The organism is Wenjunlia tyrosinilytica, from assembly GCF_014646055.1.
GTDB classification, from domain to species: domain Bacteria; phylum Actinomycetota; class Actinomycetes; order Streptomycetales; family Streptomycetaceae; genus Wenjunlia; species Wenjunlia tyrosinilytica.
Genome location: NZ_BMMS01000017.1, coordinates 1 through 57,671, shown reverse-complemented (window position 1 = coordinate 57,671; position 57,671 = coordinate 1). Strand labels below are relative to the sequence as shown.

General features: G+C 70.3%; 40 protein-coding genes (1 of these 40 running past the window's edge). 21 read left to right on the top strand and 19 right to left on the bottom strand.

The window, feature by feature from the left end:
* Positions 1 to 255: the 3' end of a Rieske 2Fe-2S domain-containing protein gene (locus IEY86_RS19965; protein WP_189133131.1), read on the top strand. It extends 882 nt beyond the left edge of the window; only the last 255 of its 1,137 coding nucleotides appear in the window; the start codon falls outside the window, past its left edge; the stop codon is at positions 253 to 255.
* A gap of 207 nt (positions 256 to 462) precedes the next feature.
* Positions 463 to 1,890, top strand: coding sequence for a rifampin monooxygenase (gene rox / locus IEY86_RS19960; protein WP_189133130.1), 1,428 nt, complete (start codon positions 463 to 465; stop codon positions 1,888 to 1,890).
* Positions 1,891 to 1,946: 56 nt separating this feature from the next.
* Here the strand turns inward: rox and IEY86_RS19955 are convergent, their stop codons facing one another.
* Positions 1,947 to 3,146 carry an RNA polymerase sigma factor gene (locus IEY86_RS19955; RefSeq protein WP_189133249.1) on the bottom strand — a complete coding sequence of 400 codons (1,200 nt, stop codon included), beginning with the start codon at positions 3,144 to 3,146 and terminating at the stop codon, positions 1,947 to 1,949.
* 8 nt (positions 3,147 to 3,154) lie between these two features.
* Positions 3,155 to 3,562, bottom strand: coding sequence for a YciI family protein (locus tag IEY86_RS19950; RefSeq protein WP_189133129.1), 408 nt, complete (start codon positions 3,560 to 3,562; stop codon positions 3,155 to 3,157).
* A 1,214-nt stretch (positions 3,563 to 4,776) separates the two neighbouring features.
* Here IEY86_RS19950 and IEY86_RS19945 point away from each other — a divergent pair.
* Entirely contained in the window at positions 4,777 to 5,283 is a 507-nt protein-coding gene (locus IEY86_RS19945) for an RICIN domain-containing protein (protein WP_189133128.1), read from the top strand.
* 300 nt (positions 5,284 to 5,583) lie between these two features.
* On the top strand, positions 5,584 to 5,718 hold the full coding sequence (locus tag IEY86_RS37570; protein WP_265805055.1) for a hypothetical protein: 135 nt from the start codon (positions 5,584 to 5,586) through the stop codon (positions 5,716 to 5,718).
* Between the two features lie 15 nt (positions 5,719 to 5,733).
* On the opposite strand, the gene IEY86_RS19940 is transcribed toward IEY86_RS37570, so the two are convergent.
* On the bottom strand, positions 5,734 to 6,312 hold the full coding sequence (locus IEY86_RS19940) for a TetR/AcrR family transcriptional regulator (protein WP_189133127.1): 579 nt from the start codon (positions 6,310 to 6,312) through the stop codon (positions 5,734 to 5,736).
* A gap of 278 nt (positions 6,313 to 6,590) precedes the next feature.
* Here IEY86_RS19940 and IEY86_RS19935 point away from each other — a divergent pair, with 278 nt between their 5' ends.
* A complete protein-coding gene (locus IEY86_RS19935; RefSeq protein ID WP_189133126.1) occupies positions 6,591 to 7,073 on the top strand; it encodes a peroxiredoxin family protein in 483 nt (160 codons plus the stop codon).
* Positions 7,074 to 7,309: 236 nt separating this feature from the next.
* Here the strand turns inward: IEY86_RS19935 and IEY86_RS19930 are convergent, their stop codons facing one another.
* A complete protein-coding gene (locus IEY86_RS19930) occupies positions 7,310 to 8,860 on the bottom strand; it encodes a glycosyl hydrolase family 18 protein (RefSeq protein WP_189133125.1) in 1,551 nt (516 codons plus the stop codon).
* A 207-nt stretch (positions 8,861 to 9,067) separates the two neighbouring features.
* Positions 9,068 to 9,904, bottom strand: coding sequence for a GntR family transcriptional regulator (locus IEY86_RS19925; RefSeq protein ID WP_189133124.1), 837 nt, complete (start codon positions 9,902 to 9,904; stop codon positions 9,068 to 9,070).
* Positions 9,905 to 10,144: 240 nt separating this feature from the next.
* Between IEY86_RS19925 and IEY86_RS19920 the strand changes: the two genes are divergently transcribed.
* From IEY86_RS19920 to IEY86_RS19890, 7 genes are all read left to right on the top strand, one after another.
* A complete protein-coding gene (locus IEY86_RS19920; RefSeq protein ID WP_229698600.1) occupies positions 10,145 to 11,521 on the top strand; it encodes an ABC transporter substrate-binding protein in 1,377 nt (458 codons plus the stop codon).
* A 13-nt stretch (positions 11,522 to 11,534) separates the two neighbouring features.
* Entirely contained in the window at positions 11,535 to 12,515 is a 981-nt protein-coding gene (locus IEY86_RS19915; RefSeq protein WP_189133123.1) for a carbohydrate ABC transporter permease, read from the top strand.
* Entirely contained in the window at positions 12,512 to 13,435 is a 924-nt protein-coding gene (locus tag IEY86_RS19910; protein WP_229698599.1) for a carbohydrate ABC transporter permease, read from the top strand. The genes IEY86_RS19915 and IEY86_RS19910 overlap by 4 nt, the downstream gene beginning before the upstream one ends.
* Positions 13,432 to 14,703, top strand: coding sequence for a family 4 glycosyl hydrolase (locus IEY86_RS19905; protein WP_189133122.1), 1,272 nt, complete (start codon positions 13,432 to 13,434; stop codon positions 14,701 to 14,703). Before IEY86_RS19910 ends, IEY86_RS19905 begins: the two co-directional genes overlap by 4 nt.
* Positions 14,700 to 15,740, top strand: coding sequence for an N-acetylglucosamine kinase (locus IEY86_RS19900; protein WP_189133121.1), 1,041 nt, complete (start codon positions 14,700 to 14,702; stop codon positions 15,738 to 15,740). Before IEY86_RS19905 ends, IEY86_RS19900 begins: the two co-directional genes overlap by 4 nt.
* The gene (gene nagZ, locus IEY86_RS19895; protein WP_189133120.1) at positions 15,737 to 17,248 is read left to right on the top strand and encodes a beta-N-acetylhexosaminidase; all 1,512 of its coding nucleotides are present in this window, start codon (positions 15,737 to 15,739) and stop codon (positions 17,246 to 17,248) included. Before IEY86_RS19900 ends, nagZ begins: the two co-directional genes overlap by 4 nt.
* 274 nt (positions 17,249 to 17,522) lie before the next feature.
* The gene (locus tag IEY86_RS19890; RefSeq protein ID WP_189133119.1) at positions 17,523 to 20,399 is read left to right on the top strand and encodes an AfsR/SARP family transcriptional regulator; all 2,877 of its coding nucleotides are present in this window, start codon (positions 17,523 to 17,525) and stop codon (positions 20,397 to 20,399) included.
* A 93-nt stretch (positions 20,400 to 20,492) separates the two neighbouring features.
* Here IEY86_RS19890 and IEY86_RS19885 read toward each other — a convergent pair whose 3' ends face one another.
* The gene (locus tag IEY86_RS19885; protein ID WP_189133118.1) at positions 20,493 to 22,916 is read right to left on the bottom strand and encodes a SpoIIE family protein phosphatase; all 2,424 of its coding nucleotides are present in this window, start codon (positions 22,914 to 22,916) and stop codon (positions 20,493 to 20,495) included.
* Positions 22,917 to 23,293: 377 nt separating this feature from the next.
* Here IEY86_RS19885 and IEY86_RS19880 point away from each other — a divergent pair, with 377 nt between their 5' ends.
* Complete coding sequence (locus tag IEY86_RS19880; RefSeq protein WP_308425155.1) at positions 23,294 to 24,394, top strand: PP2C family protein-serine/threonine phosphatase; 1,101 nt, start codon at positions 23,294 to 23,296, stop codon at positions 24,392 to 24,394.
* 51 nt (positions 24,395 to 24,445) lie between these two features.
* On the opposite strand, the gene IEY86_RS19875 is transcribed toward IEY86_RS19880, so the two are convergent.
* Positions 24,446 to 25,708, bottom strand: a complete 1,263-nt coding sequence (locus IEY86_RS19875; protein ID WP_189133116.1) for a hypothetical protein — start codon at positions 25,706 to 25,708, stop codon at positions 24,446 to 24,448.
* Between the two features lie 539 nt (positions 25,709 to 26,247).
* Here IEY86_RS19875 and IEY86_RS19870 point away from each other — a divergent pair.
* On the top strand, positions 26,248 to 26,805 hold the full coding sequence (locus IEY86_RS19870; RefSeq protein ID WP_189133115.1) for an ATP-binding protein: 558 nt from the start codon (positions 26,248 to 26,250) through the stop codon (positions 26,803 to 26,805).
* A gap of 48 nt (positions 26,806 to 26,853) precedes the next feature.
* Here IEY86_RS19870 and IEY86_RS19865 read toward each other — a convergent pair whose 3' ends face one another.
* From IEY86_RS19865 to IEY86_RS19830, 8 genes are all read right to left on the bottom strand, one after another.
* Complete coding sequence (locus tag IEY86_RS19865; protein WP_189133114.1) at positions 26,854 to 28,659, bottom strand: sodium/solute symporter; 1,806 nt, start codon at positions 28,657 to 28,659, stop codon at positions 26,854 to 26,856.
* Between the two features lie 40 nt (positions 28,660 to 28,699).
* Positions 28,700 to 29,062 (bottom strand): hypothetical protein, encoded by a 363-nt coding sequence (locus tag IEY86_RS19860; RefSeq protein ID WP_189133113.1) that lies wholly within the window; start codon positions 29,060 to 29,062, stop codon positions 28,700 to 28,702.
* 62 nt (positions 29,063 to 29,124) lie between these two features.
* A complete protein-coding gene (locus IEY86_RS19855; RefSeq protein WP_189133112.1) occupies positions 29,125 to 30,015 on the bottom strand; it encodes a LytR/AlgR family response regulator transcription factor in 891 nt (296 codons plus the stop codon).
* Between the two features lie 82 nt (positions 30,016 to 30,097).
* On the bottom strand, positions 30,098 to 31,366 hold the full coding sequence (locus IEY86_RS19850) for a sensor histidine kinase (protein ID WP_189133111.1): 1,269 nt from the start codon (positions 31,364 to 31,366) through the stop codon (positions 30,098 to 30,100).
* 117 nt (positions 31,367 to 31,483) lie between these two features.
* Entirely contained in the window at positions 31,484 to 32,431 is a 948-nt protein-coding gene (locus IEY86_RS19845) for a MurR/RpiR family transcriptional regulator (protein WP_229698598.1), read from the bottom strand.
* A gap of 148 nt (positions 32,432 to 32,579) precedes the next feature.
* Positions 32,580 to 33,581 (bottom strand): N-acetylglucosamine kinase, encoded by a 1,002-nt coding sequence (locus IEY86_RS19840; RefSeq protein ID WP_189133109.1) that lies wholly within the window; start codon positions 33,579 to 33,581, stop codon positions 32,580 to 32,582.
* 112 nt (positions 33,582 to 33,693) lie between these two features.
* Positions 33,694 to 35,292 (bottom strand): beta-N-acetylhexosaminidase, encoded by a 1,599-nt coding sequence (locus tag IEY86_RS19835; RefSeq protein ID WP_189133108.1) that lies wholly within the window; start codon positions 35,290 to 35,292, stop codon positions 33,694 to 33,696.
* 488 nt (positions 35,293 to 35,780) lie between these two features.
* Complete coding sequence (locus tag IEY86_RS19830; RefSeq protein ID WP_229698597.1) at positions 35,781 to 37,616, bottom strand: S1 family peptidase; 1,836 nt, start codon at positions 37,614 to 37,616, stop codon at positions 35,781 to 35,783.
* A 1,080-nt stretch (positions 37,617 to 38,696) separates the two neighbouring features.
* On the opposite strand from IEY86_RS19830, the gene IEY86_RS19825 reads away from it, so the two are divergent.
* Both IEY86_RS19825 and IEY86_RS19820 read left to right on the top strand, forming a co-directional pair.
* Positions 38,697 to 40,187: a carbohydrate-binding protein gene (locus IEY86_RS19825; protein ID WP_189133107.1), complete on the top strand. Its 1,491-nt coding sequence runs from the start codon at positions 38,697 to 38,699 to the stop codon at positions 40,185 to 40,187.
* A 161-nt stretch (positions 40,188 to 40,348) separates the two neighbouring features.
* Positions 40,349 to 41,551, top strand: coding sequence for a lactonase family protein (locus tag IEY86_RS19820; RefSeq protein ID WP_229698596.1), 1,203 nt, complete (start codon positions 40,349 to 40,351; stop codon positions 41,549 to 41,551).
* A 121-nt stretch (positions 41,552 to 41,672) separates the two neighbouring features.
* Here IEY86_RS19820 and IEY86_RS19815 read toward each other — a convergent pair whose 3' ends face one another.
* From IEY86_RS19815 to IEY86_RS19805, 3 genes are read right to left on the bottom strand one after another with little or no spacing between them, the layout of a single operon-like run.
* On the bottom strand, positions 41,673 to 43,094 hold the full coding sequence (locus tag IEY86_RS19815; RefSeq protein ID WP_229698595.1) for an APC family permease: 1,422 nt from the start codon (positions 43,092 to 43,094) through the stop codon (positions 41,673 to 41,675).
* 29 nt (positions 43,095 to 43,123) lie between these two features.
* Positions 43,124 to 44,338 carry an alanine racemase gene (locus IEY86_RS19810; RefSeq protein ID WP_189133106.1) on the bottom strand — a complete coding sequence of 405 codons (1,215 nt, stop codon included), beginning with the start codon at positions 44,336 to 44,338 and terminating at the stop codon, positions 43,124 to 43,126.
* Positions 44,316 to 45,488, bottom strand: a complete 1,173-nt coding sequence (locus IEY86_RS19805) for an ROK family transcriptional regulator (protein ID WP_189133105.1) — start codon at positions 45,486 to 45,488, stop codon at positions 44,316 to 44,318. The genes IEY86_RS19810 and IEY86_RS19805 overlap by 23 nt, the downstream gene beginning before the upstream one ends.
* Positions 45,489 to 46,274: 786 nt before the next feature.
* On the opposite strand from IEY86_RS19805, the gene IEY86_RS19800 reads away from it, so the two are divergent.
* Positions 46,275 to 46,976, top strand: a complete 702-nt coding sequence (locus IEY86_RS19800) for a TetR/AcrR family transcriptional regulator C-terminal domain-containing protein (RefSeq protein WP_189133243.1) — start codon at positions 46,275 to 46,277, stop codon at positions 46,974 to 46,976.
* A gap of 286 nt (positions 46,977 to 47,262) precedes the next feature.
* Positions 47,263 to 48,252, top strand: coding sequence for an NAD(P)-dependent alcohol dehydrogenase (locus tag IEY86_RS19795; RefSeq protein WP_189133104.1), 990 nt, complete (start codon positions 47,263 to 47,265; stop codon positions 48,250 to 48,252).
* A 50-nt stretch (positions 48,253 to 48,302) separates the two neighbouring features.
* On the opposite strand, the gene IEY86_RS19790 is transcribed toward IEY86_RS19795, so the two are convergent.
* On the bottom strand, positions 48,303 to 49,133 hold the full coding sequence (locus IEY86_RS19790; protein WP_189133103.1) for an IclR family transcriptional regulator: 831 nt from the start codon (positions 49,131 to 49,133) through the stop codon (positions 48,303 to 48,305).
* 752 nt (positions 49,134 to 49,885) lie between these two features.
* On the opposite strand from IEY86_RS19790, the gene IEY86_RS19785 reads away from it, so the two are divergent.
* The 3 genes from IEY86_RS19785 to IEY86_RS19775 all read left to right on the top strand — a co-directional run.
* Positions 49,886 to 56,824 carry a non-ribosomal peptide synthetase gene (locus IEY86_RS19785; protein WP_444545850.1) on the top strand — a complete coding sequence of 2,313 codons (6,939 nt, stop codon included), beginning with the start codon at positions 49,886 to 49,888 and terminating at the stop codon, positions 56,822 to 56,824.
* Positions 56,752 to 57,213 (top strand): condensation domain-containing protein, encoded by a 462-nt coding sequence (locus IEY86_RS19780; protein WP_189133101.1) that lies wholly within the window; start codon positions 56,752 to 56,754, stop codon positions 57,211 to 57,213. The genes IEY86_RS19785 and IEY86_RS19780 overlap by 73 nt, the downstream gene beginning before the upstream one ends.
* Positions 57,176 to 57,671: AMP-binding protein (locus tag IEY86_RS19775; RefSeq protein WP_189133100.1), on the top strand; the 496-nt coding region annotated here is incomplete at its 3' end. The genes IEY86_RS19780 and IEY86_RS19775, both read left to right, overlap by 38 nt.

Sequence of the window (57,671 nt, the reverse complement as noted above, 5' to 3'; positions counted from 1 at the left end):
AATCACGCCTATGGCCTGCTCATGATCGCTAAGCCGCCGATCCCGGGGGCCCTCCGCCTCGCCTGGCCGTTCATCCGCCGCTTCACCGAACGGGTGTTCGCCGAGGACCGGATGGCAGTCGAGGCCGAGCAGCGGGCCTGGGACGAGCAGGGCGAAGACCGCAACCAGGAGGTGTTCCCGTTGATCCTCGACGTCCGCGAGGTGTTGCGCGCCAACGGCGTCCCTCTCCACCCCGCACCCGCCCTGTCGCGATAGTCGCCCCGGGTCGACGGGAACCGCTGTTCGTGGCGCGTCGCCGACGCGCGGAGGGCTGGTCCGCCCAGAGCGGACGACAAAGGCAAAGGCAAGGAGTTCCCACTCCTCGCCACTCTCAACGTATAGCGCACCGGGGGGCTTGCGGCAAGGCCCCGGTCGTGCCGCAGAATCGTCGGCCGAAGCCAGAACCTGGGGGAATGGGGTTTCATGATTGACGTGATCGTGGTCGGCGGCGGACCAACCGGCTTGATGCTGGCCGGCGAGTTGCGGCTGCACGGCGTGCACGCGCTCGTGCTGGAGAAGGAGACGGAGCCGACCGGGTATGTCCGCGCGCTCGGCCTGCACGTGCGCAGCGTCGAGATGATGGACCAGCGCGGTCTGCTGGAGCGGTTCCTCGCGCACGGCGAGCAGTTCGCAGTCGGCGGTTTCTTCGCCGGCATCGGCAGGACATGGCCCGACCGACTGGACACCGCGCACTCGTACGTCCTCGCCATCCCGCAAACCATCACCGATCGTCTGCTGGCCGAGCACGCCACCGAACTCGGCGCCGAGATCCGGCGCGGCTGCGAACTGGCCGGGCTGAGCCAGGACCAACACGGGGTGACCGCCGAGCTGGCCGACGGCACGCGGCTGCGCTCGCGCTACCTCGTCGGCTGCGACGGCGGCCGCAGCACGGTGCGCAAGCTGCTCGGCGTCGGCTTCCCCGGCGAGCCCACCAGGGTCGAGACGCTGCTGGGCGAGATGGAGGTGGCCGTGCCGCCGGAGACGCTGGCCGCCGTGGTGGCCGAAGTCCGCAAGACCCACCTTCGGTTCGGCGCCGCACCCTTCGGGGGAGGCGCGTACCGCGTTGTCGTGCCCGCCGAAGGGGTGGCCGAGGACCGCTCCGTCCCACCGACCCTCGAGGAGTTCAAGCAACAGCTGCGGGTGTTCGCCGGCACCGACTTCGGCGTGCACTCACCGCGCTGGCTGTCCCGCTTCGGCGACGCAACCCGGCTGGCCGAGCGCTACCGGACCGGCCGGGTGCTGCTGGCCGGCGACGCGGCGCACATCCACCCGCCGACCGGCGGGCAGGGCCTCAACCTCGGCGTCCAGGACGCGTTCAACCTCGGCTGGAAACTGGCCGCCGAGGTCGGCGGCTGGGCACCGGAGGGGCTGCTGGACAGCTACCACACCGAACGGCACCCGGTGGCCGCCGACGTGCTGGACAACACCCGCGCGCAGATGCTGCTGATGTCCCCCGAGCCGGGTCCCCGGTCGGTGCGCCGACTGGTGTCGGAACTGGTGGACTTCGAGGACGTGAACCGATACCTGATCGAGAAGATCACTGCGATCGGGGTCCGCTACGACTTCGGCGAGGGGCATGAACTGCTCGGCCGGCGGATGCGGGACATGGGGCTGAAGCGGGGGCGCCTCTACGAACTGATGCACCGCGGCCGCGGGCTACTGCTCGACCAGACCGGCCGGCTCTCGGTCGCGGGCTGGGCAGACCGGGTGGACCACGTCGTCGACGTCAGCGAGGAACTGGACGTGCCCGCGGCGCTGCTGCGGCCGGACGGCCACGTGGCGTGGGTCGGCGAAGACCAGCAGGATCTGCTCAGCCGGCTGCCCGAGTGGTTCGGCGCTGCCGTCGGCTGAGCGACCTCTTCGCCGCCGAGCCCCTCGTCCGCAATGAACGGCGGCGCCATGAGTGCCTATCGGCGGGCGTTGAGCCGGGCGGCCTGGCGCGTCAGGTGGTCGCGCTCGGCGAGGTTGGGTGCCTTCTGGGCCGCCTCGGCGTACAGCCGTGCCGCCGTCGCCAGGTCGCCGTCGCGCTCGTGGAGATACGCCGCCACCGCGGCGTGGCGGGGCAAGGGGTATCCCATGCTCGAAGAGCTTGGGGAAGAATCGTCCAGCGCCGCGAGCGCCGCCAGGCCGGCGCGCGGTCCGTCGGCCTCGCCGACGGCCACCGCGCGGTTGAGCCGGACGATCGGGTTGTCGGTCAGGCGCGTGAGCTCGTCGTACCACTCGACGATCTGCACCCAGTCGGTCTCCTGGGCGGTGGGCGCGTCGGCGTGGAGTGCCGCGATGGCGGCCTGGGCCTGGAACTCGCCCAGCCGGTCGCGGGCGAGGGCCGCCTGCAGGATCTCGACGCCCTCGGCGATCACTTTCGTGTCCCACCGGCCGCGGTCCTGCTCGGCGAGCGGCACCAGGCTGCCGTCGGGCGCGGTCCGGGCGGCACGCCGGGCGTGGTGGAGCAGCATGAGGGCGAGCAGTCCCGCCACCTCGGGGTGGTCGATCGCGGCCGCGAGCTGCCGGGTGAGCCGGATGGCCTCGGCGGCGAGGTCGACGTCGCCGCTGTAGCCCTCGTTGAAGACCAGGTAGAGGACGCGCAGCACGGTGGCGACGTCGCCGGGCTGGTCGAACCGCACGCCGGAGACGGTGCGCTTGGCCCGGCTGATGCGCTGCGCCATGGTCGCCTCGGGCACCAGGTAGGCCTGGGCGATCTGGCGGGTGTTCAGTCCGCCGACGGCGCGCAGCGTGAGCGCGACCGCGGACGACGGCGTCAGCGAAGGGTGGGCGCAGAGGAAGTAGAGCTGCAGTGTGTCGTCCACCGCAGGCGCGGGCCCGGGCGCCGGCTGCTCGTCGAAGAGGTCCTCACGCCGGCGGCGGGCGGCGTCCGCCCGGGTCGCGTCGAGGAACCGGCGCCAGGCCACGGTGACCAGCCAGCCCTTCGGGTCCCGCATGGGGTTTCCCCTGTTCGAAGGGCCTGCGGAGGGATCGGTCGGCCAGACGCGGACCGCCTCGACCAGCGCGTCCTGCACGGCGTCCTCGGCCGCCGCGAAGTCGGCTCCGCGGCGGACGAGGATGGCGACCACGCTCGGCGTGAGGCTCCGGAGCAGGACCTCGTCCATCGATGAGGTCACTCCGTGATGGTGGGAGGCGCGGCCAGGAACGGGCGCACCTCCAGCCACTCGTGGATCGGCTGCCCGCCCGCCCCGGGGGCGGCCGACAGCTCCCCGGCCAGTTCGACGGCGCGCTCGTAGCTGTCGACGTCGATCACCATCCAGCCGGCGATGAGGTCCTTGGTCTCGGCGAATGGGCCGTCGGTGACCGGCGGGCGACCCTCGCCGTCGTACCGGACGAACGTCCCCTCGGGGGCGAGCGCCTGACCGTCGACGAACTCGCCGGTCCCCTCGAGCCGGGCCGCGAAGTCGTTCATGTACTGCACGTGGGCCGAGATCTCCTGCGGCGTCCACTGGTCCATGGGCACGTCGTTGACCGGAGCCGGGGCGCCGCGGTAGTGCTTGAGCAGCAAGTACTTGGCCATCGTGTTTCTCCTCGGTCCTGGTGCGACCCATGCCGGTCGCGTTCATTGCGGGGACGGAGCCGGTCACGGGTTCTCGACATCGCCGTCCGAATCCTGGGCATGCACGCCCTCGACGTTACCCGCGACCTTGATGTTGGGGGTGGAGACCCGAGTGGGCGGATCACCGGTGAGCGTCGCTCTGATTCGGCCACACGCTTCCCTGATCCTCCGGGCTTCGAGAGGGAAGGCCGGCGGCCGCCAGATGTTTTGCGAGCTGGGCATGCGTCGAATCTTTTCCCATGCGGACGCCTGAGACAACCGCCACTCCCGCTCAAATATCCCGCTGAGCGGGCTTTGCGATCCGAGGAACTCGCTGTTGCGGCACGGTCCGGCCGCCCACCGAAAGCATAGGGGTGTTCGGCCGAAAGGTTCCGCCCCTTCGACATGGTGCGGTTGACGGCCTGTCAATCGCTCTGGTGGCATGACGCTGTGCCACGGGGGGACTGAAAGTCGTTCTGCGATTCGGATGCCAGGCACCGTTCACCACACGAGGCCCGGGACTTTCCCAGGAGTTCCGCCATGAAGGCCCGGTGCCGCTGAACCCCGGGGCAAAGAAGGCGACAGCGGCCAGGGCCGACAAGTCTCGACCGCGCGGGTCTGCGCAGTGGGCAGGCCCTCGAGGCGGGCCCGTGCCACCCCGCCGGCTCCGGCACCGACGGCGCTTGTCAGGAAGATTGAGCTTGCGGCCGTCGACGCGCGCGGGGCGATCACGGGCGCCTGCGGTAATGCTGGTGCCGTTGCCCGGTATGCCCCGGGCCTGTGGGTAGAGCTCCGTCTCGCCACCAAACCGATACAGCCTCAGAGGTTACTTAAGGGAGTTTGAAGCCTGGCTTTTCGTCGCGTTGCACGCACAGTGATTCACCTACCATCGGCCGTGCGGCAGAAGGAGAGTTCGACGCCGTCCGCGCGGGTCGGGAACTCCGTGTGCGTCGTTGCTCGCGAGCACACCCAACAGGACTGAAGGCACGTTACATATGAGTTTGCAAAGCCAGGAAAACACCACCCGCACAGGCCCGTGCCCGGCGTCCTGGCGCCGGATCGCGGTTCACCTCCGCCTGCGTGGAGAGCGCCGTTGCTCACCTGGCGTCCCGTGCGGACTGGACTTTCCTTTCCTGGCAAACTAAGTTGGCGTGCGCACCTCAAACGCCCATCAGCGAAGACGAGAGGAGAGCTTGATGAAGAAAGTCTACGTCGCCGCCTCGCTCAGTTGCCTCGCGGTGCTGTTCGGTGCAACCCTGATGCCATCCGCCAACGCGGGTGATTCCGCGCACAAGGTGACGATCCACAGTGCCGCAGCGGACGCGGTCCTCGACTCGGAAGCGGTCGCCGAGAGCTTTTTCCGGCTGAAGCAGGAAGCGCCGGCAGGCACCGCAAGCCAGCAATGGGTACTCACTGACGTCGGCGACGGCTGGTCCCAGATCCGCAATGCCAAGAACGGGTACTGCCTCGACGGCACCGGGAATTACGTCCTGCTGGCGAAATGCGCGTCGGCCGCCGATGCGTCGCAGCGTTGGAAGACGCTGCCGGCCGAGGGCGGGACAGTGATGCTCACCAGCGCGGACGCGGCCCACAATGCCGTCCTGCGCGGCGACAAGGCCGTCCCGGGCTTCGTCGGCTATCTCTCCGAGCCGCAGGGGGGCGACGCGGTCTTCCGCTGGAAGATCGAGGACGCGAAGTCCTGAGACAGCCTCGGAAGATATCCGCTCAGCAGGCTTGATCATGCGAACAGGGTTCCTGTTCGGGTGATCCGGAGGTGAGCGGGGAATACCGGCAGGGCCTCCTGGCAGCTCGGGGTTGCAAACCAACCGAGCAGCACCAGGAGGCCCTGTGCCGGAGTTCTTCGTGCTCGAGTCCGTGGAGTCCAACTCGCCGTCTCCGGCGTGTGCGACGGTGCCGGCGGCTCACTGCCGCAACCTACCCGTCGACCTCGGTCCTTTCGATACCGCCGCGCATGTACGCCGCCTGATCGCCCGGATCCGTCCGTGTCGCGACAGGCCATCGAAGACCTGATCGCCGAGCCGCTGCCCGCAGGGCGGCCGCCCTGGGATCTGATACTGCTGGAGACCGCCGGGGACGGCGACGGCTTCATGTCTGAGGCGGCATCGAGCTACTCCTGACCAGGTGGCCGACCGTCAGGCGAGGACGGCGACGACGGCTCGTTCCAGGTGCTCGCGGACGGCTTGGGGTTCGTCGAGATCGCCTCCCACCATGGCGCCGTCGCGCAGGAGAACCAGCGTCGCGGTGGCGTGGTCGGCGTCGGCGACCCCGGCCGCCGCGACGAGATTCCTGATGATCTGCCTGAACCAGTCCCGGTGGGCCTGGACGGCCTGGTGGACGGGTTGGCCTGGGTCGGGGTACTCGGCCGCGGCGTTGATGAACGGGCATCCTCGAAAGTCCGGGCCGCACAGCTCCGCTCCGACGCCGGACATCAGCGTGATCAGCAGTGTCCGCGGGTCCGTGCTGAGTGTGAACAGCTCGGCGACCTGGCCCCTGATCTGCTGGTCGCGTTCCTGGATGTGGGCGAGAACCAGGTCTTCCTTGCCCGGGAAGTGGCGGTAGAACGTGGCCCTGGTGACGCGGGCCTCCGCGATGATCCGGTCGACACCGACGTGATGGATCCCCTCGGCGTAGAAGATGCGCGACGCCGTCTCGAGGAGGCGCTCACGGGCCGGGGAGGTCCGCTGCTGGGGGGCGGGGCAGGGAGTGGACATTCCGCCACTCTATCGGAACGACCGTTCTTCCCCCAATGGACACCGTGGCGAGGCGAGGGGCATCCAGACCGGCCACACCTTTGAGTTTGCTCGCGGAGGAGCAGGTTGACCACCGAAGCGCCGCGCCTTAGCCTGTCAAAGACAGAACGTTCTATCTATCGAGGTTGCGCGTACCGCTGCCCAGCGGTTCATGGCCGCCGACCACCTCGGACGGCGGGTCACGACCGGCACACGGCATGCGCCGGTCGCGACCCGCCCAACACACAGCGGAGACAGCAATGGCACACGCATTGGAGCCAGGAGATGTGGCACCGGATTTCGTCCTACCCGGCGGCCGATGGGACGGCGAGACGTTCACAACCGGCAACTACCGGCTGAGCGAGGCGCACGGGCGCCCTGTCGTCCTCGCCTTCTACCCCCACGACAACTCGGCGGTCTGCACCCGCCAGATGTGCTCGTACTCAAATGGTCTGCAACAGTTCACGGACCTGGGAGCCGACGTGTGGGCCATCAGTCCTCAAGGACTGCGCACCCATGCGGAGTTCGCCCGCAGCAACAACCTCAGGATGCCCCTTCTGGCAGACACGGGACGAACCGTCGCCCACGCGTTCGGCGTCACCGCACCCGGCGTCGGTATCAGGCGGTCGGTGTTCCTGATCGGGCCCGACGGGCGGGTGCGATGGCAGCACGTCGCTCTCGTCGGTCTCAGGTGGCAGCCACTGGAAAAGCTCACCGCCGAACTGAGCCGTACCCGGGCCTGACCTCAACAGCCCACGGTGAGGGGCGTTGCCGCGCCAACCTGCCCCGGCAACGCCCCTCAAACCACACCCTCAAACCACAGCAGGGTCCCGACCGATCGGCAGCGCCGTTCTCCAGCGCGGTCCGCAGGGGCAGGTGACTCGGTTGCNCGAGCCATGCTCGCCCACGACCGCGGGTGTCTGCGTACCCGTCGATGAAGATGTCGGGCGCCCCTCCCGGTGGAGGGCGCTGGGCTCAGCTACCCCGCACTACCCGGTACGGTGATCGCGTCGAAGTCCGGGGCGGGACCCGAGGGGTTGTCGAAGCGGATGGTGTTCGTCCCCGCAGCCAGAGCCAGCGGCACGGTCACCGAGCCGGGGGAGTCGTACCCTCCGCTGGGAGCGAAGGAGACCGTCTGCGAAGCCCCGCCGTTCACGCTGATCCGGGCTTGCAGGGCGTCCGGCTCTCCATTGGTGAAGGCAACGGCCACCTGGTAGGTGCCGGCCGTCGAGGCCTGGACGTTCTTGACGGTCAGCGAGGAACCCGGGTTGATGTAGCCGACCCGCTTGCCACCTGAGCAGGGTGTGCACGCCAGCACCTTCGCGGCGCCGGCGAGGGTGTTGCCCGTGGCCTCGGCCTCGATGGTGGTACCGCCACCGGTTGCCTTCTTGGAGAACCAGACGTTTCCACCGCCGAGCGTCCACACGGACACATTGGTGATGCCGAGGCCCTTCGCCACGTCGAGCTTGCGGTCCAAGGCGGTCTGGTCCACGTAGTCGTAGAACTTCCCGCCGGAGCTCCAGCGGATCTCACCGGACTCGGGGTCGCGGCGGGACTCTATGACGGCGGGGTCGCTCGAGTAGCCGGGGGCGTTCTTCATGTCCTTGAGCGTCAGGTTGCCCCTGATGTCCTGGCACTGGTTGGCAGCGGAGTACGCCTCGGAGGGCAGGCCTGCCACGAAGCGGTAGCGCTGGGCGGCCGGGATCTGAGCCAGGGCCCCGGTCAGGAGGTCCTTCATCCAGTCGTACGGGGCGAACGCCAGACAGGTGTTGCCCACCGGGGACTGGTACTCCAGGTCGTAGGCCATCATGACGACCTGGTCGGCGCCGCTGGCCAGGATGTCGCCGTAGTTGAAGCCCGTTCCGTTGTCAGGTGGGCCTTCGACCTGGAGCTTCAGTCCGGCGTTGTGCAGGCCGGTCGCCAGCTTGGTGATGAAGTTGTAGAAGTTGGCCTTGTCGGTGTTGTTCCAGTCCCAGTAGTTCTCGAAGTCCACGTCGACGCCGGTGAAGCCGATCTGCTTGGCGAAGTTCGTCAGGGTGGAGACGGCGGCGTTGGTCTTCGTGGCGCTGCCGGTCAGGTTCCGCTCGGCGGCGAGGTCCGCGAGCGAGACGGTGACGTACTGCTTCGCCGAGTGCGCCTTCACATCCGCCACGTTCGCCGCACTGTAGCCGTTGCAGGCGTAGTCGGGGTTGCTGGCGTCGAGCCGTACTGCGCTACCGCTGGCGTTGATGGTGTAGTACTCCGCCTTCAGGGCGCCGTTCTGGACGCGTCCGTCGGCGTACTCCTGCGGGGCGCTGCAGGTCGACGATCCGGCGGGGCCGGGGTAGAGCCACTCCTGGAAGTTGAGGGAAGGGGCTGCCTCGGCGGTTGCGGCGGGCTGTGCGGAAGCCTTGGCCGAGCCGGGGCCGGCCGACGCCGACCCGTTGACCAGGCTCGCGAGCACCGCGGCCGCGGCCAGCCCGGCCGCTGCGGCGAGGCCGACGCGTCTGGTGCCGATGGATCTGAGAGTGGTGCGTGTGGTGCGTGACATGTGCTCTCCGGTGGGGACTTGGAACCGCGGGCGGGGCCTGCGGCATGTGCGGGTCGCGCTGTTCCTTGGAGGGCCGGCGGCGCAGAACGGGGAGCCGGCCCCGAGAGCCTGCGGTGAGTTGGGGGACAGGGGTGTGCTGCTCCTCGCGGGGACATGACGGCGCATGCGTCGGGGAAGCCGACGCTTGGATTTCAGGCCGTCGGACGTTCAGTCCTGGAGGAAGTACGGGTCGGTCGTGATGGTGTCGGCACCCGGCACATGTGCCGAGTCGTCCCAGGCGCCGGACACCGTGAGTGAGGTGCCGGGTGCCTGGTGGCCGGAGAGCTTGAGCCGGGTGAGGATGCGGTAGCGGTCTCCCCGGTAGACGGAGTGGGTGAACTCCACGATCCTGCCGGTGGAATCCGCGGTGGTGCGCTCGAAGAGCAGCGCGGGGAAGTGCACCGGGACGCCGAGCAACGCTGATTCGTCCTCGTCGGTCACGGTCGGCTCAATACTCTGGACCGCCTCGTCGACCTCGATGGTGTAGCGGGTCGACAGGAGCTGGTAGAAGGAGCTGCCCTGCAGGTCCTGGGCGCGCAGCCCCGGCACCAGGGACTCCGGGACGAACACCGTGTCGATGGCGATGGGAACGTCGTCCACGATCCGCAGGCGGGTGATCCGCAGCACCGGATCAGCCGGAGACAGTCGCAGGCGCCGACCGACCCTCGCGCCGGCGCTGATCCGGGTGAAGTCCACGGTACGGCTGTTCCATCTGCCGCCCACCCGCTTGGGGGCGAAACCGGCTGACGCGGATGGTGTGAGCTCCTGGGCGATCTTCGGTGCCGCGACGAACATCCCTCGGCCGTGCTGGCGTACCAGCAGGCCGTCACGGACCAGGTCGTCGACCGCGGACCGCACCGTGGGGCGGGAGACACCGAGTTCCTCGCAGAGCTGTCGCTCCGACGGGATGGCGCTGCCGACCTCCAGCGACTCGACCAGGTCGCGCAGATGCTCCCTGATGCGCTCGCGTTTGGAGGAAGACTCTTCCCTACGCCCACTGGTCATGTGACCACTCCCTACCAGTCGCTTGCAGGTCTTCCAGGGATTTCCTTGACGTGCAGGGAAAGAATGCAGCACACTCGCCGGACTGGTCAAGAGGCAATGTAACTGGTTAGTTTTTGGCGTTACCAGTTGCCGGTTACCAGTTGCCGGTTACCAGGCTACCGGGTGCGCAGGGCGATCACGCTCGTCCAGCACCCCACTCATCCCGAACCTTCCGCAGTCTCTCGACGAGAGGTGGCCATCGTGAGACGCCCCAGACAGATCCAGCACTGCGCCCGACACGCCGCGACTACCCGGGCGATCCGCGTCGCGCTGGCCGCGACCCTGTTCTCGGCCGCTGCCGTCGGGTGCACCTCGGCAGCATCCGGCCCCGCGGCGGGACCGAACGCCTCGGACACCACCCCGGTGACCATCACCTTCTGGCACGCCTTCAAGGACGACCGGGAGGTCGGCGCGGTCAACGACGTCCTGGCCTCCTTCCGCACCAAGTACCCGTACATCACGGTCAAGGTGGTGAAGGCGCAGGACGACACCAAGATCAACCAGGCGGTGCGCGGCGGGACCGCCCCGGATGTCGCGGCCTCCTTCTTCGCGGGCAACGTCGGCGGCTGGTGCTCCTCGGGCGCGTTCCAGGACCTGACGCCCTTCATCAAGGCCGATCACGTGGACATGAACCAGATCCCCCTGGCCGTCCAGTCCTACACCGCCTTCAAGGGCAAGCGCTGCACCATGCCGTGGCTCGCCGACACCTTCGGGCTGTACTACAACAAGAAGCTGTTCGCCGCCGCCGGCATCACCTCCCCGCCGAAGACCATGAGCCAGTTCGCCGAGTACACCAGGAAACTGACCCGGCTCAACGCCGACGGGTCGATCAAGGTCGCCGGCTCCATGCCGTACTTCGGCGGCTACGAGATGGTCCCCGAGCACCTGGTCACCAGTTGGGGAGCCAAGTGGCTCAAGCCCGACGGCTCCTCGAACACCGGGGGGGACCCGGCCTTCGCCAAAGCCATGATCTGGCAGAAGAAGCTGGTGGACTCGATCGGCGCCCACAAGCTGAAGAAGTTCAAGGACGGGCTGCCTGACGAGTTCTCGGCCGCCAACGCCTTCGAGACCGGCAAGATCGCCATGATGGTCGACGGCGAGTGGCGCACCAGCTTCATCAAGAACGACAAGTCAAAGGTCGACTACGCCACCGCTCCCATGCCGGTCGCCGACGACATGCCGGAGCTGTACGGCTCGGGCTACATCGGTGGCAACGTCATCGGCATCCCCAAGGGCAGCAAGCACCCGGGTGCGGCCTGGAAGCTCCTCAAGTTCCTGACCACCGACGCGGACGCGGTCGCGTCCCTGGCCCAGGCGATAGGCAACGTCCCGACCACTCTCCAGGCACTGACCTCGCCGAAGCTCACCGTGGCTCGCGACCCTCGATTCGCCACCTTCCTCAACGTCTTCAAGCACCCGCACAGCTCCACCACGCCGGCCAGCGCCGACGGCGGCGCCTACGTCGCCAACCTCCTGCCGTTCGCCGAGAAGTGGCAGCAGGGCAAGGTGTCCGACCTCAAGTCCGGACTCGCCTCCGTGGATGCCCAGAGCAACGCGGCGCTCAAGCTCGGCCAGTGAGACGGAGCCGACGATGACCACTACCAGCGTCACCCGGCCGCCCACTGCGGCCCGGGGCCCCGTACCGCCGGCACTGGGGGCCAGGCGTCGACGCCACCGCCTCCGTGTGCTCGCGTTCCTGTCACCGTGGCTGATCGGCTTCGCGGTCTTCCTCGTCTACCCCCTGGTGACCACCGTCTACCTGTCCTTCACCAACGCCAATCTGGTCTCCGCCGCCGGATGGGTGGGACTGCGCAACTACCGCTTCCTGCTGGAGCAGGACCCCTACATCTGGCAGGCGTTCCGCAACACCGCCTGGCTGGTCGTCGTCATGGTGCCCGCGCAGGTGCTCTTCGCGCTCGCGGTGGCCATGCTGCTGGTCCGTCTGAAGTCCGGCGCCGGGCTGCTCCGGACGGTGTTCTATCTGCCCTCGCTGGTCCCCCCGGTGGCCGCCACGGTCGCCTTCGTCTACATGTTCAATCCAGCGACGGGCCCGGTGAACCACATCCTGGAGACCGTCGGTATCCCCGGCCCGGACTGGTTCAACTCACCCTCCTGGTCCAAACCCGCGCTGACGCTGCTGTCCCTGTGGGGCATCGGCAACGTCATGGTGATCTTCCTGGCCGCGCTGCTCGAGGTACCGACGGAGCTCTACGAGGCCGCCTCGCTCGACGGAGCCAGCCCGTGGCAGCGCTTCCGCTACGTCACCTTCCCCTCCATCTCACCGGTGCTGCTCTTCTCCGTGGTCACCGGCATCATCGCCGCCCTGCAGTACTTCACCCAGGCGATGGTCGCCGCCCAAGCCGCCGGCGGCCTCCACTCCGGAGCCGTCCCCGGCTACCCCGAGGGCTCCACGCTCACCGTCCCGCAGTGGCTGTACATCACTGGCTTCAACCAGTTCCACATGGGCTACGCCTGCGCTCTGGCCGTCGTCCTCTTCGCGGTGTCCATGGTCTTCACGGCAGCCCTGCTGCGCCGTGCGTCCGGCTTCCAGCCGCAGGAGGTGGCCTCGTGACAGCCCCGACCGCTGTGGCCCCCCGGTCCGGCTCGGCAGCCGCGGCACCAGGTCATCCCAGCTCCCCGCGCCGCCACGCTCGAGACAACCGGGCGGCCTACCGGCGCCGACTGATCTGGATCGCCGATCACAGCATCGCCCTGGCGTTGGCCCTGATGTTCCTGGGGCCGCTGGTCTTCGTGCTGCTCACCTCCGTGATGACGGACCAGCAGGCACTCACCCCGGATCTTTGGCCGAGGCACTGGCAGTGGTCCAACTTCGTCACGGTCTTCTCCAAAGCGCCGCTGCTCACGTGGTTCGGCAACACCCTGGTCTACGCGGTCTCGGCCACCGCCCTGATGCTCGTCTCCAGCGTCCCGGTCGCGTACGCGCTGGCCCGTTTCCGGTTCAAGGGCCGCAATGCCGCCTTCCTGGCCGTCCTGACCATGATGATGCTCCCTCCGCAGGTGCTGGTCATCCCGATGTACATCCTCTGGGCACGGCTGCACCTGACCGGGTCGATCTGGCCCCTGGTCATTCCGACGCTGTTCGGGGACGCGTTCTCCATCTTCCTGCTGCGGCAGTTCCTGCTCACCCTGCCGGAGGAGTACCTGGACGCGGCGAGGATCGACGGCTGCGGCGAGATCCGGGTACTGCTGCGGGTCGTCCTGCCGATGATGCGCCCGGCCCTGGCGGCCGTCGCCCTCTTCCAGTTCTTCGCGGCCTGGAACGACTACTACGGCCCACTGATCTACACCGGAGAAGTCCCCTCGCAGTGGACGCTGGCCATCGGGCTGGCCAGTTTCAAGTCCGTCCACGCCGTGCAGTGGAACCTCACCATGGCCGCCACGCTGCTCGCCATGGCCCCGGTGATCGTCGTTTTCTTCTTCGCCCAGAAAGCCTTCATCGAAGGCGTCACCCTGACAGGAGTAAAAGGTTGAAGCTCGCCGTAGTCGGTGGAGGATCCACCTACACCCCCGAACTCGTCGACGGGTTCGCGCGACTGCACGAGATCCTGCCCCTCGACGAGTTGGTCCTCATCGACCCGGACGCCGAACGTCTGCGCCTGATCGGCGACTTCGCCTCGCGGATCTTCGCCAGGCAGGGACTCTCCGCCACGATCACCACGACCGGGGACCTCGATTCCGGCATCGACGGCGCGGCGGCGGTCCTGCTGCAGCTGCGCATCGGCGGCCAGGCCGCCCGCCACACCGATGAGACCATCCCGCTGCAGTGCGGCTGCGTGGGCCAGGAGACCACCGGTGCCGGCGGCCTGGCCAAGGCCCTGCGCACGGTGCCCACCGTGCTGCGGATCGCCGACCGTGTCGCCGAACTCGCCCCCGAGGCCTGGATCGTGGACTTCACCAACCCCGTAGGCATCGTCACGCGCGCACTCCTGGACGCCGGGCACCGTGCCGTCGGCCTGTGCAACGTCGCCCGCGGCCTGCAGCACACCATCGGCGACTGGTACGGCGTGGACGCCGACCGGATCGTGCTGGACCACGCCGGTCTCAACCACCTCACGTGGATGCGCGGCGCCCGGTTGGACGGCGTCGACCTGCTGCCGGAGATCCTGGAGCGGCACGGCGACGCGCTGGCCAGGCGCTCCCGCCTCCCCGTGGACACCCTGCGCAGACTGGGAGTGGTTCCCTCTTACTACCTGACGTACTACTACGGCCACGACGAGGTGGTCGCCGAGCAGCGGGGCGGGCAGTCCCGCGCCCACCAGGTCGCGGCCATCGAGCAGGACCTGCTGAGGATGTACGCCGACCCGGCACTGGACGAGAAGCCCGCCCTGCTGGAGGAGCGCGGCGGCGCCTACTACTCCGAGGCGGCGGTCAACCTCCTCGCCGCACTGCTCGGCCGACGCGGTGACAAGCCGGACATCCCGCAGGTCGCCAACGTCCGCAACAACGGCACGCTGCCCTTCCTGCCGGACGAGGCCGTGGTCGAGGTGCCGGCCCTGATCGGGCCCGACGGTGCGAACCCCCTTGAGGTGCCTCCGCTGGCTCCGCTGTACGCCGGACTGGTGGCGCACGTCGCGGCGTACGAGGAGCTCGCCCTCGAGGCAGCGGTCCACGGCGGTGTCCACAGGGTCGAGGACGCCCTGCTCGCACACCCCCTGGTCGGCCAGGCACACCAAGCGCGGACACTGGCCGCCGAGCTGGTCGCCGCCAACCGGGCCTTCCTTCCCTGGGCCCGCGCATGACGGCGAACGAAGCCGTGATCCTGGGCGTGGACGGCGGCAACAGCAAGACGGACGTGGTGTGTGCCGATACCAGCGGACGGCTGCTGGCCCGCCGCCGTGGAGGGCCCTTCCGGCCGCAGGTCGACGGCATCGCCCCGGCCCTTGGCGCACTCGAAGTCCTCCTGCGGGAGACGATGGCCGAAGCAGGGCTGGACAGCCGGCCGGTGGGCCGCTTGTCCGCCTTCCTGGCCGGGGCCGACCTGCCCAGCGAGGAGGCCGAGCTGAGTGACGCAGTGGCCGCGCGAGGCTGGGCCGAGCACAGCCACGTTGCCAATGACTGCTTCGCCCTGCTGCACGCCGGCTCCACCCGGGGCTGGGGCGTGGCCGTGGTCTGCGGCACGGGCATCAACTGCGTCGCGGTCGCACCCGACGGTGCGACCGCCCGCTTCCCTGCCCTCGGCGCCATTTCCGGCGACTGGGGCGGTGGAGCCGACCTCGGTGCCGAGGTGCTGTGGCACGCGGTCCGGGACGAGGACGGACGCGGCCCGAGGACCGCCCTGGGACCGAAGGTCGCCGCCCATTTCGGTACCAGCACCGTCGCCCAGGTCACCGAGGCGCTCCACACCGGCAGGTTCGAGCGATCCCGACTCAGCTCTTTGACCCTCCTGCTGTTCGCGTCCTGCGCCGAGGGCGACCCCGTCGCCCGAGCCATCCTCGACCGCCAGGCGGACGAGGTCACCGCCATGGCCCTGACCGCGCTGCGGCGGCTCGGCCTCACCGACACCGACGCGGAGGTCTTCCTGGGCGGCGGGGTCCTGGCTGCCCGCGACCCCTACCTGACGCGCCGGATCGAGGACGGACTCGCGCTCGGCGCTCCACGCGTGCGGCCGCGCGTCGTCACCCTGCCCCCGGTCGCCGGCGCAGCCATGCATGCCCTCGCCGGTGCGGGCGCCGACGTCGGCGCCCAGGACCGGCTCCGCTCCCGATTCGAAGTCCCCGAGGAGCAAGAAGCCGACATCCGGCCCGAGTACGCGCGAGGAACAGGACCTCGGCCATGACCCAGGAGCTCTACCGTCTCGCCGACGCATGCATCCTGCCGGGCTTCGACGGCATCACCGCACCCGACTGGCTGCTGCACCGGATCGGTGAAGGCATCGGCGGCGTGGTCCTCTACCACGCCAACATGGCCGGACCCGAACGCCTGGCCAACCTCACCGGGCAGCTGCGCTCGGCAAACCCCGACCTCGTCATCGGTATCGACGAGGAAGGCGGTGACGTCACCAGGCTCCACCTCGAACACGGCAGCCCATGGCCGGGCAACCTCGCCCTCGGAGTCGTCGACGACTGCGATCTGACCCGGCAGGCCGCGGCCGGGATCGGCGCGGAACTCGCCGCGGCAGGCATCAACCTCGACCTCGCCCCGGTCGTCGACGTCAACACAGCCGCCGGAAACCCCGTGATCGGCACCCGCTCCTTCGGCGCCGACCCGCAGCGGGTCGCCGCCCACTCCGCGGCGCACGTCACGGGCCTGCAGTCGGCGGGCGTCGCCGCCTGTGCCAAGCACTTCCCGGGGCACGGGTCGACCACGGTGGACTCCCACCACGACCTTCCGGTCGTGCACGAGAGCCGGGAGGAGTTCGAGGCCACCGCCTTTCCGCCCTTCCGGGCGGCGATCGCCGCCGAAGTGGCGGCCGTGATGACCGCCCACATCCTGGTCCCCGCCTACGACACGGTGCCCGCGACGGTCAGCCGCACACTGCTCACCGGCGTGCTGCGCGACCGCCTCGGCTTCGACGGGGTCGTCATCACCGACTCGCTGGAGATGCAGGCGGTGTACGAGCGCTACGGGATCGCGGGCGGGGGAGTGCGGGCGATAGCGGCCGGCGCGGACGCCCTGTGCGTAGGCACTCACCACGGGCAGGCACGCACCGAACTGCTCCGGACGGAGCTGGTCAAGGCGGTGACAACCGGTGCGCTGCCGCAGGAGCGCCTCGCCGAGGCCGCGACCCGGATGGCCGCTCTCGCGGCCCGGTTCCGCTCCGACGGGCCGGGCCTCGGGAACGCCGCCAAAAGCGCCCGCCGCGGCGCCGGGGTCCCGGCCGCGGCCCTGACCGCGGCTCGCCGCGCGGTGACCGCCCGCGCAGTGACCCCACTGGGCGCACCGCCGCTGGTGGTCGAATTCGACACGGTGCAGTCCCCAGCCATCGGCGAGACCGCCTGGGGCCTCGGGGAGCTCCTGCGGACCCAGCTGCCCGGCACACGGGTGGTCCGGGTTACCGTCGAGCCGGATTCCACCCCGGCGTCCGCCCCTGCGGACCCCAAGGCGAGCGAGCGCGGCCGCCGGGTGGTCGCGGTGGTCCGCGACGTCCACCGGCACCCATCGGTCGCCGCGGCGCTCGAGCGGCTGCTCCGGATCCGCCCGGACACGGTCGTGGTCGAGATGGGACTGCCCCACGTGAGCCCCCCACCTCCCACCGCGTTCCTGGCCACCCATGGCTCGTCCCGAGCCTGTGCGATTGCCGCCGCCGAACTCCTGCTCGGCCGTCCGTACCGGTCGGAGCTGTGACATTGACAGGCCGACAGCGGACGGTGGCCGACCTGCTCGCCGGCGGCCCGCCGCCCCGGCCGGCACTCAGTGCCTCGCGACGGAACCCAGGAGCGGGTTCGGTGGTACACGGCCGTGTTGAAGGTGTGTGATGACTGTCGCGCTCCGCTTGATCCTGGCACACTCCCGTTGGCGCGCACCAACACGTCCGTTGGTGCGCCGCCGACGCGTGCTACCCGTCGGCAGGGCCGACTGTCCGGGAGACGCAGATCCGATCGACGGAGGGGTGACCGCGGTGGCGGTAACGTTCGGGGTTCTCGGCGGTATAGAAGCGCGCATCGGCGGCCGCCTGGTCGAACTCGGCCATGCCCGCCAGCGGCTGGTGCTGGCAGCCCTGCTGGTCGACCTCAACCGCGAGGTGACAGCCGATCAGCTCGCCGAGCGGGTGTGGGGGGAGCGGTCGGCGCAGCGCGGCACGCTGTACAGCTACCTGTCCCACCTGCGGCAGGCGCTGGCCGGTTTGGAGAGTGTGCGGATAGCACGGCGGCCCGCGGGTTATGTGCTCACGGCCGATGCGCGGACGGTGGACCTGCACCGCTTCCGCGGCATGGTCGCCGAAGCCGGCCGGGCCGCGGACGAGGAGCATGCCGCGGCCCTTCTGGAGGAGGCCCTGGGCCTGTGGCGCGGGGACGCGCTGCGCGGGTTGGACACTCCATGGGCCAACTCCTTGCGCGAGGTACTTCACCAGGAGCGCCTCGCCGCCGAGCTGGACGCCACCGAAATCGGGCTTCGTCTCGAACGCCACACCGATCTGCTGCCCCGCTTACGCACACGCGCGCGTGAGCACCCGCTTGATGAGCGCCTTGCCGGGCAGCTCGTCCTCGCGCTGCATCGGTGCGGACGTACCGCCGAGGCCCTGAAGTGCTACGAGAGCACCCGGCAGCGTCTGGCCGACGAGTTGGGCATCGATCCCGGCCCGTCGCTCAAACAGCTGCACCATCAGGTCCTGACCTGCGACCCCGCTGTCACCCCGCACACCGGGCCCGCGGTGACCATCCGGCCCGCACCGGCTGCCGTGCCCGCCCCGGTACCGCGTCAGTTGCCCGCACCGCCGGCGCTGTTCACCGGCCGCGCCGTGGAGCTCGCCGCGCTGTCCGCCGACCTCGATCAGCACGCCGATCGGGGCGAATCGGTGGTGATCTCGGCGATCACCGGAAAGGGCGGCATCGGGAAGACCTACCTGGCCCTGCGCTGGGCCTACAACCACCTGGAGCGCTTTCCCGACGGCCAGCTCTACGTCAACCTGCGCGGCTTCGACCCCTCGGGCGAGGCGGTGCCGCCCCCGGTGGCCATTCGGGGCTTCCTGGGTGCCCTGGGTGTGGAGCCATCCGCCGTCCCGGTGGATCCCGACGCCCAAGCCGCGTTGTACCGCAGTCTGGTGGCGGGCAAGCGGATGCTCATCGTGCTGGACAACGCCCTTGACACCGCCCAGGTCACCCCGCTGCTGCCCGGCAGCCCGAGCTGTGCCGTCCTGGTCACCAGCCGCCGCCGACTGGGCAGCCTGGTCACCGCCCAGGGAGCGCGGCTGCTGACCCTGTGCACGCTCTCCAAGGACGAGTCCCCCGAGGTCCTCACCCGCCACCTCGGCGAGGCCCGCATCGCCGCGGAACCCGAGGCCGTCAACGCGCTCCTGCGGCACTGCGGCGGTCACCCGCTGGCGCTGAGTACCGTCGCCGCGCGTGCGGCCGCCCACCCCGACTTCCCCCTGTCCCACCTCGCAGCCGAGCTGGCCGAGTCCGCAAACCGACTCGACGCACTCGACGCCGACGACATCGCCGCCGACCTGCGCGCGGTGTTCTCCGCCTCCTACCAGGCTCTCGAGCCCGACGCGGCGCATGTCTTCACCCTGCTCGGCATGGCCCCCGGCCCGGACATCAGCCCGCCCGCCGCGGCCGCCCTGGCCAACCGTGCACCAGCCGACATTCGCACCTTGCTGCACGCCCTGGAGGTCTCCCACCTGGTAAGGCAGCAGAGCCCTGGCCGCTACCAACTCCACGACCTGGTCCGCCTCTTCGCCGTCGAACGCGCCCGGCAGGACCAACATGAGGCCGTCCGCCCGCTCGCGCTGCGGCGCCTGGTCGACTTCTATCTCCACACCGCCGACCGCGGCAGCCGTCTGGCCGACACCTTCTGGCCGATCAGGCTCGAGCTGGAACCGCCGATTGCCGGCAGCAGACCGCACCCACTTGCGGACGCGGCGGCGGCGGGAGCGTGGTTCGATGCAGAACACATGTGCCTGCTGGCCGCACAGCAGCTTACCCAGGAACTCGGCTGGCACACTCTGACCTGGCAGCTGGCCGAATCGGTGTTCGCCCTCCTGTGGGACCGGAACCGCCTCCCGGAGAACCTCGGCATGTGGCGGGCCGCTCTCGCCGCCGCCGAACAGCTGGACGATCCTTCCGTGCAGGCCCTCGCCCGTCTCAGGCTGGGGCTGTCCTGCGGCCAGGCGGGCCGGAACACCGAGGCCCTCGACCACTTGGGCCAGGCCCTCACCCTGTTCGAACAGACCGGTGACGCAGCCGGCCAGGGCAGTGCCCACTTCGCACTCGGCTGGATCTGGGACCAACAGGGTGTCCCCCGGCGGGCGCTGTCCTGCGTCGAGCGCTCCCTGAGCCTTCACCACGCCCTCGGTGACGCCGTGTGGGAGGCCAGGATCCTCAACGCGATGGGGTGGAGCCACGCCCGTCTTGGGCGTTACCAGCAGGCCCACTCCCACTGCGCGCGGGCCCTCGCCGTATGCCGGAGTGAAGGCGACCGCCGCGGTGAGGTGAGCACCCTGGACAGCCTGGGCTACATCGCGCACCTCAGCGGCCGGCACGGCCAGGCACTGGACCACTACCACCAGGCTCTCTCGATGTCCCGGGAACTCTCCCGGGACATCGGCATCGCCGCCACCGCGTTCGAAGCCAACGTCCTGGCACACCTCGGGGACACCTACCAAGCCCTGAACCGGACGAGTGCGGCGCGCCACTGCTGGCGGCAGGCCCTCGACCTCTACCGAACGCAGCACCGCACTGCGGCGGCCGCACGCGTCCAGGCACAACTCGACGCCTGCGACCCGGCGCACGCCGATGCCCGCGGCGAGCCGTCCGCACCCCTGCGGGACGCGTGAAGCGCCGCTTGCGCTGCGGCGACGTGGAGCCCTCGCGCACTTTCATGAGTCACGGCCTCGACCGGCGACGACAGCGGACCCCCGACTGGAGCGCTAGGCGGTGGTGAGTGTGGTGTCGAGCGGCTGCTCGGTCCAGATCGTCTTTCCCGAGGCCGTGTAGCGGCTGCCCCACCGCTGGGTCAGCTGGGCCACCATGAACAGACCGCGTCCGCCCTCGTCGGTGCTACGGGCACGACGCGGTCGAGGTTGGGTGCTGCTGTGGTCGGAGACCTCGCAGATGAGCACGCGTTCGCGCGTGACCCGCAGGGTGACCGGACCGTCCGCGTAGCGGATCGCGTTCGTCACCAGTTCACTGACGACGAGTTCGGTGGTGAACGACAGTTCCTCCAGGCCCCAGGCGGTGAGCTGGACGGAGGCCAGTTCGCGTGCCTGGGAGACGACGGCCGGATCGGCGGGCAGTTCCCAGGCGGCGGTGTCCGTGTCGTCCACGGCACCCAGACGGGCCAGAAGCAGGACCACGTCCTCGGCGGGTGGATCGGGTGCCAGCGCGGTGAGGACTTCACGGCCGATCTCCGCCAAGGGACGGTCTGGGTCACAGCGCCTTTCCAGTTCTTGCCTGACGCGCTCCATCTCGAGCTGCCTGCCGTCTCGCCGTTCCACCAGTCCGTCGGTGTAGCAGGCGAGCACACTTCCCGGTTCCATCTCGATCTCGACGGGCTCGAACGGCAGCGTCTCCGTCCCGAGGGCGGGGCTGGTGGGCACGTCGAGGAAGGTGGCCGTCCCGCCGCGCGGCCCGACCACGACAGGTGTGGGGCATTTGGCGTTGGCCAGGACACACCGACGTGCGACAGGGTCGTAGACGGCGTACAGGCAACTCGACCCGAGTGCGTTTTCTCCTGCGGTCCCGTCCGCCGGCGGGCCTTCACCGGCCAATTGCACCACCAGGTCGTCCAGATGAAGCAGGAGGTCCTCCGGGGTCAGGTCGAGATCGGACAGCGCGCGAACCGCCGTGCGCATGCGGGCCATGGTGGCCGTGGCCTTCAGGCCGTGGCCGACCACGCCTCCGATCGCGAGCGCCACCCGTGAGGAGGACAGGGGTATGACGTCGAACCAGTCACCGCCGACACCCGCTCTTCCAACGGCCGGCAGGTACGTGCCCGCGGTCTCGGCTGCGACGGTCTCCACCACGGGGCGCGGCAGCAGACTGCGCTGGAGGGTCACCGCGGTGTTGTGTTCGCGGGTGTAGCGCCGGGCGTTGTCCACGCCGAGGGCGGCGCGCGAGATGATCTCCTCGGCCAAGGAGGTGTCATCCTCGTTGAAGGTCGCTTCCTGGCTCGTCCGCCACATCACGACCAGCCCGAGCAGTCTGCCCCGGGCGAACAGAGGCACCGCGAGCGAGGAGTGGGCCTCATCCGGGATGAACATGCGAGCCAGTTCCCCGGCGGATCCCACCTGGGCCTTGAACTCCGAGAGCCTGGGGGTCAGGATCGCCCCTCCCTGATAGAGGATGCGCCCCTGGGGTGTGTCCGGATCCACCTTCACCGAGGAGCCCGGCGGATAGGTCTCCCGGGGCCATCTACCGCCCTTGCGGGCCCCGGCGGCCCGGTACAGGACGGCTTCCGGGGCCTCTCCCGGCGGGATCACTCGGGGCTCGTCCCCGCTGAGCACCACCTCGACCAGGTCGACGGAGGCCATGTGCGCGAGGTTCGGAACGAGGACATCGGCGAGTTCCTCGGCCGTGCGGATGAGATCGAGCGAGGTGCCGATGCCCGCCGCGGAATGGAGAAGAGCCAAACGGCGCCGCGCGCGGTTCTCGGTCGTGACGTCGGTGAATCCGACGGCCACGCCCAGAGGCCGACCTCCCGGTTCCCGCAGCCGGAACGCGGTCACCACGACGAACCGCTCGCGCTCGGGAGCGCTGCGCAACCGCGCTCCCTGCTCCACATTGACCATCGGCTCGCCCGTCTCCAGGACTTGGCGCAGCCGTCCGTCGAGCAAGTGGGCGTCCGAGGGCACCAGGATGTCGTCGAGGCGGGCGCCCTCGGCCGGGGCCACGACGCCCCGAGCGCGGAAATTGTCGCGGATCACGGTCAGGTCGGTGTCGAGGAGGACGAGACCGATGCGGTCCTGGCTGAACAACCCGTCCACCAGGGCCCGGTCCCGTTCCCGCGTCTTGGACACCGCGTCCGGTTCCGCGAGTACGAGGCAGCTCACTCCTGCCGACTCCAGAGGCAGCACCCGGACGGCTGTATCGATCACCTGGCCGGTGCGGTGCCGCAGAGCGATGTTTCCCTGCCACGAGGGGGCACTGGCGGAAGCCACCAGCCGCTCCCAGGCGTCGGGGTCGGCCAAGAGGGAACGGGCCGGCCGTCCGAGCGTTTCCTGTGCCGAGTGGCCCGACAGCTCGACCGCTGCCTGCGTCCACCCGACGATCAGGCCTTCGCGGTCCACGAGAGCGGCGGCATCGCCGTCGAGGAACAGGTCCTCGGCGGTGCCGCCCCTGGAGGATTGGCCCATGTCACCTCGCTGGTTCGAATCCCTTCGCTCCCTCACAGTCACAGTCTTGTAGCGGGTGCGGAAAGGCGCACGCCGGAGCCCCTGAGCACCATCGGCGCAACCGTATGCGGGCACATGGGGGAGTCGCCGGACCAGGAGCCGCCGGTGTGTTCTGCGTGGCTCGGGAAAGTGGAGAACTCCCATCCCCGAGGGAGATATCGAATACTTTTTCGATTCATAGTCGCCGACCTACGTCCGCCGGCGCAGGGCGTTGGGTGGAACGCTCCACTTGAGCGAGGCAGGCTGTAGTCATGCGGCCGTTCTTCCGCTCGGCCCACCCAGCAGGAGTGGGCGGTCCCAGCCGGGTGCTTTTCAGGGTCGCGCAGTGTGTGCCATTCGTGATCGTGCTGCTTGGGCTGGGTGTGGAGCTCTCCCCTGCGCACGTGGTGTACACCGGTCCTCTGCTGACCGCGATGCCGGCCCTGGCGTCGCTGACGATGGGACCCCTGGGCACCCTGGCCGCGGCGGGTGGCGCTCTGGCGGTCAGCCTGACCACGACCACCTTGCACCAGGCGTGGGGTGGCCAGCAGATCTACAGCAATCTCCTGGGTCTCCTGGTGGTGTCCGTGGCCAGTGTCACCACCAGTAACGCTGTGCGTAGACGTCGGCAGAGCGAGCTCGACCAGGTCCGCCGGATCGCCGCGGCAGCGCAGGAGGTCGTGGTGCGGCCCGTCCCCGCGCGGCTGGGCCCGGTGGGGGCAGCCAGTCTTTACCTTGCGGCCGAGAAGGGCGCGCAGATCGGCGGTGACCTGTACGAGGCCGTGCCCACCCGGCACGGAGTCCGGATGATCATCGGTGACGTGCGGGGCAAGGGGCTTCCTGCGGTGCGCTCGGCCGCTGCCGTGCTGGGCGCGTTCCGCGAGGCCGTGCACTACGAGGACGAACTGGCGGGGGTCATGAACCACTGCGCGGCCGCGCTGCGCCGCGAGGGCGCCGCCCCAGGTGTGGGTGACCGGGGCGAGGGGGAAGTCCGGGCGGAGTCCTTCGTCACCGCGCTCGTGGCCCAGGTCTCGGACGCACTCGTCGTCCAGGTGGTCAATCGCGGTCATCCGCCGCCGCTGGTGCTGTGCCGAGGCAAGGCGCATGCCCTGATGCCCGCCTCGCCTCTGCTGCCCCTTGGACTGGAGGACCTTCTCACCGGTCGTGCCGCCGAGCCGCAGAGCTATCCGTTCGCCCCCGGCGACCGGCTGCTGCTCTACACCGACGGGGTCATCGAGGCCTGCGACCCCGGCAACGACTTCTTCGCCCTGCCCCAGGCCATGGAAGCGGCGCCGGCCTGCACTCCGGCGCAGTTCCTGGAACACCTGCACCAGGGATTGATCCGGCACACCCGGGACCGCCTGGCGGACGATGTGGCCATGCTTGTCGTGGACCGGCTCGCCCAGGACACCGCCGGACAAGCCGCCGTCGCGGCCGCCTCGACCGGCCAACGGCCTTGACCACCTCCAGTCGTTCCAGTGCCAGTGGCCGTTCCGCCCTCATCGCCACTGTCATCGCCACTGGGTCTCGTCGGGGTCGAGGACGAAGGGGTCGGCCTGCTCGGCGGCGAGTGCGTACCAGGCGGTGGCGCCAGTGTGACGTGAGGCGTAGTAGGTGTCGCCGTATCCGGTGTCGAGTCCGTCGCTGGAGGCGGCGACGATCGCGTTTCCGTCGGTGTTGGGAGCGCCGGCCTGCGCGGCCTGGAGGGAGCTCAGCAGCGTGGACGCCCGGGACGCGTCGCCGGTGGCGTTGCGGGCGTAGTACGCGGCCAGCAGGTGCGCGCTGCCTTCGAACCAGACCTTGGCGGTGGAGGCGTTGCTGAAGCTGACGCCGGAGAAGCCGTTGTCGGTGGCCGAGAGGTTGTTGCGGACCCAGTCGATCGAGGCCTGGTAGGTGTCGTCCTTGGTGGCGAGGAACGCCCAGGTCTGGACGTCCTCGGGGACCGGGTTGTAGTTGGTTGTCACGCCGTCGGTGTTGGTGCCGGTCCAGAACTTGTGGCCGGTGGGGTCCCACATCGAGTGGACGAAGTCGAAGGCGGTCCGGGACCGGGTCTCCCAGGTGCTGTTCCCGCTGAGGGTCGCCAGGACGTGGAAGAACGCGCCGATGTCGATGTTGTGTTCGGTCGCCTTGAAGGTGAGAGGGTTGTTGTCGGCGTCCCGGCCTCCCGTGTATCCCGGGACGCCGCGCGTGTCGTAGCTGTGGGACTGGATCCAGTTGGCGCATGTGAGGGCAGCGGTGAGGTACTTCCGCACACCGGTGTCGGCGTAAAGGTGGGCGAAGGCCAGTCCCGCCCAGGCCATGTTCCCGGAATAGCTGGAGGCTGAGCCGATGTACGGGGTGCCGTCGGCGGTGATGAACGGGTCGGGCTGGTAGGACGAGCGCAGCCGGCCGTCGCCGATCGGGTCGTGCTCCTGGGCGTAGAGGAGGGTGTCGCCCAGGGTGCGGGCGCGCGAGATGTCGTTGCCGTTGCCGCGCTCCAGGTAGGCCATGATCGTCAGCGCGTCGTCGTAGGTGAAGGACGAGACGAAGTTGATGGAGGTGAAGTAGCCGCCGGTGTAGCTCTGCGGCAGGCGCAGGGTACTGCCGGAGCCGTGGACGTCCATGGCCTGGTCCAGGAAGGTGTACGCCTTGTCGAGGGAGGCCGCGGTGGTCGGTGAGATGGCCGAGCCGTAGCACCCGGCCTGCGCGGTGCCGGCGGTGCCGAGTGCGAGGGCCGCGCCGAGCGCGACGGCCGTGGCCATCGTGGCTGTTCGGGACAAGCGCGAGGTACGCATGTGGAGCTCCTTTTTTCGCAAGCTTCAGGGGGATGGCGGAGGCCGAGCCGGAACGTGGGGAACGTGCACGCTCGACGGAGCCGAGGCGTGCGACGCACCGGTGACCACCGCTACGGGGAGTGGGCACCCAGGGGCCGGCGTGTGCCGTATGCGGGGGATGGGGGTTGACGGGGCTTGGTGAAAGAAATTATTACCAGGTATCTAGAGTGTCAACGCTGCACGGCAATATATTTTTCTAACGCGCTGCGCCCCTGGCAGGCTGTGAGCGGGCGCGCGCCGCCGTTCGTCGTGCCGTCGCTGCCGCTTACCGCGCTCACCGATCCACCCGTCGCACCAGGGGGCCCGCTCGGCATGCCCGGAGCCCTGATGGGCACACGGCAGGCCCCGGACGGCGTAGACAGGAATTGCGGAAACGCCGTTTGTCTCCGCAGGGACCCTCGTCCACGCGGGTGAGAGCGGATTTGATCTCGCAGGGCCGCCAGCAGCAGGGGCGGCAACGGACTCCTCCGTTCACTGCCGCCCGAAGGGAAGCACCCGTCATGTACACCACCGTCGCAAGCGATCCAGGCCCAGGCCGCCCGGCCGGCCGGGCTCCGCGTGTCAGGTGCGGGCCGACCAACCGCCGACCGAACCGCGTCCACCTGGCCCTGGCGGCCGACACGGCGCACATCGCCACGGCACGCCGGGAGGTCACCGCACATGTGCACAGCTGGAACCTGGGGCACCTGGCGGCGGATGCCGCCCTGATCACTTCCGAGCTGGTGACCAACGCGGTGCTCCATGGCCGTACCGAGACGGTCGCGGTGTACCTGGCCGAATGCGGCACGGCCGCGGAACCGCAGCTGCTGATCGCCGTCACCGACCAGTCTCCCGCCGCCGTGCCCAGCGCCTGTCCCCCTACAACCGCGGAAGAACACGGCCGCGGCCTGCTCATCCTCCAGTGCGTGGCCAGCTGCTGGGGTTCCGTGGCCAAGTCGCGGGGCGGGAAACTCGTCTGGGCCACCCTTGCCGTCAAGACGTCTGATCGAGGGCACGCAACCGGGCCGTCACCGTCGCCGTGCTGCGCCGGCTCGCAGCGGGCACTGGCTCTTGCCTGACGAGGCCTCGTAGCTGCCCGGCGCCCATGGACGGTGGTGCGGGGCAACTCAGCCCGGTCGGCGCGACGCAGCCAGTGGCTCCGGAGCATGCAGACGGGACAGCGCGCCCGCGGTGCCCGGAGGAACGTTGCGACGAGTCAGCCGGGACGTCCCGATCATCACCGCGAATGCCAGGGGAACGCTCCAGGCCGCCGGGCGGCTCAGCATCGTGCCGGCCCACCCTCCTGGCGGCTCCGCGACCATGGTCACGACCACCGCGCCGATAGTCGTCCCCCCGCCGACCAGCAGGCCCGCCATCGCGCCCTGCGGGGTGAGTCCACGCCACCAGATGCCCAGAAGCAGCAACGGCGAGAACGACGACGCGGCGACCGCGAACGCCAGCCCGACGACGTCCGCCGCCGCCCGGGGCGCGACGACGAAGGACAGCAGGCATGGCACCGTGGCCGCAGCCACGCCCGCCAGACGCAGGCGCAGCACGTCGCGGGCCTCGATCCGCAGCTCCGTCCTGGCGCGGCGCGGCCTGCTCACCAGCCCGCGCCGAAAAGTCACCCGTGCCCTGGCGGCCGCCCACATGCGCTCCAGTTCCTGCCCGAGCACTCCAGCCACCGAGACGGTCAGTCCGCATGCCGTCGACAGGAACGCCGCGAACGCACCGGCGGTCAGCAGCGTGCCCAGCAGCACTCCGCCCGTCCCGCCCACCAGCCGGGCGGGCAGCAGCAGTACGGCCGCGTCGGTACGGCCGGTCATGAGCAGTTCGGGGGTGTACAGGCGGCTGAGCGCCCCGTACACCGGGGGAAGCACGTAGAAAGCGGCGAGCAGCCACAGCACGGCCCATGTGGTGCGGCGAGCGGCCGCTCCGTCGGGGTTGGTGTAGTAGCGCACGATCACATGAGGCAGCCCCATGGTCCCCAACAGGGTGGCGACCAGCAGCGAGTAGATTCCGTACACCGGGTGGCTGGTGCCCGACAGCGGGCGTGACCAGTCCCGGCCGTCGCGCGGGGGCCGGCCTTGCGGGTGCGGAACGTCGGCCCCGGCGGGGAACGCCACGCGTGCGCCCGCACCGATCCTGTGCTCGCCCGCCTCGAGACGTACCCGTGTGCCGTCCACGCGATGCCCGTCGACACTGCCGCTCACCGTGACCGTCACGGGCTCGTCGACCTGCACCCGAACGCTTTGCTGAACGGAGACGGTCGTCGCCTCGCGGAACCGCGGCGGGGCGTCGCCGCTCGGCCAGGGCGCACCGTCCGCGCGCCAGGCCAGCAGCAGGAAGATCAAGGGCACGGCGAGCGCCGTCAACTTCAGCCAGTACTGGAACGCCTGGACGAAAGTGACGCTGCGCATCCCTCCGGAGGCAACCGTGACCATCACCACGGCGGTGACGACGACCGGCCCGACCCACAGGGGGGCCGCGGTCACGGTACGCAGCGTCAGGCCCGCGCCCTGCAGTTGCGGCAGCAGATACAGCCAGCCGGTGAACACCACCAGCAGGGCGGTCAGCCGGCGCACCCTGGTCGACTCCAGGCGCGCCTCGGCGAAGTCCGGCAGCGTGTATGCCCCGGAGCGGCGCAGCGGCGCCGCGACGAATGCCAGGAGCACCAGGTACCCGGCGGTGTAGCCGACGCCGTACCACAGCATGTCGGCGCCGAAGGCGAGTACGAGCCCCGCGATTCCGAGGAACGAGGCCGCGGAAAGGTACTCGCCGCCGATCGCGGAGGCGTTGCGCAGCGGTGAGACGGCACGCGAGGCGACGTAGAAGTCCGATGTGGCACGGCCCGGGCGCAGGCCGTAGACGCTGAACAAGGCGGTAGCGACGCACACCAGGGCCACGGCCACCACGGGCTCCGCGCCGCTCATGGGGTTCAAACCTCCGAGAGGTGGCCGCGGTGGACGCCCCTCATGAGCGTTCGACCAGGTCCGCGAAGTCGTCCTCGTTCCTTCTGGCGTGACGCAGGCAGACGAAGGCGAGTGCGAGGATCACCGGGTGCACGGCCACGCCGATGATCAGCCATGGGACGGGGACCCCCGCCACCATCGCGTTCCGCAGGGCGGGCGCGGCCAGGAACAGGAATGGCAGGCCGCCGAGCACGGCGACGAGGACTCCTACGACGGCGAGCCCGAGCCGGAGCTGTGCACGCATCAACGAGTGGAGGTAGATGTCGCCGAGTGTCTGCCGCCCGAGGTCGCCGGCGACCGGTTTGCGTCCGCTGACCGGCGGCCGTCTGCCTCCGAGGGCGGCCAGCGTCCTGGGGTGAGCCACTGTGATGCGGCGCTTGGGAGCACCCTCCGCAGGATCTCCGCCCGGGCGGCCCGGGCCGCCGGTCACCCTCTACCTCCGCGGTCGGGGAGGGGCCGAGGAAGCGACGGGGCCCCGGAGGTGGAGGGCGCCGTCCCGGGCTGCGCACGCGTGGGGCCACCCGCGGGCGGGCGGGTCCCCGCCTGACGTACCAGAAGGTCCCGGACCTGACGGACGTGGCGCCGGCTGACCGGCAGGAGCTCGTCCCCCACGCGCACACACGCCTGCCCTGCCCCCAAACGCAGCTCCTGGACCTGGCGCAGGGCAACGAGATAGGTGCGATGGATACGGACGAATCCGCCATCGCCCCACCGTTCCTCCAAGGCGGTCAGCGATGTCCGGACCAGGTGGGTGGCCGAAGGCGTGTGCAGGCGCGCGTAGTCGCCGTGCGCCTCGGCGTAGAGGACCTCACTTCGCTGGATGAAGCGCGTCACCCCCGCCAGCTCGACGCAGATGACCTCGTCGGCAGGGGCGGAGGAGGCCTGCGCCGCTTCCTCGGGTGGGCTCGCGGCGCTCCGCTCCACGGTGTCACCGGCACGGGGCGAATCATCGGCGACCCGGCGAACCGCCTCAGCCAGCCGCTCCGGGTTCACCGGCTTGAGCACGTAGTCGGCGGCATCCAACGAGAACGCGTCCACCGCGTGGTCTTCGTGCGCTGTCACGAACACCACCATCGGCGGGCGGGCGAAACGGGAGACCACGCGGGCGATGGCCAACCCGTCCAGGCCCGGCATGCCGATGTCGAGGAAGACGGCGTCGAGCGGTCGTCCCGTCTCCAAGGCCCGGTCGATGTCGAGGAGTGCCTGCGCACCGTCCGTCGCGGTCCGGACCTCGTCGACGCGGGGGTCGCGGCGGAGCAAGTACGCCAGCTCCTCCAGGGCCGGTACTTCGTCGTCCACCGCGAGAACGTGGAGCATAGTGCCAGGCTAACGCTTCCCCCGCAGCCCGCGGCGGAAGCTGCCCTCCGCCCGGGTGCGCGCCGGATGCGCGGGATCGCTGTCAGCCCTGACCGGCCCGGCTCTGGACGGCCTGCGGGTGGAACTTCGGCACCCGCACCCGGACCTTCGTTCCAGCGCCGGGAGCGGTCTCCACGATCAGCCCGTACGCGTCGCCGTAGACCTGACGCAGCCGCTCGTCGATGTTGCGCAGTCCGATCCCCGGCTCGCGCCGATGCTCGGAACCGGGCGGCTGCGCCGCGGACTCCCGCGTCTCGCCCCTCAGGGTTTCGGCCAGCTGCTCGGGATCCATCCCCGTGCCGTCGTCCTCCACGCTGATCCACGCCTCGCTGCCGACGTCCTCCGCCGTGATCACCAGATGACCGGGGCCCGCACGGCGCTCGAGGCCGTGGCGGACAGCGTTCTCGACGAGAGGCTGCAGGCACAGGAAGGGCACCGCCACGGAGAGCACCTCGGGTGCCACGCGCAGCGAGACCTGGAGGCGGCCGCCGAACCGAGCGCGCTCAAGCAGCAGATAACGGTCGATGCAGCGCAGCTCCTCGGCAAGGGAGGTGAAGTCACCGTGCTGGCGGAACGAGTACCGGGTGAACTCCGCGAACTCCACCAGCAGCTCTCTGGCCCGTGCCGGATCGGTGCGGACGAAGGAGGCGATGGCCGACAGCGAGTTGTAGATGAAGTGAGGCGAGATCTGGGCCCGCAGCGCGCGTACCTCGGCCTCCGCGACGGCCGCGCGTGAACGGTCGAGCTCGGCCAGCTCCAGCTGGGTCGACACCCAGCGCGCGACCTCCGTGGTGGCTCGGACCAGGCCGGTGGAGGCCTGGGACGTGTACACCGCGAGCGCGCCTTCCGGCCGACCGGCGACGGTCAGCGGCACCACCACGCCCTGCCGCAGCGCGCAGTCGGCCCTGTTGCAGGGCGTATCGCCAGGGCCGATGACCTCGGTGCGTCCGGCGGCCAGGGCCCGCCCGGCGTGCTCGGGCACGGCTGCCCTGTGGTCGTGCCCCGGCTCCGGCGCGGCCCCGTCCCAGACGAGCACCGTGCCGGCGGCGTCCGTCATCGCCAGCGCCGGCACATCGAGCAGCGCCCGCAGATGCCGGCCGGCCCGTCGCGCGCTGTCCGTGTTCAGCGTGGCCCGCAGAGGGGGCGCCGCGAGCGAGGCTGTGTGCAGCGTCTCGTAAGTCGCCTGCTCCTGGGCGGTGCCGAGGAACTGCCGCTTGCCGACGGCGCGGAGCAGCAGGAACCCGGCAGCGATGAAGAGAATCAGCGCTGCTGCCAGAAGCCCTGCGGCCGTAACGGTGGAAAACCACGGCATGCTCGGACGCTACACCCGCATGACATGTGGCACCCGGCCCCGCCTCCCGGAGCAGGGGCCATCCTGACCGCATGGCCCACACGAAGACCGCCGGTCACCGGACGCCGAAGAACCGGCTCACGGCGGTGACGCCGGTGCCGGCCGGTTGCCCCGCGGGGCACGCCGCGACTTGTTCCGCGGCTGAGGCGTGCGGTGCGCCGTGACCGCCTCGGCTGTGACCTCCAGCGCGGAAAGCGTGCGCTCGTGCGTGAGTTGGGCGATCCGTGCGTACACCACGTCCAGGATGAGGAGTTGCGAGTGCCGCGCGGCCAGTGCGTCGCTCCGCAGGGCGGTGGCCTGTGCCGAGGTCGTCAGGACCAGTTCGGCGACGTCGGCCAGCGGCGAAAGGGCGTCACTGGTGATGGCCACCGTGGTGGCGCCACGGCGAGCGGCTTCGGTGAGGAACTCCAGGGTTTCCGTGACCCGGCCGGAGTGGGAGATGCCGACGGCGACGTCCCGGTTGCCCAGCAGGGCCGCGGCGATGAGCCCGTTGTGCACGTCCTGCCAGGCCCAGCAGGGCACCTTGATGCGTTGCAGCCGCAGGCGCAGCTCCTCCGCCGCCACGCCACTGGTCCCGATCCCGAAGAAGTGCGCCTGCCGCGCCCCGACAAGCGCCTGGGCGAAGGAGTCGACGATGCCCAGGTCCATCTGCGCGGCCGTTTCCTGCAGGGCCCTGCTGTTCGCGGCGAGGACCACCTGCATGACGTGCTCCAAGGAGTCGTCCTCCTCGATGGCCCGTCCGATGTCGGTCTTCCAGCGGTTCTGGGCGCCCCGTCCGACCTCCTCGGCGAGCGCGACCTTGAGTTCCTGGTAACCGCTGAAGCCGGCGGCGCGGCAGAAGCGTGTGACCGTCCCCGGTGACGTGCCGACACGGGAGGCCAGCTCGGTGATCGTGATGCGCGAAGCCCCGGCCGGGTCCTTCAGGACATAGCCCGCCACCTGGTCGAGCGCTTCTGAAAAGGTCGGCCGCAGGGCGCTCACCCGGGCCAGCAAGCCCGCTTCACTCGGTCCGTCCTGCGTGCTCACGCCCGTGTTCCCTCCTGAGGGCTCCACTCCGCGCGAAGCCGAAGACCGCAGATAATTATTGTCCATATTTCAATAATGTCAAGCTGATGGAAATAATTATTCCCTCCTCTGCGGGCTGCGCGGAACCGGCTGTGCCCACCCGCGGTGGTCACCGCGGCCTCCCTGCCGTGACCAGCTGCGAGTGAAGGGCCGCCAGGCGGCTGGGGGAGTCCTCGAGCAGCGGCAACGCCGCGAGCCACGCGGCTCCGGCGCTACCCTCGCGGGCGAACAGCACCTGAGCCTCCCCACTTGCGGCGATGGCTCGGGCGGTGCGATCACCCAGGACGCCGGGCGTGAGGCAGGACCCTGCCAGGACCACCGGTCGCGTGGGTCCCTCAGCCGCGCGGACATCGGCCAGCAACGCCGTGAGATGGGCGGCGGCCCTGTCCAGGACGGCCTGAGCGGCGCGGTCCCCGGCGAGCGCGGCGGCGCTGACATGAGGTGCCAGCGTTGACAGCCTCATCGGAGAACCGGCGTAGGCGGCCGCGATCAGCCGTTCCGCCACCAGTCGGTCCGCCGCGGGACTGGGCCCGCCGAGGAGGTCCCCGGCCACCAGTTCGGTGAGCCGCAGGGCGTGACCGCGACCGCGAAGCGTGTCGGCGGCGAGGCGGACCGCCTCGCGCCCCAGCCAGAAGCCGGACCCCTCGTCCCCGAGCAGCCACCCGTATCCGCCCGCGGTTTCCGCGATGGACCGCTTCACGACGCGGACGGCGACCGCACCCGTGCCGGCGATCAGGACGGTTCCCTCGGGCTCGGGGGTCCCCGCGGCGAACGCGACCAGAGCGTCACCGACGACCGTGTACGGGCACCCCAACCCCGCGTCACGCAATGCCGCGTCCAGCTTCTCGGCGGGACCGCCCTCACGTGTGAGCTCATCGCCTGCCAAGCCCAGGACGGCGAATCCCACCGCCTGCGGGTCCAGGTTGTGCAGCACTCGCCGGACGGTGTCCTGGAGCGCCGCCAAGGCCTCCTCCATACCGTGCGCCAACGGATTGGCCCCGGCGCCGCGGGCCCGGGCCAGCACCCGTCCGTCGAGATCCGCGATCAGCGCACGCGTGGACGTACCACCGGCGTCCACTCCCAGGACGAGCGGACCTGGACCGTGCATCATGGCATCCTCCGCGGAACTGGTGACGGCTCTTTGCGCGTGCGGTCGGGTATGCCGACCGCAGTCTACGGCGACGGGCGGAGGGTGCCGGGGCAGCCGAGGACGCCGCCGCCGGTCATCTCGAGGGCCGGCCGTCAACGGGATCGGTCACGGCCGCCTCGCCGGAGTGGACCGGCACCATGTCCTCGGCGGTGGGACGCCGGTAGCGCACGCCCAGCCCGTCGAGCCGTCGCAGGTGGGACGGCAGTCGTGCGAGGAAGCCCGAGTAGTCCCCGCCATGGCCCCAGGCACGTTCCGCGAACGCGCAGACACGCGGGAAGGCCATGTACTCGAGATGGTCGAGCGAGGCTATGTACTCGGTCCACAACTGGCACTGGACGCCGAGCAGCCGCTGGGACAGGTCGGCGTCGAAGCGGCCGGTGAACGGGTCGAAGGCATAGCTGTCGGCCAGGGTGAGCACCCCCTTCTGCGCCCGCGGCTCGCCTTCGGCGCTCTGGTGCAGATCGAAGTAGGTCTGCCGCCACGGCGCGAGCACCACGTCGAAACCACGTTCCGCCGCGGACTCGGCGACCTCGGCACCATGCCAGGACATCACCACGGTGTTCTGCCGAAGTGGGCCGTCGGCCACTTCGTCCCAGCCGACGGCCCGACGGCCCCGCCCGGAAAGATGGTCCGCGAGGCAGCGCATCATCCAGCCGCTCAGCGCGCCGGTGCCTGCCAGCCCGAGTTCCTTCGCCCTGGCGACCGCGGCAGGACTGGAGTCCCACTCCTGTGTCGAGCACTCGTCGCCGCCGAGATGCACATAGGCGGAGGGAAACATGTCCATCACTTCATCGAGGACATCGGTGAAGAAACCGAGCGTTCCATGCTCGGCGTTGACCGTCCGGTCATTGATGCCCCACCGGTCCCAGACGCCGACCCGCTCGCGCGGATTGTTGCCCAGGCCGGGATAGGCGGCCAGGGCGGCTTGCACATGGCCGGGCTGCTCGATCTCGGGAACCACGGTGATGCCGCGCCTGGCGGCGTGGGTGATGATCGTGTGGATGTCCGACCGCGTGTACCAGCCTTCGTGCGCGGGCCCGGTGGCCCGGCAACTCGGGTCCGCCGGATCTGCGGGCGCGGCCTTGCGGCGACCGCCGATCTCCGTCAGGCGAGGGTACTTGGCGATCTCCAGGCGCCAGCCCTGGTCGTCGGTGAGATGGAGTTGCATGACGTTGAGCCGGTGCAGCGCCATGAGGTCCAGAAGCCGCAGTACGCCTGCCACCGGTGTGAAATGGCGGGCGACGTCCAGCATCAGACCCCGCCAGCGCAGGCGCGGAGCGTCGAGGACCATGACGCAGGGCACATCCCAGGCATGGTGCGGGTTCGAGGGGGCGAAGGTCGGCGCCGCCGTCGGCGGCAGGAGCTGGCGGAACGTCTGGACGGCATGCAGGAGTCCTTCGCGCGCCTGGCCCGTCAGCTCGATTCCCCGCTCGCTCACATGGATTCGGTACGCTTCGGCGTTTCCCCGGGCATGCGGGAGGTCCGCGACGCGCAGCCGGATCGATCCCTCGACCGTGCTGGTCCTCGTGACGGCTCCGAGTGCATTCTCCAGATAGCCCGCCAGCAGGGTTGCGGCCGGCAGTGCCGCCGAGTCGGCATGGAGCACCATGCGCGAGGTGAGCGTGAAGCGGCCAGGGAGCCGTTCCTCGGAGAGCGGCCGGGGGAGCAGCATGGGAGTTCCCTTGATCGTGGGGCGGCGGCGGGCGGAATGGCACGACTCGGCGGGATCAGCCGGAGTTCCAGGGCGACGCGACGTGCGGGCGCACGCCGAAGTGCGGACAAGGGGAGGGCGAACGGGGTGCCTGGTTCACCGAGTGGGGGCGACTCGGCTACGCACCGGACCCGGCGCCGATCGAAGGGCGGGCAGGGGACGGTGCGGGCGCGGCGATGTGTCGCGCGGAGAAAAATTACCACACTTGTGATTCTTATTCTATGGAATCAGAAATAATTATTCTCTGTAAGTGGAGTCGGAGCCTGGCCTCCGCCGGGCCGGAGGAGGGCCCGGCGGAGGGACGGGTGCGGCGCAGGGCGCCGGGTGGGACGGGGGAGGGGAGACCCCGGGCACCAGGTGGTGCCCGGGGTCCCATTGGGCAACGGTGAGGATCGAAGCCGACGAATCAGCTCAGCGCTCCTCGGGACCGCCCCCGGCTTCTGGGCCGGTCACCTCCGCGGCGCCAGCGGCGCCACCGGAGTTATCGCCCGCGTCGCCGACAAGGGTCCACCATCGTCGGCACCGCCGTCGGTGCCCTCGTCGACCCCACCGTCATCGGCACCACCGTCGTCGGAGCCGCCGTCGGTGCCCTCGTCGGTTCCGCCGTCATCGGTTCCGCCGTCGGTGCCCTCGTCGGTTCCACCGTCGTCGGTTCCGCCGTCGGTGCCCTCGTCGGTTCCGCCGTCGGTGCCCTCGTCGGTTCCGCCGTCGTCGGTTCCGCCATCAGTTCCCGCGTCGGTTCCGCCGTCGGTGCCTGCGTCGGTTCCGCCGTCATCGGCACCGCCGTTGGTGCCCGCGTCGGTACCACCTGTGTCGGTGCCCCCTGTGTTGGTACCGCCTGTGTTGGTACCGCCTGTGTTGGTTCCGCCGTCAGCGCCTCCACCGCCGCCGTCGCCCCCGCCGAGTTCGGAGCCCGTGGCCTCCAGCGCCTTGGTGACCGGCTGGTAGAAGCTCCTGCCGCCCTGGTCGCAGTCACCGCCGCCGCCGGAGAGCAGACCCAGCGCCGAGTTGCCGGAGAACAGCGGGCCGCCGCTGTCACCAGACTCGGAGCACACGTCGGTCTGGATGGCGCCCTTGACGGTGCCGCCGCTCTTGTAGTGGACCGTGGCGTTGAGGGCGGTCACTTTGCCGTCGTGCAGACCGGTTGTGCTGCCGCTGCGCTGCACCTCCATGCCCACGCTCGCCTCGGCGGCCTGGGTGATCTCCTGTGTGGTGCCGTTCTGCAGATCGACCGCGCTCTTGGGCTTGGTGTTCGCGTCGTTGTACTTCACCAGGGCGTAGTCGCTCCCGGGGAACTCGGACTTCGCTTCGGTGGCCACTGTCTCGCCGCCCGGCCTGGCCGCCCAGGTATCCGCGTGGGCGGTGCAGTGACCTGCCGTCAGGAAGGCGGGCGCTCCGTCGGCGGTGACGTTGAAGCCGAGCGAGCAGCGGCCTCCGTCTTTGCTCCAGATGGCTTGGCCGCCGATGAGTCCGGTGGTCTCGCCGTCGCCTCCGCCGTCGCCTCCACCGTCAGCGCCACCGTCGGCACCGCCGTCGGTGCCCGCATCAGCGCCGCCGTCATCGGAGCCGCCGTCGGTGCCGGCGTCGGTTCCGCCGTCGTCGGCGCCCCCGTCGGTGCCCGCATCAGCGCCGCCGTCATCGGAGCCGCCGTCGGTGCCCGCGTCGGTTCCGCCGTCGTCGGCGCCGCCGTCCGTGCCCGCATCAGCGCCGCCGTCGTCGGCACCGCCCGTTTCGGAGCCGCCGTCAGTCTCCCCGTCGTCGAGCCGGACGAACTGCTTGAACTCATCGTCGGTGCGCTCGACGGACGCCGTGCCGCCCAGCCCGGTGACGACCTTCTTCAGTGTTTCCCACTTCTTGCCTGAGACCGTGCGGTCTGCGATGACCGCGACCTTGTTGGTCTTCGGGTCGATCGACCAGGCGGTGCCGGGTATCGCGGCCGACTTGTCCAGTGTTTGCGTGGTGGAATCCAGCTCCGCCAGGCTGTTCTGGACGAGTTTGGCCACGGCGCCCTCCGCCCGGACCCGTTCCGCGGCCTTGCCGTCCAACACGTTCACGACCAAGTGGTCGGCCTGGCCGTCGTAGTACCAGCCGGCGGTGTTCTCGCCGAGCTTGGACGCGAGGGTGAACCCGAGCTTCGCTGCGTCCTGTTGGGCGAATGCCCGTGGGCTCGGTGGTGCGTCCGAGTTGGCGTTGGCGTAGGGCAACACCAGCGCCGCTGCCGCGGCCGCTGCCGTGGCAGCTCCGGCGATTGCGCCGATCCGCTTGTTCACACGTCGTGGGCTCAACTCACTGACCTCCGATGGGGATGGGTCGGCTTGCTGGGTTGCCGACCCGGGTTCCGGGGGATTCAAGGGCCAACGAAGGTCATGGGGATCGGTCTGCGGGAGGATGCCTCCGCGGACGAAAGTGATGATCGGCCACGGACGCGCGTTGGCCGGGAGCCCCGCCGGCCGGTACGTACCGCGGCACTGATCTTCACGTCGGCGCAGGGCAGGCGGGGTTGTGGTGAAGGCTCAGGGCGCGCTCGACGCAGGACAGCGCCCGCCGGGGGTCGCCCTGTTGGCCCCAGATCCACCCAGCCGCTGAGCGTGCCGGGGTCAAGGGGAGCGCGAGGGTCATCACACACCCCCGAGGCGGCTGTGCGGGCCTGTGCCGAGGTACTGCCGTCCCCCGGGCCACCATCGGCATCCCTTCTGACGCCCCACCTCGACTGCTCGGATTTTTCTCTCGCAATAGGGGATCTGACCGGCAGTTATGAAGAATCGTCCTAGGTTTGGCCAGGGTCGATCGCGCAGAGTGGCGTCGCATGCGGCTTCGGTCGCGCTCCCAGTCGGCTGTGTTCCGGACGGCCACCACCGGCGCTCCGTTGCGGCAGGGGGACACGACCGAGATACCGGCGCGTGATCGGGGTCCTGGCGGCGACCGGGCGCAGGAGTCCATCGATCGCTTGCGTCCCGAAGGGGCCGCGCGCCTTGCCGAGCGCATGAGACATGAGAGGGGCGGGCCGTGCGCACCCACCGGATGGATCTGAGGGTCTACACAGTGGACAGGGAAGGCAGGGTCACGCGCGAGGGTCCCAGCGTGGAGGTAGAGGCAAGCGATCCGTTCTCGGGGTGGGGCTGCCTGTCCTCGTGGCCACCGTGCCAATGCCGGCGGGCAACGGGTCGGCCCTGTCCCCTGGGCGGGGAAGGCGCTGACAACGATGCCTCGCCCGACGGGGCCGCACCGGATACGCGCGGGCGGGCGGACCGCGCGGGAGCGAACGGCGATTGACGCGGTCGGCCGGGCCCCGAACACCGTGAAACGGGCAACTGGTGGGCGACCACCCGTGCCGCCCTCTGCCCCGCCACCCCAGGAGGTTCGTCATGCTGCTGCGCCGAGGTCTCCGTTCCGGCAGTGGCCAGGAATCCCGCTCCGACGCCGAGTTGCTCGGCCTGGTGCGCGAGGGGGCGATCGAATCGTTCCGGACGCTCTACCGCCGCCACTATCCCGCGGTGTTCGGCTATGCCGCCCAATGCGCCAGTTGCCCCGCCGACGCGCACCAACTCGCCTGCCGGGCCTTCGCCCAGGTGCTGCGGGCGACCGTGGACGGGACCCGCGCGGTGCTCGACCGGCGCCACCGGGGCTGCCTGCGAATACGACTGCTGGCCGCCGTGCGCACCGCAGCCGTACAGCAGTCGGCTCAGGAGTCCGGGGTCCACTTCACCCCGAGGTTCCGCAGTTGGGTGGGCGGTGGCTGCCAGTGGCCGCTGAACGACGACTGGTCCCTCGTCGCCGCGTTCACCAGCCTGCCGGAGTCCGCGCAGTGCCTGCTGTGGCACGCCGTCGTGGAGCGGGACGAGCCGGCGCTGGTGGCCCGGATCATCGGGCTGGACCTGGACCAGCTCGCCCCGATGACCGAGCAGGCGACGGACAGTCTGCGCGAGGCCGTCGCCGACGCCTACGTCCGACGGATCGGCGAGGACTGCCAGGGCGCCGCGGGACAACTGGAGGCCGCAGCGCGGCCGGACGGGTATCCGGCCCTGCACGCGATCATCGGGCATCTGCGGTCCTGCTCCGACTGTCTGGCCGTCTACACGGAGCTGAAGGAACTGACCACCTGGCTGCGGAGGACGCTGCCGCCCCTGCTTCTGGGCTGGTGGCCGGCAAACACCTATCAGGCGACCAAGGCATCCACCGCGCCGCCGAAGCGCGAACCGCGGTTCCTCGAACTGGCGCTGCTCGGCGTGGACATCGAGAGCCCGCTGCCCGAACCCCCACCCGATTCCCTCCCCGAACCCGTTCCCGCGTTCTGTCCCAAGGCGCTGCCCGTCGGCTGGGGCGGCAGGCCCAAGTGGCGCGGGAGCGCGGTCCCGGGCCGACGGCACCTCCTGCTGTGGGCCGGTGGCTGCGGTGCCGTGGCACTCGCCGCCGTGCTGGTCGCCCTGGTGCGCGGCGCACCGCAGGGAAAGCCGGCCTTGCCGGGCACCCCGCGGGTGCGCGGCGACACATACGCGGTGCAGGACTACAGCGCGCCCGGCAGCGGCGATCCGCGGGCGCGATCACTCGGCCCCTCTTCCTGGCTGCGCTACGACCGAGTGGATTTCACCGGCACTCCGGCCACTCGGCTCAGCGCCGGGATCTCGGCCCCGGTCGGCGCGCACGCCGTTCTGGAAGTGCGACTGGACTCGCTCGCCGCGCGCCCGCTCGCGGTGTTTGCGGCACCAGCCGACGGCTCACTGGGCGAGGTGTCCGTCCCGATCGCGGCGACCAAGGGCGTCCACGACGTGTTTCTGACCGCGAGTTGCCCACCGTCGGCCCTGCCGTGCACCGAGGTGCTGTGGTTCGCCGCGGACCGGTGGGCGGCCGACCTGTGACACGGATCGTGCTGATGGCCAGGTTGCGGAAGCCCCGCAGGCCCGGAGCCGATCGGTTTCGGGGCCTTACGAAATCATGACGTGTCCCCGGAACCGCCCGTGTCCTCCTGCCCAGCTCTCCAGGGTGATACCCGTTCCCCCACTCAGGAGGCATCCGCGAAATGAGCACACGCCGCAGGACCCGTATGAAGAGCCGCGTGGTCGGCCTGTCCGTCGCCGTGATCACGGTGGCAGCCACTGTGGCGACGTTAAGCCTGGCCACCGCCGGCGAGGAACACAATCCCGCCGAGGCCACTGGCGCCGACCACGCGGTATTCGTCCAGGGCAACGAGGTGTCCGGCAACACCATCCACGTCTTCAAGCGCTCCGATACCGGCGAACTGACCGCCGCCCGTACCTATCCGACCGGTGGAAAGGGCGCGGTCGCCACAGGAGCGCCCACCGACGCCCTCGCCTCGCAGGGCTCCTTGGTCTACGCCGCGCGTCACCACCAGTTGCTCGCCGTCAACGCGGGCAGTGGCTCGGTCACCTCCTTCAACGTGTCCGGCCAGAAGCTCTCGGGCCGCCACTCTGCCTCCTCTGGAGGCGACTTCCCGTTGTCGGTGGCGGTGCACGGTGACACGGCGTATGTGCTGAACGGCGGCGGCGACACCTCGGTGCAGGGCTTCACCATCACCGACAGGGGCCTGAAGCCCATGCCCGACTCGAAGCGACTGCTCGGCTTCAAGGGCCCCACCGTCCCGGTCTTCACCGACAACCCCGCCCAGGTCTCATTCACGCCCGACGGCAAGAATCTCGCTGTGACCATCAAGAAGACCAATACGATCGAGGTCTTCCCGGTCGCGGCCGACGGCACCCTCGCGGAAAGGGCCGTATCCAACAAGTCGGCGGGCAATGTCCCCTTCGGCTTCACTTTCGACCAGGGCGGCCGGATGATCGTCACCGAAGCCGAGAAGTCGACGGTCAGCACCTACGAGGTCAGCGCCCAGGGCAAGCTGACCACCGTGTCGGCCGCGGTGCCGAACGGACAGAACACCCTGTGCTGGATCGAGGCCGCGGGTGGCTTCTTCTACGGCGCGAGCACCGGCAACTCAGCGGTGACCGCCTACTCGGTGAACCCGGCCGGGAAGGTCGGCGTGGTGGCCAGGCAAGCGGTGCCGTTGTCGGCCGACTCCCGTGGCGCGATCGACATCGCCGCCTCCGCTGACGGCGCCTTCCTCTACGTACAGAACGCCACGACCGGCAACGTCGACGGCTTCCGGGTCGAGGCCAACGGCACATTGACCCTGGTCACCAAGGCCACCGAGGGTCTGCCGCGTTTCTCACCCGATTCGGGCGGCATGGAGGGTATCGCCGCCGCATGACGCCTCGGGTCGCCGTGCAGGCGCGGCATCCCTGAGAATCCTGTCCCCGCGGCCCGTGCACGCGAGGACAGGACCCACTCACCGGCCGAGCACACTCGGCCCATCAGCCCACGAGTCCGGCTCAGACCTGAGCCACGGGCGAGACTTCAGCCGGTTCGTCACCCCAGACCCTGCCCATGGCGGACAGCAGGTCGGGCCGGCTGGCCCCTATCCACACCAGGTACGCCAGCCCCGCCGCCATCCAGCCGACGATCAGGAACAGCGCTACCCTGTTCGGTCCGGTGGGCAGGGGGTCCAGTTGGCCGTAGACGGGGAGCAGGAGCAGCAGGGCCGCTGCGACGGGAACCACTCCTTGACGCAGCGCGGAGAACTCCGCCCGATGTTCACGGAGGTAGAAGCGGATCAGAGCCAGGCTCATGGTGATGTAGACCACGACCATGCTCAGACCGACAATGGTGCCCGCGAAGCCGTACATGCCCAGCGGGGAGATCCAGACCCCGCCGATCAGCGCGGCCGACAGCGAGAAGGCCATGTAGAAGCCGAGAGCGGCCTGCGGTACGAGCCGGGCGCCGATCACTCCGAGCCGACGCGGGATGAGGCCCTCCCGGCCCATCGCGAAGACCACCCGGACCTGCGCGGTGACACCGGAGATCAGGTTGGCGAACATGCTGTTGAGCACGGTGAGCGCAAGCAGCCAGCCCAGACCCCAGTACTTGCTCATCAGTGTCGTCCACGGCTCACTGTCCTTGGCCAGGCCGCCATGGTCGCCGAAGCCGACGGCGGCCGTGTAGCCGGACAGCACATAGAAGGCGCCGATGGCGAGCACGGCGGTGAACAGTGCGATCGGGATGGCGCGCCGTGCCGACCTGGCCTCCTCGCCGAGCGTGGCCGCGGATTCGAACCCGATGAACATCAGGACCCCCCACAGCATCCCCTTGCCGAGGCCGGCGATACCGCCTGCGGATGCCCCTGGCGTCAGCGGGGCCAGGCTGAGCCCGTCGGCGCCCCCCTTGCCCAGGACGATGGCGAAGAGCGAGACCATCACCCCGACTTCCAGAACCAGGAAGATGAGCGCTGTCTTGGCCGACTGGGAGACCCCCAGGGCGCTGATGCCCCAGATGGCCGCCCCGTAGAACAAGGTCAGGCTCCACCACGGCACGTCCCTGTGGAACTCGTCCCGGAAGAAGGTGGAGGTGAACGATCCGATCGCCGACAGGAGCATGGGGCCGACCATGCCGTAGGCCAGGAGCAGCAGCCAGCCGGACAGGAAGCCGCCGCGTCGGCCGAAGCCGTGGGTGTTGAAGGTGTAGGCGAAGCCGGCCGTCGGCAGCTTGCGGGCGAAGGACGCGATGACGGACGCGACGAGAAGGCAGACCACCAGGGCGAGCAGGATCGCCAGTGGCAGGGCATAGCCGGCGGCCGCGGCCGCCAGGGGTGTGTTGAAGAAGACACTGGTCGCGGGGCCCATGAACGCCATGGCTATGGCTGCGGCGCCGAGGGCGCCGAGCGCGCCGCTGCGCAGTCTTGAGGGTTGGTTGTCCATTGTGGATCTCCTTGCGGCGGTGGGGTGGCTCACGCCACCCCGGTGACAGGACGGGCCTCCCCGTCGTAGACGCCCCGTAGATCCAGGCGTGCCGCCGGTCCCGCGGCATTCCTGGGGTGGATTCCGGCCACGGCCTGCGTACGTCCACGCGTGACGAAGACCTGCGGGCGGAAGCAGAAGACGACCGAGTCGCCGACGCGGACGCCCCGGCGCCGCGCGTCGCGCAGCCGGCAGTAGTAGTGGATGGCCCCCGCGTCCGCGGTCTCCACCTCGAACTCGTTGAGGTTGTCCGGGTCGGAACCGCACAAGGCGGTCAGCCGGTAGTCGCCGAGGACCTTGTCGACGTAGTAGCCGGCCGCGAAGACGTAGGCGTGGTCGCCGTCCAGGTGGGACACCTCGGAGACGTAGACGATCGCTGGGATCTCGGGCTGGCAGGGGTCGAAGCGATGCAGGGGAGTGGTGCCGTGCAGTCCGTTGCCCGGTTCGACATGAGTGGCGCCGTACCGGGCCTGCTCGGCGAACGTCCCGGCCGACGTGGTCCCCGGGGCGTTGACCTGGGTGATCTCGAATCCGGCGGTCCGCAGCCGGTCCGCGGCTTCGACGAGAGTCGCGAAATTGCGGGTGGGCCGCACGGAGCGGGTCGCCTGGTCCGCGGCCATGCAGGGAAAGTTCGTGACTCCCGCCACCCGCAGCCCGTCGATCCCGTCGACCAGCGCCGCGGACTTCTCGATGTCTGCCAGGGGGAATCCGCCCGCGTGGCCGAAGTAGTAGCTGTCCTCGGGGCCGCGGACCCGCAGCAGTATCGGCTGAACCCGCCCGGCCCGCACGGCCGCCGCGCCGATCCGGGCCGCGATCCGCTCGTCGAAGAGCGTGACGACCTCGGGTTCCGCGGCGAGCACGGCGTCCTCGCTGCCGCGGTGGGGTTGCACGAGGTGGCCCACGTGGCCGACGCGGGTTCCGGCCCGGAGCACGGCCTCCATGCCCTGGAGATCGACGCACACCGCACGGTCGATGCCTGCCTCGGCGAGGGTGCGCAGCGCGTCCGGGTTGCGACCGAACTGCTTGGCCATGGCATAGAGAGACAGTCCGTGCCGCGCGGCCTCGGACACCTGAGCGGAGGCGTTCGCGTGCAGGGCGTCGAGATCGAGCAGGTAGGTGTTGGCGAGAAGAGCCTCCTCCTGGTGCAGGCGTACGGCGGCGGCCGCCAGCCCGGGGTTGGTTTCACGCAGACGGCGCAGGAACATGGGACTCCTCACCTGGCAGAGAGCGCAGCAGGGTAGTGGCGACACCGCCGAGATCAGGCGTGTGTATGTCGAAGGCCCGGTAGTGGCAGTGGAGTGCGGCCACCAGGGCACCGATCGCTCCCGCCGGGTCACCGAGGGTCGACAGTGCGATCTCCGGGGGTTCGGGGGTGGGATCGTCCAGCAACCAGCTCAGAGCATCGAGCCTGGCGGCCAGCCTGGGCGCGACCCCCCCGCCCAGCACCACGACCTCCGGTTCGTACGCGACTTTGAGCGTGGTCACCATGCTGAGCAGGGCGGCGGTGGCGTCGCGCAGAACGGCTTGCGGTTCCCCCCGGTCGAAGATCTGCACGGCGTCCCGGACCTCGAAGCCCAGCCGCCGCGCCCTGTCCACCATCCCGGCACCGGACATCACGCTCTCCAAGGTGCCGTCCGCATACGGCAGGACCCCGAATTCGCCCACCGCCCCGGTGCGTCCCGTCAGCAACCGTCCGTCGAGGTAGACGGAGGCGCCCAGCCCCGTACCGATGCTGATCATGACCGCGGTCCCGCGCCCGCGGGCCGCGCCAGCGGTGACCTCCCCGAGCAGCGCCACATTGGCGTCGTTGTCGAAGATCGTGGTGCCGGGCAGGGCCGCCGCCACGGTCTCGGTGAACGCGGTCCCCGCCACCTGCGGAAGGTTGGGGACGGTCCGCACGCTCTGTGTGATGGGGTGCACCGCGCCGGGAAGGCCGATCGCGGTCACGTGGAGCTCGCCGGATCCGACCAGAGCGGTGACTCGATCGGTGAGCCACCGGGCGGTCTCGGCGGTCGTGGCGGTGCGAGGAGTGGCCTCACGGGCCCAGGCGCGGACCCGGCCGGCGACGTCGGTCACCAGGAAGCGGGTGTTGCTGCCGCCGAGGTCGACCCCGCACACGTACTTGTCCTCGCCCGCGATACTCAGCGCCAGCGCCTGCCGGCCGGGGCCGGAACCCGGCAGCGGACCGTTCTCGCGGACAAGCCCCTCCTGGATGAGGTCGTCGGTGACGCGGGAGACGGTGGCCTTGCTCAGCCCCGTCCGAACGGCGATCGTGACACGGGTGGCCGTGTCCCGGGACAGCAGCTCGTTCAGTACGGCCGCTCGATTGGCGAGTCGGGCATCACTGCTCTCCACTCCAGCGCCCTTCTTTTGTTTCAGGATGAAATCAAATGCGGGTATGAGCTTATTCCTGCTGGCCAGAGTTTTGTCAAGGGCCCTTACGAGAAGATGGTTGGCCAAGGCCTTGCAATCGGCGCTGCGCGGTGTACACGAGCCTCAGCGGACCGCACGCTCGCCGTAGCCGCCCTGCGGCACCCCTCCTGAGCTGCGCACATGTATGCCCACTCAGCTCCGGAGCCGGTGACAGGCAGACGTGTGCATTGCTCGGGGATGCGCGAACCGGAAACTGGGAAGGGCCATTCCTCTTTCCGTGAAATGCGCCCTCGCGTGAATCCTCCGAATGCCCGTCAGATGGTTCAACCACCGGGCCCGGCAGGATGGCTCGGCTATTGTGAATCGCACTCAGTCATTGAGGAGGCCGACCGCGCACTTTGCTCAACCGGCAGTCGGCAGACGACAGTTGGCGGACCGTCACGGGCCCATGGGTTATGGAGCTCATGGAGCGGCCGGGCGCGGTACGCGCGATCCACCGCGCCTTCACCGAGAGAACCGACGCCTGCTCGGCGAGGACTGGTGGCCGCCGGGAACGTGCGGCGGCCGGCCTGCGCTGAAGGGTGCGGTCCCGGCGCTTGCGCCGGTGAGGCCGGCGACGGCCGTGGCGGCCGCGACATCGCGCCCCTCCAGTCATCCCGTCATGCTGTGGATGTCCGCGTATACCTGTCGTGGGAGTGGACCGGGTGGACGCTGTACATTCCTCCAGGGGGAGACGGTCGGCTGCGGGCCCTGCCCGTGCGAGAGGGGATGGTGGAGATGGCCACGCAGGCCGGCGCCGCCGCGAAGCCCCGCGCGCCCTTGAGCAAGGAGCGGGTTCTGAGCGCCGCCATCGCCCTGGCCGATGAAGGCGGAGTCGACGCGCTCAGTATGCGCAAGATCGCGCAGATGCTCGGCGTCGTGCCGATGGCGTTGTACAAGCACGTGGCCAACAAGAATGAGTTGCTGGACGGCATGATCGACGCCGTCGTCGGCGAGATCGACCCGCCGGCCGGCGACACCGACTGGAAGACCGCCATTCGCCGGCGGGTGCTGTCGGCCCGCCGCATGCTGCTGCGCCACCCGTGGGCGTGCGAGGTCGTCGAGTCGCGGATCAAGGCCCGGGCCATGCCGACCCCTGCGGTGATGGAGTACCTGGACTCGATGATCGGGATCTTCCGGGCCGGGGGGTTCTCGATCGACCTGGTCCATCACGCGATGCACGTCATGGGCAGCCGCCTACTGGGCTTCTCCCAGGAGCTGTTCGAGGACACCTCCGACCGCGAGCCGGATCCGGACGCGATGGCGCCGCAGGAGATGGCCGCGCGCTACCCCCACGTCACCGAACTGGCCATGGCGGTCGCCCACAGCCAGGAGTCCGTGGTCGGCTCGGGCTGCGACGACCAGTTCGAGTTCGAATTCGCTCTGGACCTGACGCTGGACGGCCTCGAGCGGCTCCGGGGCACGACCTGACCCACCGGTGAAGGGTCCCGGCAGCACATCCCCGAGGCCTTCAGCCGTCGACTTCCGCGCTCCTCCCGCAAGGGCGCACGGCACCCTGCGTGGTCTGCGGCGTCGATTCCCGCTTGCGCACGGCGCGCCTCGAACCCGGCCTCCTCACCCCTTGACGGGTGTACGCCGTACACCTACTCTCCGGAGGTGTACGCCGTACATCTCCAGTGCTCGCCACCGGTCGGCCGGTGCAGTACTCGGCGAACACGGCGACAGCGTCGATCACGAGGTGATGGGGGGGGACCCGATGAAGGCGATCGTTCAGGAGCGGTTCGGCCCGCCGGACATCCTGCAGTTGGCGGACACCGACCGGCCCGGGGTCGGGGCGAACCAGGTGCTGGTGCGGGTGCACGCCGCCGCGCTCAACCCGTACGACTGGCACATGATGCGCGGCGACCCCTTGGTGGCGCGGCTGATGGGAGCTGTGGGACTGACCCGGCCGAAGTCCCGGGTGGCCGGGATCGACGCCGCCGGACGTGTGGCGGCGGTCGGCGCCGACGTGCGCGGGTTCGAGCCGGGCGACGAGGTGATGGGCTTCTGCCCGGGCTCCTTCGCCGAGTACGCGCGCACCACGACGGATCTGCTGGTGCCCAAGCCCGCGAGCCTGACCTTCGAGGAGGCCGCAGCCGTGCCGATGGGGGCGGTGACCGCTCTGCGTGGCATCCGGACCGTGGGCCGGGTGCGGCCCGGGCAGCGGGTGCTGGTCAACGGGTCCGCAGGCGGCGTGGGCACGTTTGCCGTGCAGATCGCCGCGGCCCTGGGCGCGGAGGTCACCGGGGTGTGCAGCACCCGCAACGTCGAACTGGTGCGCTCACTCGGTGCCGCGCACGTCGTCGACTACACCCGGGAGGACTTCACGGACGGACGCGTGCACTACGACGTGATCCTGGACAACGTGGGCAACCGCCCGCTGAGCCGACTGCGCAAGGCGCTCACCTCGACAGGGACCCTGGTGGCCAACGGCGGCGGCTCGCCCGGCCACGCGTTCGGCGCGGTGGGCTCCATGCTGCAACTGATCGCGTTCAACACGTGCGTCCGGCAGCGGCTGCGCCTGATCCACCCGGCGGCCCCGGCCGGACCGACCCACGAGGACCTGCTCGCCGTCACCGCGCTCATCGAGGCCGGCAAGCTCACCCCGGTGGTCGACCGGATCTACCCCCTCGCCGACACGGCCGAGGGCGTGCGCCATGTGGAGCAGGGCCACGCTCGCGGCAAGGCCGTGGTCACCGTTCCGTGAGCACGGTCGGCGCACAGCCATCTGGGCAGGACCCGTTCACAGGTCTGCGGCTACTGCGAGAGGGCGGGCGCGGTTTGGGCCAGGGCGCGGGTGATGGCGCGGGCCACGGCCACCACGGCGGGGATGTGGCCCGTCGGCGGGATCTGCTGGGACGGGGTGACGACCGAGACGGCGGCGATGGTGTCATGCCGGTCCAGGACGGGGGCGGACACCCCGGTCATGGGTATGTCCCATTGGCGGCGGGAGTACACCGCGAACCGGTCGCGGCGCACGGCGGCAAGCTCGGCTCTCAGCGCCTCGCCGGTGGGGTGCCGGTCGTTCTCGTCCTCCTCGGTCGGCCTGCTGCCGGCGAGGTACTCCTCTTGCACGCTGGTGGGGGCGAAGGCCAGCAGGACCAGCCCGGGCGCGGTGGCGTTGAGCGGTATCCGACCGCCGACGCGGTACATGATGGGCTGTGCGTCGCGTGCGGACAGCCGCTCGACCAGCACACCGTCCAAGCCTTCGCGCACCACCAGCTGCACATGCTGGCGGGTGGCGTGATGGAGGTCTTCCAGGTAGGGCAGGGCGGTGTCGCGCAGGCCGTGGCCGCGCGGGGCGAGGGATGCGAGTTCCAGCAGGCGTAAGCCGATGGTGTAGTGGCCGGCATCCGTGCGCTCCAAGGCGCCTTGCTCCACCAGTTGGCGGGCCAGGCGCAGCGCGGTGGCCTTGGGCAGGCGCGCATGTGCCGCCAGGGCGGTCAGGGACCGTACCGGGGTCTGGGGCTCGAAGCAGGCGAGCAGGCGAAAGGCCCGTTCCAGCACGGGTTCTCCGCGGGGCGGGCGGCGTCCGCGCACGCGGGAGGACTTCTGAGGGCTGCGGTGGTGTTCGGGGTGGCTGTTCATGCCTGCAGTCACGCGGATCACACCGGATTGGTTCAGCTCAATGAAATCACCGGTGCCGGGCGGGCGCCGACCCGACGCCCAACTATCGGGCCCGTCCTGTCCCGGAGGCAGTCCCCTCACTTCCATTGCCGAGGACCCGCACCGCCGTGTGGAGGTCTTGGCGAATTTCCGCCCGCTCAACGGCCCGACCCCGGTGTGCAATCCCCACCTGGTCCCGGTGGAGGATCGACCGCCGTATCGACGACCTGATCGCATCACACCGCTCGGTCGTCCTTTGGCCCCCGCCTTCACGAGGTGACCTGTCCAGGGCTCGGCCACTTGTCCGCCGGCTGCCCGCGGCTCGCCGAGCCGGGTCACGGCAGCCAATACTGCATCACCGCGGTGCTCACGGTCGGGATGTGCGCGGTGCCGGCGCGGGCGTTCGTCCGCCGCGATCGGTAAGTGGGGCGCGGATGTTCCGCTTCGGGTCCGGCGCGACCCCGCCGACCGGGCAGCGCCCGGCCACCCGGATTCCAGTGTCGCGGCCGACCGGTTCCGCCGGGTCGCACGGCTCTGAACGTGCGCTGAATGCGTGCTGAGCGAAATGCCCGGCCACCTATACATCGGCCCTGGGCGCAGATCACGATGTATCGACCTGCATCGGCGGGACGGCGGTACCGGAAGGAACCGTCCAACTGAATTCCGGTGCAGGGTTTTTCCATTGCGGGTTGCGCGCCCAAGGTGAATCCAATCATTTCAGGGCGCCGCGCCGGGTGTGGTCCTGCGTCCGGAAACGCATATCTGGAATCGCACACAGGAGAGGGAGAGCCACTGTGACGCCGACTCGTGAGCTGTTCTATCCGGACTTTCCGGCACTGGTCGACGCGGTGCGGTGGTGGGCCGCGCACCGGCCCGAACACGTCGCCCTGGCGTTCCTGCCGGACGGCGAGCACGAGCAGGCGCGGCTGACCTACGCCGAGATCGACCGGGCCGCGTGCCAGGTCGCCGCGGGACTGCGTGAACTGGCCGGACCCGGCGACCGTGCGCTGCTGTGCTGCTCGTCGAGCCCGGACTTCGTGGCGGCCTTCCTGGGCTGCCTCTACGCCGGGATCATCGCGGTTCCGGTACCCGCGCCCGGATCCACTCGGCACGTCGACCGGCTGGCTGGGATCGTCGAGGACTCGGGCGCGGCCCTCGTGCTCGCTGACGCCGACACGGTCGGCCGGTTCGGGGTGCGGCCCGGCGAATCGTTCATGGGCATCCGCTGGTCGACCGTGCCGGATCTGCGGACCGGCGCCGACGAGTGGACTCCCGCCGCGCCCGAGCCCGGCGGTGTCGCCTTCCTGCAGTACACGTCCGGTTCGACGAGCACGCCGCGGGGTGTCGTCGTCAACCACCGGAACCTGGCCGTGAACATCGCGATGATGGCCCGGTCGTCGCGCGTCAACCCGGGCACCCGCATCGTCAGCTGGCTGCCGATCCACCACGACATGGGCCTGATCGGCGCGCTGCTCATGCCGCTCTGGCAGGGGCTGTTCGCGGCCCTGATGCCACCGGCGGCCTTCATCCGCGACCCGACGCGCTGGCTGCGGGCGATCTCCCGGTACCGGGCCACGCTGGTGCACGGGCCGAACTTCGCGTACGAGCTGTGCTGCGGCCGGGCGACCGCCGACGATCTGACCGGACTCGACCTGTCCACCTTGGAAACGGTCGTCAACGCGGCCGAGCCGATCCGGCCGGCGACACTGGAGAGCTTCAGCCGCCAGTTCGCCCCGGCAGGGTTCCGCCGATCGTCGTTCTATCCTTCGTACGGCCTGGCCGAGGCGACCCTCTCCGTCTCGAACGGCCCCCTGGGCGCCGAGCCGGGGATTGCGGTCGACCCGGCCGCGCTCGAACAGAACAGCGTGGTCGCCGCCGCGACCGGGTCGGCCGGCCGGACCGTGGTGAGCTGCGGCCGCCCGTCGCTCGGGTTCACCGTGGCCATCGCCGACCCGGAGACGCTCCGCGAGTGCGGCCCCGACGAGGTGGGCGAGATCTGGCTGGCCGGGGAGAGTATCACCCAGGGCTACTGGAACAACCCGGAGGCGACGGCCGCAGCCTTCGGAGCGAAGCTGCCGTCCCGAGTCGGCCACGACTTCCTGCGTACCGGTGATCTGGGCTTTCTGCGCGACGGCGAGCTGTACGTCACCGGCCGGCTGAAGGATCTCATCATCGTGGCCGGCCGGAACCACTACCCGCAGGATCTCGAGGCGACGGTCGAGGAGCATCCGGCGATCCGGTCCGGCAACAGCATCGCCGTCGCCCTCGCCGACGACATCGGAGAACAGCTCGGCATCGTCGCCGAGGTGAAGGGCGGCCACCTGCGCGGCGACCTCACCAAGGTCGCCGAGGACCTGGCCGAGTCCATCTGGGACGCACACGAGCTGAGCACCCGTGAGGTCGCCCTGATCCGGCCGGGCGCGCTGCCCAAGACCTCGAGCGGAAAGCTGCGCCGACGGCACACCCGCGACCTGCTGCGCAACGGCGAGCTCAAGGCCGTGCTGCGCTGGCCGGCGGCTGCCCCGGCCGACAGCGACCCCGACTCGCCCCTGCGACCGCGGCTCGAGCAGACGCCCGGCGCGGCCCGCGGTCCCCTGCTGCGGGACGTGGTCGCCGGCGAGGCGGCTGCCGTACTCGGCCGGTCGCCCGCCGACAGCGTGCCGCCCGACCGTCCGCTGCGTGAGCTCGGACTCGACTCCCTGCAGGCGATACGGCTGCACCACCGGCTGGCCGCGGTCACCGGGCTCACCCTGCCGCCCACCCTGCTGTACGACCACCCGACACCGGCGGCGGTGGCGGCGTACCTCGACACCGCATGGAACGTCAGCGAGCTGATCTCCACTGCCGAGAAGGCGGGTGTCCGGTTCGCGCTGGGCGACAACCGGCTCGTGGTCGACGCGCCGCCCGGCGCGCTGACCGGCGAGCTGCGGTCGGCGATCGACCGGCACGAGGCCGAGCTGGCCGCGACGCTGGGCCGCAGCGCGGCGGAAGCGCCGATCCGCCCGGCCGGCGGCGACCGGGCCGACGACACCAGTCCGCTGTCCCTCGGCCAGGCCGGCCTGTGGCTGATCGAGCGGTCCCACGGCGCGAGCGCGCTCTACAACGTGCATTTCCGGCTGCGCTGGACCGGGCCACTGGACCGGGACGTACTGGCCTCCTGCCTCCGCGGCATCGTCGCCCGCCACGCCGTCCTGCGAACCCGGTTCACCGACCGGGACGGGATGCCGCGCGCCCTGGTGTCCCCGGACGCGGACGTCGAGCTGGGCCACCTCGACCTGCGCGGCCGACCGGACGCCGCCGACGTCACGGACACCGTCGTCGCGGACCAGCAGCGGACGGCGTTCGACCTGGGCGCCGGTCCGCCGCTGCGCGCGGTCCTGATCACCCGGTCGGACCACGACCACATCCTCTCCCTGACCCAGCACCACATCATCACCGACGGCTGGTCGATCGGCCTGCTGCTCACCGAACTGGTCGAGGACTACCGCGCGGCCGTCCGCGGCGAGCCCCTCAACCGGCCGGTCCCGGCCCTGCAGTACACCGACTTCGCGCGCTGGCAGCGGACTCGGCGCGACACCCCGGCGTACCGGCGGACGCTGGACTGGTGGGCCGCGCACCTCGACCAGCTCGAGCCGCTGCCGCTGCGGAGCGGGCCGCGGCCGGTCGCGGCGCCGAACCGCCGCGGCGCCACCGAATCCTTCGAGCTGCCGACCGAGCTCGCCGACGCCCTGCGCGCCTTGGCCAGGGCCTGCGGCTGCACGCTGTACACCGTCCTGCTCGCGGCCTGGGTCGCCCTGCTGCAGCGGCACACCGGTCAGGACGACTTCGCCGTCGGCACGATCACCAGCGGCCGGGACCGGGCCGAGCTGCAGCAGATGATGGGCTTCTTCTCCAACACCGTCGTGCTGCGCTGCGACCTGTCCGGCGACCCGGCCGCGACCGAGCTGCTCGGCAGGCTCGCCGCCGAGACGGCGGCCGCTTTCAGCCACGAGGTGCCGTTCGCCGACGTGGTGGTCGCGGCCGGGGCGGCCGGCGGCACCGACCTGAACCCGCTGGTGCAGGCCGCCTTCATCTTCGAGAGCGCGCAGCTGACCCCGGACGCCGACTCGGACCTGCTGCCCGGCCTCGACGCGCATGTGACCCTGGAGGGGCGCATCGACGCCGCCGTCGAGGGCACGGCCAAGTTCGACCTGTCGCTGATCGTCTCCGAGTCCGGGGCCGGCCTGACCGGCCTGTTCGAGTACGCCACCAGCGCGTTCGACGCCGCCGACGTGGTGCGGCTCCGGGAGCACTTCCTGGTCCTGCTGCGCAGCCTGGCCGACCGGCCCGGCGATCCGATCTCGAGCTTCGACCTGATCAGCGGCGCCGAACACCGGGAGCTGACCGGCAACTTCTCCGGCGACAGGCTGGACTTCCCCCGGGACCTGTGCCTGCACGAGCTGTTCGAGGCGCAGGCCCGGCGGACGCCGGACCGGGTGGCCGCGGTCCACGGTGAGCGCGCCATCACCTACGCGGAGCTGGACGAGTGGGCGGAACACCTGGCCGGGCTGCTTGCCACCGGTGGCCTGCGGGCCGGGGACAACGTCGGCGTGGCGCTGCACCGCTCCCTCGAGCTGATCGCCGCTGAGCTCGCCGTCCTCAAGGCCGGGGCGGCGTGTGTCCCGCTGGACCCGGACCTCCCTGCCGACCGGCTGGCATTCCTGCTCAGCGACAGCGGCTCCCGGTACGTGGTGAGCGACAGCGGGACGACCCTGCCGTCGTACGCCGGAGTCAGCCGGATCGACGCCGACCGCGACCGCGTCGGCCACGCCCGGGTGGCCACCGCGCCGCGCCCCGGCAGCGAGTCGGCGGCGTACGTGCTCTACACCTCCGGGTCCACCGGGACACCCAAGGGTGTGCTGCTGCCGCACCGCGCGATCGTCCGGCTCGTCGTCAGCGGGGGTCTGGTACCGATGGACGCCGACACCTGCTCGGCGTTCGCGTCAAGCCCCAGCTTCGACGTGGCGACCCTCGAACTGTGGGGACCGCTGCTGTGCGGCGGGCAGGTCGCTGTGATCGGCCGGGACGAGGTGCTCGACCCGCGTCGCTTCGGCGCGGCGCTCACCCGGCACGGCGTCAATCTGCTGTGGCTGACCGCAGGTCTGTTCAACGAGTACGCCGACCGGCTCGCGGAGCACTTCGGCGCGTTGCGGCACCTGGTCGTCGGCGGCGACGTGCTCACCCCCGAGGTGGTCGCCCGGGTGCTGCGGTCGAACCCGCCGCGGCACCTCGTCAATGGGTACGGGCCCACGGAGAGCACGTTCGCCGCCTCGTACGAGATCCCGGAACCGCCCGACGGGCGGCGCAGCATCCCGATCGGCCGCCCCGTGCCCAACACCCAGAGCTACCTGCTGGACGGGCGGGGCCGTCCGGTCCCGATCGGCGTCACCGGCGAGCTCCACCTCGGCGGTGACGGCCTGGCGCACGGCTACCTCAACCGGGCAGGGCTGACCGCGCAACGGTTCCTGCCGAATCCGTACGCAGAGCGGCCTGGTGAACGGATGTACCGCACCGGGGATCTGGGCCGGTGGCTGCCGGACGGCACGATCGAGTTCCTCGGGCGCAATGACTTCCAGGTGAAGGTGCGCGGCTTCCGGGTCGAGCTCGGGGAGATCGAGGCCGGACTCCGCGAGCATCCGGCAGTCGGCCAGGCCGTCGTCCTCGCCCGTCAGGACACCCCCGGCGCCGAACGGCTGGTGGCCTACTACGTCCCCGCCACGACCGGCGCACCCTCCGATGCGGCGGATCTGCGTGAGCACCTGGCGCGGACGCTGCCGCCATACATGGTGCCGACCGCGTTCGTCCGGCTGGACCGCCTGCCGCTCACCCCGACCGGCAAGATCGCCCGGCGATCGCTGCCGGCCCCGACCGACGACGCCCTGGTCACCCGCGACTACTCGGCCCCGCAAGGAGACGTGGAGCAGCGGCTGGCCGACATCTGGGCCGACCTGCTCGGCGTCGATCGGGTCAGCCGGTACGACAACTTCTTCGACCTAGGCGGCCACTCCCTGCTGGCCACCCAGGTCATGTCCCGGCTGCGGCAGGCTCCAGGCGTGGACGTGGCGGTCGCCGCGCTGTTCGCCCGGCCGGTGCTGGCCGCCTTCGCGACCGAGGTGACCGCCGCGGCGGCCACCGGCCCGGACGACGCACCGGCCCGCGACGACGAGGCCGTGGTGCCGCTGACCCAGACCCGTATGTGGTTCATCGCCCAGCTGCCCGGCGGCAGCGAGGCGTACCACATGCCCACCGGCCTGCGGCTCGGCGGACGGCTGGACCGTGAGGCCCTGCGGACGGCGCTGGACACCATTGTCGCCCGGCACGACGCGCTGCGCGCCGTCTTCGCGGTCGAGGCCGGGCAGCCGGTCCAGCGCGTCATTCCCGCCGCCCGAGTCCGGTTCGACCTGCTCGAACAGCAGGCCTCCGACGATACCGATCTGGCCCGGCTGGCCGAGGAGGAGGCCCGCAAGCCGTTCGACCTCACGGTCGGCCCGCTGGTTCGCGGCCGACTGATCGTCGAGGGCGACGACCGGCACACGCTGCTGATCACCATGCATCACATCGTCTCCGACGGCTGGTCCGTGCACATCTTCCTCCGAGAGCTTGCCGCGCTCTACGACGCCCTGGTCCGCGGCCGGGACCCCGAGCTGCCGGAACTCACCATGCAGTACCGCGACTACGCCGCCTGGCAGGCCGGACTGGTGTCCACCGAGCAGCGGGAGAAGCAGCGGTCCTACTGGCGGGAGTTGCTGACCGGGGCACCGGCCGCGCTCCGGCTCCCGCTGGACCGGCCCCGCCCGGCGCACCAGGACCGGGCCGGCGACGCCGTCCCGATCGACGTACCGCCCGAGCTGGTGCGACGGCTCAGGGAGCTGGCCCGTCAGCACGACACGACGCTGTTCATGACGCTCCTGTCGAGCTGGGCGGCGCTGCTGTCCCGACTCAGCGGCGACGAGGACCTGGTGATCGGCATCCCGTCCGCGTCCCGGCGTCGCCCGGAGGCCGAGGCCCTGATCGGCTTCTTCGTCAACACCCTTCCGATCCGAGTCGACCTCACCGGCCAGCCGGACGTCGGTGACCTGCTGCGCCGGGTGACCCGGCGGGTGCTCGACGCGATGGCGAACCAGGACGTCCATTTCGAAGAGATCGTCGACCTGGCCAACCCGGTACGCAGCCCCGCACACGACCCGCTCACCCAGGTGCTGTTCGCCTGGCTGCCGGACCTCGGCCCGGTTCCTGAGCTGACCGGACTGAGCACCGGCCTCATGCCGACCGCGTCGTACGGGACCTCCCGGGTTGACCTGATGCTGTCGCTGCGGGAGAGCGGCGACACGGTCGGAGGATCGCTGGAGTACGCCACCGCGCTGTTCGACCGCACCACCGCCGAGCGGATGGTGCGCTGCTATCTCGAACTCCTGCAGTCCATGGTGGACCTTGCCGGTGAGCCGGTGGCACGGCTGCCCATCCTGCCGACCGACCAGTACGAGACCGTCGTCCGCACCTTCAACTCGCCGACTGCGACGACCGACGAGGACACCNGTTCGGTACGGTGCTGTTCGGGCGGATGCAGGCCGGTGCCGGTGCGGAACGCGGCCTCGGCCTGTTCATCAACACCCTGCCGGTACGGATCGACGTGAACGGGCGGGGCGTCCTGGACGCTGTCCGGGACACGCAGCGGTTGCTGTCCGAGCTGTTGCAGCATGAGCACGCGCCGCTGGTGCTCGCGCAGGGGTGCAGCCAGGTCCCGAGCGGGCTGCCGCTGTTCACGAGCCTGCTGAACTACCGGCACAGCCCGCAATCCGTCGACCCCGACCCGGGCGGGCTCGGTGGGCGGGTCGAGGTGCTGCACAGTGAGGAGCGCACCAACTATCCGGTTGTGGTGTCGGTCGACGACCTCGGTGCTGGGGACGCTGGGTTTGCTGTCACGGCTCAGGTGGATGACCGGCTGGATCCGGAGCGGGTGTGTGCGTTGCTGATCGCTGCTCTGGATGAGCTTTCCCGGACCNGAGGGGTTCAATCCGGCTGATGTGTCTGCCGATGCCGGGGTGTGCCTGCATGGGGTGTTCGAGGAGCGGGTGGGGGTGGCTCCTGATGCGGTGGCGGTGGTTGATGGTGATGTGCGGGTTACGTATGGGGAGTTGAACGGGTGGGCGGACCGGATCGCTTACCGGTTGCGGTCGGTGGGTGTGGGTGCGGGTGTGCGGGTGGGGGTTTGTGCGGAGCGTGGTGTGGGTTTGGTGGCGGCGGTGCTGGGGGTGTTGAAGGCGGGGGGTGCGTATGTGCCGTTGGATCCGTCGTATCCGGCGGAGCGGGTGGCGTTCATGTTGGCGGATTGCGGTCCGGCGGTGGTGCTGGTGGAGGGTGCGGGTCCGGCGGCGTTGGTGGGGGCTGTGGTTGGTGAGGGTGTGGTGGTGTGGGATCTGGCGGTGGATTTTGCGGGTGTGCCGGATGGTGGTGTGCCGGATGGTGGTGTGCCGGATGGTG

What these genes read in the sequence shown, in the direction of transcription:
- IEY86_RS19935 (WP_189133126.1), top strand. Translation starts at nt 6,591, where the DNA reads ATGGCACACGCATTGGAGCCAGGAGATGTGGCACCGGATTTCGTCCTA.
- IEY86_RS19900 (WP_189133121.1), top strand. Translation starts at nt 14,700, where the DNA reads ATGACGGCGAACGAAGCCGTGATCCTGGGCGTGGACGGCGGCAACAGC.
- IEY86_RS19850 (WP_189133111.1), bottom strand. Translation starts at nt 31,366, where the DNA reads ATGCCGTGGTTTTCCACCGTTACGGCCGCAGGGCTTCTGGCAGCAGCG.
- IEY86_RS19950 (WP_189133129.1), bottom strand. Translation starts at nt 3,562, where the DNA reads ATGGCCAAGTACTTGCTGCTCAAGCACTACCGCGGCGCCCCGGCTCCG.
- IEY86_RS19885 (WP_189133118.1), bottom strand. Translation starts at nt 22,916, where the DNA reads ATGGGCCAATCCTCCAGGGGCGGCACCGCCGAGGACCTGTTCCTCGAC.
- IEY86_RS19955 (WP_189133249.1), bottom strand. Translation starts at nt 3,146, where the DNA reads ATGGACGAGGTCCTGCTCCGGAGCCTCACGCCGAGCGTGGTCGCCATC.
- IEY86_RS19825 (WP_189133107.1), top strand. Translation starts at nt 38,697, where the DNA reads ATGCTGCTGCGCCGAGGTCTCCGTTCCGGCAGTGGCCAGGAATCCCGC.
- IEY86_RS19855 (WP_189133112.1), bottom strand. Translation starts at nt 30,015, where the DNA reads ATGCTCCACGTTCTCGCGGTGGACGACGAAGTACCGGCCCTGGAGGAG.
- IEY86_RS19925 (WP_189133124.1), bottom strand. Translation starts at nt 9,904, where the DNA reads ATGACCAGTGGGCGTAGGGAAGAGTCTTCCTCCAAACGCGAGCGCATC.
- IEY86_RS19795 (WP_189133104.1), top strand. Translation starts at nt 47,263, where the DNA reads ATGAAGGCGATCGTTCAGGAGCGGTTCGGCCCGCCGGACATCCTGCAG.
- rox (WP_189133130.1), top strand. Translation starts at nt 463, where the DNA reads ATGATTGACGTGATCGTGGTCGGCGGCGGACCAACCGGCTTGATGCTG.
- IEY86_RS19810 (WP_189133106.1), bottom strand. Translation starts at nt 44,338, where the DNA reads ATGTTCCTGCGCCGTCTGCGTGAAACCAACCCCGGGCTGGCGGCCGCC.
- IEY86_RS19800 (WP_189133243.1), top strand. Translation starts at nt 46,275, where the DNA reads ATGGTGGAGATGGCCACGCAGGCCGGCGCCGCCGCGAAGCCCCGCGCG.
- IEY86_RS19820 (WP_229698596.1), top strand. Translation starts at nt 40,349, where the DNA reads ATGAGCACACGCCGCAGGACCCGTATGAAGAGCCGCGTGGTCGGCCTG.
- IEY86_RS19930 (WP_189133125.1), bottom strand. Translation starts at nt 8,860, where the DNA reads ATGTCACGCACCACACGCACCACTCTCAGATCCATCGGCACCAGACGC.
- IEY86_RS19840 (WP_189133109.1), bottom strand. Translation starts at nt 33,581, where the DNA reads ATGATGCACGGTCCAGGTCCGCTCGTCCTGGGAGTGGACGCCGGTGGT.
- IEY86_RS19870 (WP_189133115.1), top strand. Translation starts at nt 26,248, where the DNA reads ATGTACACCACCGTCGCAAGCGATCCAGGCCCAGGCCGCCCGGCCGGC.
- IEY86_RS19790 (WP_189133103.1), bottom strand. Translation starts at nt 49,133, where the DNA reads ATGAACAGCCACCCCGAACACCACCGCAGCCCTCAGAAGTCCTCCCGC.
- IEY86_RS19875 (WP_189133116.1), bottom strand. Translation starts at nt 25,708, where the DNA reads ATGCGTACCTCGCGCTTGTCCCGAACAGCCACGATGGCCACGGCCGTC.
- IEY86_RS19865 (WP_189133114.1), bottom strand. Translation starts at nt 28,659, where the DNA reads ATGAGCGGCGCGGAGCCCGTGGTGGCCGTGGCCCTGGTGTGCGTCGCT.
- IEY86_RS19915 (WP_189133123.1), top strand. Translation starts at nt 11,535, where the DNA reads ATGACCACTACCAGCGTCACCCGGCCGCCCACTGCGGCCCGGGGCCCC.
- IEY86_RS19815 (WP_229698595.1), bottom strand. Translation starts at nt 43,094, where the DNA reads ATGGACAACCAACCCTCAAGACTGCGCAGCGGCGCGCTCGGCGCCCTC.
- IEY86_RS19835 (WP_189133108.1), bottom strand. Translation starts at nt 35,292, where the DNA reads ATGCTGCTCCCCCGGCCGCTCTCCGAGGAACGGCTCCCTGGCCGCTTC.
- IEY86_RS19940 (WP_189133127.1), bottom strand. Translation starts at nt 6,312, where the DNA reads ATGTCCACTCCCTGCCCCGCCCCCCAGCAGCGGACCTCCCCGGCCCGT.
- nagZ (WP_189133120.1), top strand. Translation starts at nt 15,737, where the DNA reads ATGACCCAGGAGCTCTACCGTCTCGCCGACGCATGCATCCTGCCGGGC.
- IEY86_RS19945 (WP_189133128.1), top strand. Translation starts at nt 4,777, where the DNA reads ATGAAGAAAGTCTACGTCGCCGCCTCGCTCAGTTGCCTCGCGGTGCTG.